This window comes from Sphaerisporangium sp. B11E5 (assembly GCF_039871875.1).
In the GTDB taxonomy this organism is placed as follows: Bacteria; Actinomycetota; Actinomycetes; order Streptosporangiales; family Streptosporangiaceae; genus Sphaerisporangium.
Window position 1 is genome coordinate 1 of record NZ_JBDPMD010000011.1, and the last position, 57,671, is coordinate 57,671.

General features: G+C 71.8%; 46 protein-coding genes (1 of these 46 running past the window's edge). 22 read left to right on the forward strand and 24 right to left on the reverse strand.

The annotated features are described in order from the left end of the window. Positions 1-210: 210 nt before the first annotated feature. Positions 211-1,179, reverse strand: a complete 969-nt coding sequence (holA, locus tag ABGB17_RS13415; protein WP_347629067.1) for a DNA polymerase III subunit delta — start codon at positions 1,177-1,179, stop codon at positions 211-213. A gap of 389 nt (positions 1,180-1,568) precedes the next feature. On the opposite strand from holA, the gene ABGB17_RS13420 reads away from it, so the two are divergent. Both ABGB17_RS13420 and ABGB17_RS13425 read left to right on the forward strand, forming a co-directional pair. Beyond that, positions 1,569-5,852, forward strand: coding sequence for a discoidin domain-containing protein (locus tag ABGB17_RS13420; RefSeq protein ID WP_347629069.1), 4,284 nt, complete (start codon positions 1,569-1,571; stop codon positions 5,850-5,852). Between the two features lie 426 nt (positions 5,853-6,278). Next, positions 6,279-6,437 carry a hypothetical protein gene (locus ABGB17_RS13425; RefSeq protein WP_347629071.1) on the forward strand — a complete coding sequence of 53 codons (159 nt, stop codon included), beginning with the start codon at positions 6,279-6,281 and terminating at the stop codon, positions 6,435-6,437. 61 nt (positions 6,438-6,498) lie between these two features. On the opposite strand, the gene ABGB17_RS13430 is transcribed toward ABGB17_RS13425, so the two are convergent. From ABGB17_RS13430 to ABGB17_RS13445, 4 genes are all read right to left on the reverse strand, one after another. Continuing rightward, the gene (locus ABGB17_RS13430) at positions 6,499-8,820 is read right to left on the reverse strand and encodes a ComEC/Rec2 family competence protein (protein ID WP_347629073.1); all 2,322 of its coding nucleotides are present in this window, start codon (positions 8,818-8,820) and stop codon (positions 6,499-6,501) included. Between the two features lie 290 nt (positions 8,821-9,110). Next, positions 9,111-9,797, reverse strand: a complete 687-nt coding sequence (locus tag ABGB17_RS13435) for a ComEA family DNA-binding protein (protein WP_347629075.1) — start codon at positions 9,795-9,797, stop codon at positions 9,111-9,113. A gap of 1,052 nt (positions 9,798-10,849) precedes the next feature. Further along, positions 10,850-11,701 carry a DegV family protein gene (locus tag ABGB17_RS13440; protein ID WP_347629077.1) on the reverse strand — a complete coding sequence of 284 codons (852 nt, stop codon included), beginning with the start codon at positions 11,699-11,701 and terminating at the stop codon, positions 10,850-10,852. A 9-nt stretch (positions 11,702-11,710) separates the two neighbouring features. After that, on the reverse strand, positions 11,711-15,199 hold the full coding sequence (locus tag ABGB17_RS13445) for a WD40 repeat domain-containing protein (RefSeq protein ID WP_347629079.1): 3,489 nt from the start codon (positions 15,197-15,199) through the stop codon (positions 11,711-11,713). 141 nt (positions 15,200-15,340) lie between these two features. Between ABGB17_RS13445 and ABGB17_RS13450 the strand changes: the two genes are divergently transcribed. The 3 genes from ABGB17_RS13450 to ABGB17_RS13460 are packed head-to-tail and all read left to right on the forward strand — an operon-like array spanning position 15,341 to position 17,002. Continuing rightward, complete coding sequence (locus tag ABGB17_RS13450) at positions 15,341-15,745, forward strand: DUF6313 family protein (protein WP_347629081.1); 405 nt, start codon at positions 15,341-15,343, stop codon at positions 15,743-15,745. Then, positions 15,738-16,028, forward strand: coding sequence for a DUF6313 family protein (locus ABGB17_RS13455; RefSeq protein ID WP_347629084.1), 291 nt, complete (start codon positions 15,738-15,740; stop codon positions 16,026-16,028). Before ABGB17_RS13450 ends, ABGB17_RS13455 begins: the two co-directional genes overlap by 8 nt. Then, positions 16,025-17,002, forward strand: a complete 978-nt coding sequence (locus ABGB17_RS13460) for a hypothetical protein (protein WP_347629086.1) — start codon at positions 16,025-16,027, stop codon at positions 17,000-17,002. Before ABGB17_RS13455 ends, ABGB17_RS13460 begins: the two co-directional genes overlap by 4 nt. A 100-nt stretch (positions 17,003-17,102) precedes the next feature. On the opposite strand, the gene ABGB17_RS13465 is transcribed toward ABGB17_RS13460, so the two are convergent. Beyond that, positions 17,103-18,311: an amidohydrolase family protein gene (locus ABGB17_RS13465; RefSeq protein ID WP_347629088.1), complete on the reverse strand. Its 1,209-nt coding sequence runs from the start codon at positions 18,309-18,311 to the stop codon at positions 17,103-17,105. 660 nt (positions 18,312-18,971) lie between these two features. Here ABGB17_RS13465 and ABGB17_RS13470 point away from each other — a divergent pair. From ABGB17_RS13470 to ABGB17_RS13495, 6 genes are all read left to right on the forward strand, one after another. Continuing rightward, positions 18,972-19,790: an STAS domain-containing protein gene (locus tag ABGB17_RS13470; RefSeq protein ID WP_347629090.1), complete on the forward strand. Its 819-nt coding sequence runs from the start codon at positions 18,972-18,974 to the stop codon at positions 19,788-19,790. After that, entirely contained in the window at positions 19,790-20,179 is a 390-nt protein-coding gene (locus ABGB17_RS13475; RefSeq protein WP_347629092.1) for an STAS domain-containing protein, read from the forward strand. The genes ABGB17_RS13470 and ABGB17_RS13475 overlap by 1 nt, the downstream gene beginning before the upstream one ends. A gap of 62 nt (positions 20,180-20,241) precedes the next feature. Further along, positions 20,242-20,598, forward strand: a complete 357-nt coding sequence (locus ABGB17_RS13480) for an ATP-binding protein (protein WP_347629370.1) — start codon at positions 20,242-20,244, stop codon at positions 20,596-20,598. Continuing rightward, the gene (locus tag ABGB17_RS13485; protein ID WP_347629094.1) at positions 20,586-21,593 is read left to right on the forward strand and encodes an ATP-binding protein; all 1,008 of its coding nucleotides are present in this window, start codon (positions 20,586-20,588) and stop codon (positions 21,591-21,593) included. The genes ABGB17_RS13480 and ABGB17_RS13485 overlap by 13 nt, the downstream gene beginning before the upstream one ends. Further along, positions 21,590-22,987 carry an ATP-binding protein gene (locus tag ABGB17_RS13490; protein WP_347629096.1) on the forward strand — a complete coding sequence of 466 codons (1,398 nt, stop codon included), beginning with the start codon at positions 21,590-21,592 and terminating at the stop codon, positions 22,985-22,987. The genes ABGB17_RS13485 and ABGB17_RS13490 overlap by 4 nt, the downstream gene beginning before the upstream one ends. Beyond that, a complete protein-coding gene (locus tag ABGB17_RS13495; RefSeq protein ID WP_347629098.1) occupies positions 22,987-24,567 on the forward strand; it encodes a SpoIIE family protein phosphatase in 1,581 nt (526 codons plus the stop codon). Before ABGB17_RS13490 ends, ABGB17_RS13495 begins: the two co-directional genes overlap by 1 nt. 70 nt (positions 24,568-24,637) lie before the next feature. Here ABGB17_RS13495 and hflX read toward each other — a convergent pair whose 3' ends face one another. Continuing rightward, complete coding sequence (hflX, locus tag ABGB17_RS13500; protein ID WP_347629372.1) at positions 24,638-26,044, reverse strand: GTPase HflX; 1,407 nt, start codon at positions 26,042-26,044, stop codon at positions 24,638-24,640. Positions 26,045-26,202: 158 nt separating this feature from the next. After that, complete coding sequence (locus tag ABGB17_RS13505) at positions 26,203-26,901, reverse strand: DUF4097 family beta strand repeat-containing protein (protein ID WP_347629100.1); 699 nt, start codon at positions 26,899-26,901, stop codon at positions 26,203-26,205. A gap of 172 nt (positions 26,902-27,073) precedes the next feature. Here ABGB17_RS13505 and aceB point away from each other — a divergent pair, with 172 nt between their 5' ends. The 5 genes from aceB to ABGB17_RS13530 are packed head-to-tail and all read left to right on the forward strand — an operon-like array spanning position 27,074 to position 33,389. Next, complete coding sequence (gene aceB, locus ABGB17_RS13510; protein ID WP_347629102.1) at positions 27,074-28,663, forward strand: malate synthase A; 1,590 nt, start codon at positions 27,074-27,076, stop codon at positions 28,661-28,663. Continuing rightward, positions 28,660-30,123 (forward strand): FAD-linked oxidase C-terminal domain-containing protein, encoded by a 1,464-nt coding sequence (locus ABGB17_RS13515; protein ID WP_347629104.1) that lies wholly within the window; start codon positions 28,660-28,662, stop codon positions 30,121-30,123. Before aceB ends, ABGB17_RS13515 begins: the two co-directional genes overlap by 4 nt. A 34-nt stretch (positions 30,124-30,157) precedes the next feature. Further along, entirely contained in the window at positions 30,158-31,387 is a 1,230-nt protein-coding gene (locus tag ABGB17_RS13520) for an FAD-binding oxidoreductase (RefSeq protein ID WP_347629106.1), read from the forward strand. A 5-nt stretch (positions 31,388-31,392) separates the two neighbouring features. Then, positions 31,393-32,655 (forward strand): heterodisulfide reductase-related iron-sulfur binding cluster, encoded by a 1,263-nt coding sequence (locus ABGB17_RS13525; RefSeq protein WP_347629108.1) that lies wholly within the window; start codon positions 31,393-31,395, stop codon positions 32,653-32,655. Then, complete coding sequence (locus tag ABGB17_RS13530) at positions 32,652-33,389, forward strand: IclR family transcriptional regulator (protein ID WP_347629110.1); 738 nt, start codon at positions 32,652-32,654, stop codon at positions 33,387-33,389. Before ABGB17_RS13525 ends, ABGB17_RS13530 begins: the two co-directional genes overlap by 4 nt. Before the next feature lie 10 nt (positions 33,390-33,399). Here ABGB17_RS13530 and ABGB17_RS13535 read toward each other — a convergent pair whose 3' ends face one another. The 11 genes from ABGB17_RS13535 to miaB form a co-directional block, all read right to left on the reverse strand. Beyond that, a complete protein-coding gene (locus ABGB17_RS13535; protein ID WP_347629112.1) occupies positions 33,400-34,185 on the reverse strand; it encodes a VOC family protein in 786 nt (261 codons plus the stop codon). Between the two features lie 76 nt (positions 34,186-34,261). Beyond that, the gene (locus ABGB17_RS13540) at positions 34,262-35,212 is read right to left on the reverse strand and encodes an SPFH domain-containing protein (protein WP_347629114.1); all 951 of its coding nucleotides are present in this window, start codon (positions 35,210-35,212) and stop codon (positions 34,262-34,264) included. Between the two features lie 53 nt (positions 35,213-35,265). Further along, a complete protein-coding gene (locus tag ABGB17_RS13545) occupies positions 35,266-36,033 on the reverse strand; it encodes an HNH endonuclease family protein (protein ID WP_347629116.1) in 768 nt (255 codons plus the stop codon). 155 nt (positions 36,034-36,188) lie between these two features. Next, positions 36,189-36,551, reverse strand: coding sequence for a phosphomannose isomerase type II C-terminal cupin domain (locus tag ABGB17_RS13550; protein WP_347629118.1), 363 nt, complete (start codon positions 36,549-36,551; stop codon positions 36,189-36,191). 431 nt (positions 36,552-36,982) lie between these two features. Continuing rightward, entirely contained in the window at positions 36,983-39,271 is a 2,289-nt protein-coding gene (locus ABGB17_RS13555; RefSeq protein WP_347629120.1) for a tetratricopeptide repeat protein, read from the reverse strand. A 194-nt stretch (positions 39,272-39,465) separates the two neighbouring features. After that, complete coding sequence (gene dapF / locus ABGB17_RS13560; protein ID WP_347629122.1) at positions 39,466-40,314, reverse strand: diaminopimelate epimerase; 849 nt, start codon at positions 40,312-40,314, stop codon at positions 39,466-39,468. A gap of 11 nt (positions 40,315-40,325) precedes the next feature. Then, positions 40,326-41,231, reverse strand: coding sequence for a tRNA (adenosine(37)-N6)-dimethylallyltransferase MiaA (gene miaA, locus ABGB17_RS13565; protein WP_347629124.1), 906 nt, complete (start codon positions 41,229-41,231; stop codon positions 40,326-40,328). After that, positions 41,231-41,755, reverse strand: coding sequence for a methylated-DNA--[protein]-cysteine S-methyltransferase (locus tag ABGB17_RS13570; RefSeq protein ID WP_347629126.1), 525 nt, complete (start codon positions 41,753-41,755; stop codon positions 41,231-41,233). Before ABGB17_RS13570 ends, miaA begins: the two co-directional genes overlap by 1 nt. Before the next feature lie 80 nt (positions 41,756-41,835). After that, entirely contained in the window at positions 41,836-42,477 is a 642-nt protein-coding gene (locus tag ABGB17_RS13575) for a hypothetical protein (protein ID WP_347629128.1), read from the reverse strand. Between the two features lie 167 nt (positions 42,478-42,644). Beyond that, a complete protein-coding gene (locus ABGB17_RS13580; protein ID WP_347629129.1) occupies positions 42,645-43,763 on the reverse strand; it encodes a CAP domain-containing protein in 1,119 nt (372 codons plus the stop codon). 248 nt (positions 43,764-44,011) lie between these two features. Continuing rightward, positions 44,012-45,502: a tRNA (N6-isopentenyl adenosine(37)-C2)-methylthiotransferase MiaB gene (gene miaB, locus ABGB17_RS13585; protein ID WP_347629131.1), complete on the reverse strand. Its 1,491-nt coding sequence runs from the start codon at positions 45,500-45,502 to the stop codon at positions 44,012-44,014. A gap of 168 nt (positions 45,503-45,670) precedes the next feature. Between miaB and ABGB17_RS13590 the strand changes: the two genes are divergently transcribed. The 5 genes from ABGB17_RS13590 to ABGB17_RS13610 all read left to right on the forward strand — a co-directional run bounded on the left by ABGB17_RS13590 (position 45,671) and on the right by ABGB17_RS13610 (position 51,183). Further along, complete coding sequence (locus ABGB17_RS13590) at positions 45,671-46,426, forward strand: amino acid ABC transporter ATP-binding protein (protein ID WP_347629133.1); 756 nt, start codon at positions 45,671-45,673, stop codon at positions 46,424-46,426. Positions 46,427-46,540: 114 nt separating this feature from the next. Then, complete coding sequence (locus tag ABGB17_RS13595; protein WP_347629135.1) at positions 46,541-47,398, forward strand: glutamate ABC transporter substrate-binding protein; 858 nt, start codon at positions 46,541-46,543, stop codon at positions 47,396-47,398. A 70-nt stretch (positions 47,399-47,468) separates the two neighbouring features. Next, complete coding sequence (locus ABGB17_RS13600; RefSeq protein WP_347629137.1) at positions 47,469-48,152, forward strand: amino acid ABC transporter permease; 684 nt, start codon at positions 47,469-47,471, stop codon at positions 48,150-48,152. Next, a complete protein-coding gene (locus ABGB17_RS13605; protein ID WP_347629139.1) occupies positions 48,149-49,057 on the forward strand; it encodes an amino acid ABC transporter permease in 909 nt (302 codons plus the stop codon). The genes ABGB17_RS13600 and ABGB17_RS13605 overlap by 4 nt, the downstream gene beginning before the upstream one ends. A gap of 248 nt (positions 49,058-49,305) precedes the next feature. Next, positions 49,306-51,183, forward strand: a complete 1,878-nt coding sequence (locus tag ABGB17_RS13610; RefSeq protein WP_347629141.1) for a prolyl oligopeptidase family serine peptidase — start codon at positions 49,306-49,308, stop codon at positions 51,181-51,183. 22 nt (positions 51,184-51,205) lie between these two features. Here the strand turns inward: ABGB17_RS13610 and rny are convergent, their stop codons facing one another. Continuing rightward, complete coding sequence (gene rny / locus ABGB17_RS13615; protein WP_347629143.1) at positions 51,206-52,825, reverse strand: ribonuclease Y; 1,620 nt, start codon at positions 52,823-52,825, stop codon at positions 51,206-51,208. Positions 52,826-53,408: 583 nt separating this feature from the next. On the opposite strand from rny, the gene ABGB17_RS13620 reads away from it, so the two are divergent. Beyond that, positions 53,409-54,374 carry a TIGR03557 family F420-dependent LLM class oxidoreductase gene (locus ABGB17_RS13620; protein ID WP_347629145.1) on the forward strand — a complete coding sequence of 322 codons (966 nt, stop codon included), beginning with the start codon at positions 53,409-53,411 and terminating at the stop codon, positions 54,372-54,374. 383 nt (positions 54,375-54,757) lie between these two features. Here the strand turns inward: ABGB17_RS13620 and recX are convergent, their stop codons facing one another. From recX to ABGB17_RS13640, 4 genes are all read right to left on the reverse strand, one after another. Next, the gene (gene recX, locus ABGB17_RS13625) at positions 54,758-55,606 is read right to left on the reverse strand and encodes a recombination regulator RecX (protein ID WP_347629147.1); all 849 of its coding nucleotides are present in this window, start codon (positions 55,604-55,606) and stop codon (positions 54,758-54,760) included. 27 nt (positions 55,607-55,633) lie between these two features. Next, entirely contained in the window at positions 55,634-56,716 is a 1,083-nt protein-coding gene (gene recA / locus ABGB17_RS13630) for a recombinase RecA (protein WP_347629149.1), read from the reverse strand. Between the two features lie 216 nt (positions 56,717-56,932). Next, positions 56,933-57,127 carry a DUF3046 domain-containing protein gene (locus ABGB17_RS13635; protein ID WP_347629151.1) on the reverse strand — a complete coding sequence of 65 codons (195 nt, stop codon included), beginning with the start codon at positions 57,125-57,127 and terminating at the stop codon, positions 56,933-56,935. 67 nt (positions 57,128-57,194) lie between these two features. Then, on the reverse strand, positions 57,195-57,671 hold the 3' portion of the coding sequence (locus ABGB17_RS13640) for a VOC family protein (protein ID WP_347629153.1). The gene runs 12 nt beyond the window's last position; only the last 477 of its 489 coding nucleotides appear in the window; its start codon lies beyond the right edge, outside the window — the gene reads right to left on this strand; it ends in the stop codon at positions 57,195-57,197.

Sequence of the window (57,671 nt, forward strand, 5' to 3'; positions counted from 1 at the left end):
CCCGCCCTCCCACGCTCCGCCCCCACGCTCCGCCCCCACGCTCCGCCCTCACGTTCCGGCTCGCACGGCACCCCACAGCCGCCCCCTTGCTCTGGCCCTCACGGCACCCCACCCGCCCGGGCACACCCACCCACCGCGGACACCAACCCACCACGCCGCCCAGAGGTAGGCCACCGGCCCCGTCAGGTCAGGTGGGGGATGCCGGGAAGGCTAGTGGCCGTCGCGGCTGGCGACGATGAGCTGGACGGTGCGTTCCAGCGCGTAGGCGGGGTCGGTGCCACCGCCTTTGACCTGTTCGTCGGCGGTGGCCACGGCCTGGATGGCTTTGGCCAGGCCCACGGGGCCCCAGCCGTTGAGCTGGCGGCGTACACGGTCGACCTTCCAGGGGGGCATGCCCAGGTGGGCGGCGAGTTGGGGGCCGCGCAGGTTGCGGGGGGCGTCGCCGACCTTGGCCAGGGAACGGACGCCGCCGGCCAGGGCGCTGACGATGAGGACGGGGGCGACGCCGGTGGAGAGGGCCCAGCGGAGCTGTTCCAGGGCCTCGCCGAGGCGGCCCTCCACGGCCTTGTCGGCCACGGTGAAGCCGGTGACCTCGGCGCGGCCTCGGTGGTACCGGGCGACGGCGGCCTCGCTGACGGCCTTGCCGGGGGTGTCGAAGGCGAGCTGGGAACACGCGGCGGCCAGTTCGCGCAGGTCGCTGCCCACGGCGTCCAGGAGGGCCTGCGCGGCGTCGGCGCCGATGGTGCGGCCGGCGGCGCGCATCTCGGTCTTGATGAAGTCGAGCCGCTCCCCGGGCTTGGTGAGCTTGGTGACGGTCACGACCGCCGCCCCCGCCTTCTTCAGGCCGTCCACCAGGGCCTTACCTTTCACCCCGCCGGGGTGGGCGAACACCACGACGGCGTCGGGCGACGGGGCCTTGGCGTACTGGACGGCCTCGGCGATGACGTCCTTGGTGAGGTCCTGTGCGGCGCGGACGACGATGACTGAGCGGTCGCCGAACAGCGAGGGCGAGGTGAGCCGGGTCAGTTCCCCGGCCTCGACCTTGCCGCCGGTCAGGTCGTGCACCTGTGCCGGGGGGTCGGCGGCCCGCGCCGCCGCGGCCACCGCGCCGATCGCCCGGTCGGCCAGCAGTTCCTCGTCGCCGATCACCAGGGTGACCGGTGCCGCGTCCGTCGCCATGCCAGCAGCATCCCACGTCCGGACGGCCGCACGGCACCCGGCCGCGCGGCCCCGGACGGCCCGGCGCACCGGCCACGAGCGAACCGCCGCACGACCCCGGACGGCCCGCCGCACCGGCCCCGCGCGGCCTCGGACGGCCCGGCGTACCGGCCCCCGCGCGACCCACCTCCTCCGCCGGACGGCCCCCGCGCCACGCCCCTCACACCGCGCGAAAGCCGTGCTTACCGACCCGTTGACGCGGCCGTAGCACGTATGTAACCTTTGGCCAACACCCTGCAAGAATCTTGCAAGTAGCTGCTCTATTTCTTTCTTCTCTCCGCAACTTCCGGTGGAACGTACTGCGTCCGTGCGCCCGCCTACCCCCCATCCGTCGAGAGATAGAGAACACGATGAGAACGAAGCAGGTACCACGGCTGGTCGCTGCCCTCGTGGCGGCCGGCCTGCTCGTGCTGGGGTGGCCGGTGACGCCGGTCTCCGCGGCGGGCGGCCCCAACCTCGCGGCGGGCAAGACCGCCTCGGCGAGCGGCAGCAACTCCCCCTACGGCGCGGGCAACGTCAACGACGGCAACCAGTCGACCTACTGGGAGGGCACCAACAACGCCTTCCCGCAGTGGGCGCAGGTCGACCTCGGCGCCACCACCTCCGTCGACCAGGTGGTGCTGAAACTCCCACCGGGCTGGGAGGCGAGGACGCAGACCCTGTCGGTCCAGGGCAGCACCACCGGCAGCGGCTTCTCCACCGTCGTCGCCTCGGCCGGGTACTCCTTCGGCCCCTCCGGCGGCAACGTCGTCACCATCAACTTCGGCGCCACCAGCACCCGGTACATCAGGGTGAACATCACCGCCAACACCGGCTGGCAGGCCGCGCAGCTCGCCGAGATCGAGGTCTACGGCGCCGCCGCCTCCAGCTCCAACCTCGCCCAGGGCCGCCCGTTCACCGCGAGCAGCGTCAGCCAGTCGTACGTGGCCGGCAACGCGGGCGACGGGAACCAGGCGACGTACTGGGAGAGCGCCAACAACGCCTTCCCGCAGTGGGTGCAGGCCGACCTCGGCTCCGCGCTCGCGGTCAACCGGGTGGTGCTCAAGCTGCCCACCGCCGGGTGGGGCGCCCGCAACCAGACCCTGTCGGTGCAAGGAAGCACCAACGGCACGTCGTTCTCCGACATCGTGGCCGCGGCCAGTTACTCGTTCGCGCCGACGAGCAACAACACGGTGACGATCAATTTCACCGCCGCCACGACGCGGTACCTGCGGCTCACCTTCACCGCCAACACCGGCTGGCCCGCCGGGCAACTCGCGGAGCTCGAGGCGTACGGCCCGAGCGGCGGCGACACCCAGGCGCCCACCGCGCCCGGCAACCTCGCCTACACCGAGCCCGCCACCGGGCAGATCCGCCTGACCTGGTCGGCCTCCACCGACAACACCGGCGTCACCGGGTACGACATCTACGCCAACAACACCCTGCTCACCAGCGTCGCCGGCAACGTGCTGACCTACACCGACACCCAGCCGGCCTCCGCCACGGTGACGTACCACGTGAAGGCCAAGGACGCCGCGGGCAACCAGTCGCCCAACAGCAACGTGGTGACCCGCAACGGCTCGTCCGGTGACACGCAGGCGCCCACCCCGCCCGGCAACCTCGCCTACACCGAGCCCGCCACCGGGCAGATCCGGCTCACCTGGTCGGCGTCCACCGACAACGTGGCCGTCACCGGCTACGACGTCTACGCCAACAACTCGCTGCGCGGCAGCGTCGCGGGCAACGTGCTGACCTACACCGACACCCAGCCGGCCTCCGCCACCGTGTCGTACCACGTGCGGGCCAAGGACGCCGCGGGCAACCAGTCGTCCAACAGCAACGTGGTGACCCGCAACGGCAGCGGCGGCGGCTCCAACATGGCGGTCGGCAAGCCCATCACCGCCTCCTCCTCGGTGTTCACGTTCGTGGCGGCCAACGCCAACGACAACAACACCGCCACCTACTGGGAGGGCGCCGGCGGGGCGTACCCGAGCGTGCTCACCGTGCAGCTCGGTTCCAACGCCGACGTGTCCTCGGTCGTGCTGAAGCTCAACCCCGACAGCTCGTGGGGCACCCGCACCCAGACGATCCAGGTGCTCGGCCGCGAGCAGAGCTCGTCGTCGTTCGCCAACCTGTCGTCGGCGGCGACCCACACCTTCAACCCGGCGAGCGGGAACACCGTGACGATCCCGGTCTCCGGGCGGATCGCGGACGCGCAGCTGCGCATCACGTCCAACTCGGGGGCCCCGGCCGGGCAGATCGCCGAGTTCCAGGTGATCGGCGTGCCCGCGCCCAACCCGGACCTCACCGTCACCGCGCTCACCGCCTCGCCCGCCTCCCCGGTGGAGACCGACGCGGTCACGCTGACCGCGACGGTGCGCAACATCGGCAACGCGGCGAGCGCGGCCACCGACGTCGGCTTCTCCCTGGCCACCACCAAGGTCGCCACCGCCACCGTGGGAGCGCTGGCCGCCGGGGCGCAGGCCACGGTGACCACCGATATCGGCACCAGGGACGCCGGGACGTACGCCCTGACGGCCAAGGTGGACGAGGGCGGCACGGTCATCGAGCAGAACGACACCAACAACTCCTTCACCAGCCCGTCCTCGCTGGTGGTGCGGCCGGTGGACAGCTCCGACCTGGTCGCGAGCACCAGTTGGTCGCCGAGCAACCCCGCCGTCGGCAACACCGTGACGTTCAGCGTGGCGATCAGGAACCAGGGCACCATCGCCTCCGCCGCCGGGGCGCACGGCATCACGCTCACCGTCCTCAACGACGCCGGCACCGTGGTGCGCACCCTCACCGGGTCCTACAGCGGCACCATCGCCGCCGGGGCCACCGCGCCGCCGGTCAACCTCGGCACCTGGACGGCCGCCAACGGCAAGTACACCGTGCGCACGGTGCTCGCCAACGACGGCAACGAGCTGCCGGTCAAGCAGGCCAACAACACCGGCAACCAGCCGTTCTTCGTCGGCCGCGGCGCCAACATGCCGTACGACATGTACGAGGCCGAGGACGGTGTGACCGGCGGCGGCGCGCAGGTGGTCGGGCCGAACCGCACCATCGGCGACCCCGCGGGCGAGGCGTCCGGCCGCAAGGCCGTGACGCTGAACTCCAACGGCAGCTACGTCGAGTGGACCACCAAGGCCAGCACCAACACGCTGGTCACCCGGTTCTCCATCCCCGACGCCCCGGGCGGCGGCGGGATCAACTCCACGCTCAACATCTACGTCAACGGCACCTTCCTCAAGCCGATCAACCTGACGTCCCGGTACGCCTGGCTGTACGGCAACGAGACCGCCCCCGGCAACTCGCCGGGCGCCGGGTCGCCGCGGCACATCTACGACGAGGCCAACGTCCTGCTCGGCACCACCGTCCCAGCGGGCAGCAAGATCAGGCTGCAGAAGGACCCGGCCAACACCCACACCTACGCGATCGACTTCGTCAACCTGGAGCAGGTGGCGCCGATCGCCAACCCCGACCCCGCGCGGTACACCGTCCCGGCCGGCTTCACCCACCAGGACGTGCAGAACGCGCTGGACCGGGTGCGGATGGACACCACCGGCACACTGGTGGGCGTCTACCTGCCGACGGGGGACTACCAGACCAGCAACAAGTTCCAGGTGTACGGCAAGCCGGTCAAGGTGGTCGGCGCCGGGCCGTGGTTCACCCGCTTCTCCACGCCGTCCACGCAGGAGAACACCGACGCGGGCTTCCGGGCCGAGTCGTCGGCGAACGGCTCGACGTTCTCGAACTTCGCCTTCTTCGGCAACTACACGTCGCGCATCGACGGGCCTGGCAAGGTGTTCGACTTCTCCAACGTCGCCAACATGGTGATCGACAACATCTGGAACGAGCACACGGTGTGCCTCTACTGGGGCGCCAACACCGACTTCATCACGATCAAGAACTCTCGTATCCGCGACCTGTTCGCCGACGGCGTCAACATGACCAACGGCAGCACCGACAACCTGGTCACCAACAACGAAGCCAGGTCCACCGGTGACGACAGCTTCGCGTTGTTCTCCGCGATCGACGCCGGCGGCGCCGACGAGAAGAACAACGTCTACGAGAACCTGACGGCCATCCTGCCGTGGCGGGCCGCGGGCCTCGCGGTCTACGGCGGGTACGCCAACACGTTCCGCAACATCTACATCGCCGACACGCTGACCTACTCGGGCATCACGATCAGCTCTCTCGACTTCGGATACCCGATGAACGGCTTCGGCGCCGACCCGCCGACCCGGTTCGAGAACATCTCGATCATCCGCGCCGGTGGCCACTTCTGGGGCGCGCAGACGTTCCCCGGAATCTGGATCTTCTCCGCCTCCAAGGTCTTCCAAGGCATCCGTGTCACCGACGTGGACATCGTGGACCCGACCTACAGCGGCATCATGTTCCAGACCAACTACGTCGGCGGCCAGCCCCAGTTCCCGGTGAGAGACACCGTCTTCACCAACGTCTCCATCACCGGCGCCCAGCGAAGCGGCGACGCCTTCGATGCCAAGTCGGGCTTCGGCATCTGGGTCAACGAGATGCCGGAAGCCGGCCAGGGCCCCGCAGTAGGCTCCGCCACCTTCAACAACCTCCGGATGAGCAACAACTACCAGAACATCAAGAACACCACCTCCACCTTCACCCTCACCATCAACTGACCCTTCCGGGGCCGCGCGCTACCTCACCGCGCGCGGCCCCACCAAGGCCCCCCACCGCCCCCAGCGGCCGGGGGGCCACTCTTTTCGGCTCCAGCCGGCCTGCCCTTCGCCCGGTGCGCGGCGCCCGAACGGCGGCCGCAGACGGGGTGCCGGCAGAACATTTACTGACGAAGTGGTGTCAGCAGTTCTGTCGGCAGTTCGCTTTTGGCCCGGCAGCGCCCCTGGGCTCAGAGTCACCACCTCCTCCCCGAGGCTGAGATCCCCCTACCGCCCCCCGGTAAAAGGTAAAATTCTGCAATCTCGTCGGTCACACGACACACCTGCGCAACCATGTGTCCCATTGCAAGTCAACGGCAATTCACCTGCAGGTATGCTCGGGCATTCTGCAGATGAGAGAAACCACGCGCCGGGAGGAGGTGAAGATCCGTGAAGCTGGCTCAGCAGCGTCACAGTTGCCCACGCTGTGGCTCGCCCCTGGACGAAGGTCCCGTCCTCTACCGCTGCGCGATGTGCCACCGCTACGTCTACGCCGCCGACCTCGACACCGAGTTCCGCACCGTGGCCCACGCCACCGACGTCATCTGACGCACCACCGGCCCTCACATCCGGCGTCCGCACGAGGCGCCGACGACACGTCCCCGGGCCGTCAACGGCGACGGGGGACGACAGCGAGCTGACGGCCGGTGACGGCCACCGCCAAATCGCCGGAACGATCCGTCCGGTAGACGCGCATGCCCAGGAAGGTGAGCCGGGCCACGGTACGTGGTGACGGGTGTCCGTAGTCGTTCGGTGCCCCGACACTGATCAAGGCGGCGCGAGCCCGGGTGGCGGCCAGAAAAGCGTGGTCCTGCCGGGCGGACCCATGGTGCGGAACCTTCAGGACGTCGGCCGGTGGAAGACCGTGCCGCACGAGAGCGGCCTGGGCCTCGTTCTCGATGTCGCCGCAGAGCAACGCCGTCCCGTACGGCCACCGGACGTGGAGCACGACACTCCCGTTGTTGATCGATGCCCCCTCCCCCGCGCCCGCCTTGGCCACTCCAGGGACCGGTCCGATGACGGTCAACGAGACCTGCCCCACCCGCCACGCCGTACCGGCCGCCACCCCCCGCACGGGGATCCGCCGCGAGCGCAGGTCGTCCACCACCACGCCACTTCGCCCCCAGTAACGCCCGACGAGCTCAGCCGCCGTGAACCCGCCACCCCCGACGCCGTCAGCAGCGCCGGCCTCCCCGTGCCCGCTGGGTCCCGGCCCCCGCGACCCGCTCGCCGGCCCCGGGGCATGAGAACGGTCGTCGGAGTCGAGATCGCCTGGGCCGAGGAGGATCGTGCCGATGGGGCGGTGGCGCAGGGCACCGGTCAGGCCGCCGGTGTGGTCGGCGTGCGGGTGGGTGAGGATCAGCAGGGGGATCCGGCGGACACCGAGGTCGCGCAGGCAGCGGTCCATGAGGGCAGGCGCGGGGCCGGTGTCGACCACCACCGCTTGTGCGTCGCCTGCGTTGAGGACCAGGGCGTCACCCTGGCCTATGTCGCAGGACACCAGCAACCAGTTCCTCGGGGGCCAGGGAGCGAGGACCGGGCGTACCAGGACGGCGCAGACGATCAGCGCCGTGGCGACGGCGCAGGCCGCGAGGCGCAGTGCGGGGCGGCGGAGGAGGAGCCAGATCGCGGCCGCCAGGGCGAGGAGGAGCAGCAGTCCGGCCAGGCCCGGGAGCCAGGGGAGGGTGGCGGCGGGGATCGCGGCCGCGTGGCGGGCCACCTGGATGAGCCAGGCGGCGGGGTAACCGGCGAGGTGTGCCAGTAACCGGGCGGCCTCGATGTCGATCGGGGCGAGCGCGGCGGCGGCGAAGCCCAGCACGGTGGCGGGTGGCACCGCGGGGGCGGCCAGCAGATTGGCGGGGACGGCCACCAGGCTCAGCTCGCCGGACATCAGTACGAGCAGCGGTGTCACCGCCGCCTGCGCCCCTGCGGCCACCGCGACCGCCTCGGCCGCCCAGCGGGGGATGCGCCGGGCCATGCGGTCCCGCAGGCGCGGCGCGAGCACCAGGATGCCTGCCGTGGCGAACACCGACAGGGCGAAGCCGTACTCCCTGGCGAGGGCCGGGTCGAACAGGATCAGCCCGAGAACCGTCACCGACAACGCCGCCAGCCCGTCCTTGGACCGCCCGGTGCCGAGCGCCAGCGCCGCCACCGACCCCATGACCAGCGCCCGCAACACACTCGGCGACAACCTGGCGATCACCGCGAACCCCACCATCGCCACCACAGCCACCACCGCCCGCCCCACCGGCGGCACCCTCGCCCCCCTCCCCACCGCCAGGACAAACCCCGCGATCACTGCCAAATTAGCCCCGGAGACCGCAAGCAAATGACTGAGCCCGGCGTCGCGGAAGTCCTCCCTGACGTCCTCCCGCATCAACGACACGTCCCCCACCACCAGCCCCGGCAACAACCCCCTCTCCTCCGGCGGCAACACCTCGGCCGCCCTCCGCAACCCGTCCCTGAACACCTCCGCCCCCCGCTGCACAACCCCCGCCCCACCCACCACCACCGGCTCCCCCCGAGCCGACAACACCCCGACCAGCAACCCCCCACCATCCGCACCCCCCAACCGCCCACGAACCCGCACCCGCTCCCCCACCCGCACCACCGCCCATCCGTCCCCCTCCCCGAACACCACCACCGCCGCCCGTACTCTCACCCCACCGACCTCCGGAGTCCGCGAGCTCTCCGAGGGATGCGCGGTCGCCGGAGGGGGCGCGATCCACACGATGTCTCCCTCGACGACCACCCGTTCGCGCCGCGACGACCCGTGGTGGTTCGGCAGCACCCGGGGATCCCCGCTCACCACGACCTCGGCCGTCACCACCGCCCGTTCCCGCACCAGCTCCGCCACCGGCCCCGTGGTGACCGCATGAACTGGCAGCGCGACACCACCACTCGCCGCCGCCACCCCTATCAGCACCGCCATCGACACGCTCCCCCACGCCCCCTCCAGCCGACGGAGACGACGGAGGGGCAACGAGGTGCCACGTCGCGACAGCAGGGGCAACGTGACGAGAGCCCCAAGGGTGACCACCGCGATCGCACATGTGATCATGCCAGTGATCGAGGAGCACCCAAGCAGGACCGCGGCCGTCGCCCACGCCGCCAGCCCCGGCGGCACCAACCGCCACGTCCACACTCCCCCGGTCACGCCCCCCACCTCACCGGTGCGCCCCGACGAAGACCCGGGTTCGTCACGGGGACGGATGACGGCGGTCATACGCGCACCCTCGTCCGCAGATCGGCATATTTCCGTTCGCCGATGCCGGTGACTTCGCGGAGCTGGTCCACGCTGCGGAAGCCGCCGTGGGTCTGGCGGTACTCGATGATGCGGGTGGCGAGCACCTCGCCGACCCCGGGGAGGGTCTCCAGTTGGCCGGTGGTGGCGGTGTTCAGGTCCAAGGGCTCGGTCGTGGTCGCCGCCGGGTCGGGGACGGCGGGCGGTGGGGCGGCTGTGCCGGCCTTGGCGCCGACGATGATCTGTTCGCCGTCGATCAGGCGGCGGGCCAGGTTGAGACCGGTCGGGGTGACTCCGGTGCGGAAACCGCCGGCGGCGGTGACGGCGTCGGCCACGCGGGAGCCCAGAGGGAGGGTCACCAACCCTGGTTTCCGGACCTTCCCGGTCACATGGACGACGACCTGAGCCGTCTGGGGAGTGACGCCGACAGGCCCGGACGAGGGCGGCTGGGCGACGGGAGGTAGGACGGCGGTGGTGGGTGCGGGCGTACCGGCAACGGCGGTGGCCGCCGCCGGGAGCGTGGTCGTGGTGGCGGGGAGCAGCGGGAGGAGGGGGTCCGGTACGGGGCGGGAGCGCCACAGGTAGACGCCGCCGGCGAACAGAGCGAGCAGGCCGGCGACCAGTAGCACGCGCAGCCCTGGGCGGCCGATGTCCAGTGCGGGCACGTGACCGGCGAGAAAACGATTGAGCCGGGCACGAAGCGAGGGGGCGACAAGCGGCCCGGACCAGATTCGGGCTGAGGGCGGGCGATCGTCCACCAAGACGCGGCCGGAAGGCGGGGGGTCCTCCGCCCAAGCACGGGCAGAGGATGGCTGGTCGTCCGCCAAGGCGCGGCCGGAAGGCGGGTGGTCGTCCGCCCAAGCGTGGCCGGAGGGCGGGTGGTCCTCCGCCCCAGCGCGAGCAGAGGGTGGGTGGTCGGGTGTCCAGGGGCGGGTGAAAGGTGAGTGGTCGTCTGTGGATGGGTTTTCCTCGGTGTGCGCCTGCCATGGGGGGATCACGTGGCGCATCCGGTTGTCCCAGGTGCCGGCTGCGGTCACGGTCAGCGACGACTGGCGGGGTTCACCTTGGGTCTGGAAGAGGGCATCCGGACGGGAATCGGGGGGCGTACTGCTCGGGGGCAGCCCCTCGGGTGGTGGTTGCCATTGGGTGGCACCATCGCCCACATGGTCGTCCGGGGCACCGTCCGCATCCGGGTCCAGTGATGGCTGTGGCAGGTCACCTTGAGGGAGGGACAGAGGATCTGGACGGGAATCGGGCGGGATCGGGTGGGGTGCCTGGGGGGTCTTCGTGTTGTTTGAACGGGCGGGGGTGCGTTGGGGGAGGGAGAGGGCTTGGAGGCGGGAAGTGGCGATTGTGCTGGTGGAGAGGGGCTTCGGGGGGCGGCGCATGAAGGGGAATTTAGAAGGGGTCGGCTTGTGAGGGGTTAGCCGAGTGGGGTTCTGTGGATAACTCCCGGAGGGCGTGTTGGAGAGGGTGGCCATCCACGGGGAACCCACGGTGGGGACGGGTTAGTTCAGGGTGAGGACGGGTTAGGGATGGGGACGGGTTGGTTCGAGGCGGACGGGTTGGTTCGAAGCGGAGGATGCTTCGAGGCTGACGGGGTGGTTCGGAACGGACGGGTTGATTCGGGCCGGACGCGTTGGTTCGAAGCGGAGGATGCTTCGGGGTGGACGGGTTGGTTCGAGGCGGGACCGGGTTGGTTCGGGGTGGGGAGGGGCTAGTTCGGGGTGGGGGCTACGGTGACGGCGAGCATTCCTGGGCCGGTGTGGACGGCTACGGCTGGGCCTACCTCCAGGATTCGGATTGTGGTGATGGTGGGGATGCGGGTGGTCAGGTGGTCGGCGAGGGTTTGGGCTCGGGTGGGGGCGGCCAGGTGGTGGACGGCTATGTCCACGGGGTGGGGGCCGGCGGCGCGGATGGCCAGGTCTTCCAGGCGGGCCAGGGCTCGGGTGGAGGTGCGGACCTTTTCCAGGGGGGCGATGGTGCCGCCGGTTATGTGGAGCAGCGGCTTGATGGCCAGGGCGGAGCCCAGGAAAGTGGCGGCGGCGCCGATGCGGCCGCCGCGGCGTAGGTGTTCCAGGGTGTCCACGTAGAAGAAGCTGTGGGCGGCTTCGGCGCATCGCTTGGCCATGGCGGCCACCTCGGGGCGGGAGAGGCCTTGCTGCGCGGCCTTCGCGGCGGCCAGTACCGGGAAGCCCAGGCCCATGGCCAGTGAGCGGCTGTCCACCACGTCGACCGGGATGGGGGCGTCTTGAGCCGCCAGGCGGGCCGAGTCGACTGTGCCGGACAGCGCGCCTGACAGATGGATCGAGACCACCTCGCGGGCGCCTCTCGCGGCGGCTTCCTCGTATATCTCGGCGAAGCGCTGGGGGGCGGGGCGGGAGGTCGACACCGGGGACCAGTCCTTCAGGGCGGCGGCCAGCCCGGCCACGTCGATCTGTGTGCCGTCGTCCAGGGTGCGGTCGCCCACGATGACCTGGAGCGGGATCACGATGATCCCGAGCTGCTCCACTTCCGCCGGCTGGAGGTAGGCGGTCGAATCAGTGACCACGGCGACCGGTTGTGACATGACCGAAGGTTACCCGCGGCCCTGTGGTTCCGGGTGGCAGGTGTCCGACAGGGAGAAGCGTGCGAGGAAGTCCGCCCAGCCGTCGGCCAGGTTGTGGGGAAGGCTGGAGCGGGCGACGACGGGGCAGAGGTCGGTCACCGCTTGCCGGGGGTCGAGGTTCCATTCCCGGACGGCGCCGCTGGAGTCGCCGGCGAGCAGCGTGCGGCCGTCGGGGCGGAACGACAGGGCGCGTACTTCGCCGCGGTGGCCGTACAGGTCGCCGACCACCTGGTACGTGGCCGCGTCCAGCAGGCGGATCGTCTGGTCGTTGCCTCCGAGGGCGATCAGGCGGCCGTCGGGGCTGAAGGCGGCCGTGTTCGCGTCGGCCTTCGCCAGGACCGGGGTGCCGGCGCCGGTACGCATGCCGTCGTACACGGCCCCGGCGGGCCATCGGGTGATGCCGCCGTCGGCGTCGGTGCTGATGATGGTCCGCCCGTCGGGGCTCACGGCGATGTCCCTGATCCGCTTGATGTAGCCGCCCCAGTTGGCGAGCAGGGCGTCCCTGCCGCGGCCGTCCAGGTCCACGAAGTGGATCGCCCCTCCCGCGCCGGCGCCGATCAGGGTGTGCCCGTCGGCGCCGAAGGCCACCGCCGTGGTCAGCAGGGGTTTGCTCCAGTTGGAGAAGACGTGCGGAAGTTCGCGGATCTTGTGGAAGGTTCTCGCGTCCCACAGCACGGCGTTGTCCGAGGCGTCGGCCGTGGCGATGGTCCTGCCGTCACGGCTGAAGGCCACGGAGACGATGGGCTCGGTGTGCGCGGTGAGGGTCGCCTTGGGACGGGTGCCGGAGAAGTCCCACACCTTCGCCGTCCGGTCGTTGCCCGCGCTGACCATCGTCGTGCCGTCGGGGCTGATCGCGAGGGCGCGCACGCCCCGGCGGTGGGCGGGGACCCGGACCGCGCCGGCCATCCGTTCGGCCGGGTTCCACCAGGTGACGGTGCCGTCGCCGCCACCCGCGGCGGCGATCCGCCCGGCGGCGCCGAACGCGACGGCGTTGACCGCCGTGAAGAGGCCGGGACCGGGTCCGGGACGGCCGCCGCGGAGCAGGGTCACCGACGAGTCGACGTCGGCGATCGCGAGGGTCTGGCCGTCAGGGCTGAACGCCGGCGCCCACGCCGTCTCCGCGAATCCGCCGAGGGAGGCGAGGGGGTTGCCGTCGGCCACCGACCAGAGCGTGACAGGGGGGCCGCCCGAGGACAGGCCGTCAGCGACGGCGATGGCGTCGCCGGACGGCGTGAACGCGGCCGTCGCCCCGCCGTTCAGCCTCGTCTCCTTGACCCACTTCCCGGTGTCCCACAAGGTGGTGATCTCCGCGTTCAGCAGGTCCATCTCGCCGACCGCCATGGTCAGGCCGTCAGGGCTGAACGAGATGCCCCTCGGCAGGGACGTGGCCCTGTCCAGTGTCCTCGTCTTCCGTAACGCCGGCAGGGATCCCGTGTCGAACAATTCGAGCCGCTCGCCGAGTACGGCGAGCAGGTTCCGGCCCGGCACGAACGCCGCCGCGACCGCTTCCTTCGCCGGCAGGGTCGCCGCCAGGCGGAAACCGCCGGTCCGCCACAGCCGGACGTCGCCCCCGGCGCTGGCCAGCAGCCGGGAGTCCGCGCTGAACACGACGGACCGGACCTCCCCGGGGTGACCGGTCAGGGTGGCCAGGAGTTCACGGCGCGCGACACTCCACAGCCGCACGGTGCGGTCCTCACCAGCGGTGGCGAGCATCGAGCCGTCCGGGCTGAAGGCCACCACGCCGACGGGGGCCGTGTGGCCGGTGAGGGTGGCCGACAGGGTGCGGTTCGCCGTGTCCCACAGCCGCACCGTACGGTCGTCGCCCGCCGTGGCGAGGACACGTCCCTCAGGGCTGAAGGCGATCGTGGAGACGTCGCCGGCGCGCGGCAACCGGTCGTTGGCCAGGTGGCCGTGCGCGGTGAGCAGGGCTCCCCACGCCTCTGGCGAGGGAGTGGCCGTCCAGGCGGCCAGAGCGAGGGCGATGGACTCGAGGGGCGAGGCGTCGAAGCGTGCGATCGACTGCGCGGCGAGACGCCGTGACAGGTCGCCGTTCTCCCGTTCGCGGGCCCTTCCGACCTGTATCGCCCACAGCCCCGTCGTGGCCGATGCCAGGACGAACGCCGTACCGGCGGCGAGCACGGCGGTGCGCACCCGGTTCCACCGGTAGAGGCGGCGGCGCGCCTGGGCCGCCGTCGCTACCCAGATGACGTTCTCGCTCGTCACCTCCCGCCGGTTGGCGGCGGGCGCGACCACCGTCAGTTTCTCGGCCGCGGCCCTGTCGAGCTTGGCCTGCAGGCCGCCGACCTTCGTCAGCTCGCCGTCCGGGGTGACGTCCCCGGTGACGGCGTGGTCGCGGTAGGGGTGGCGCAGCAGCCCGGACAGGCGACGGCCGGCGGCGACGGCGCGTGAGGCGGCCAGGGCCCTCGGGGACGGCGGGCCGAGGAGCTCTTCCAGCAGGACGGCGAACGCGGCGCCCAGGGAGGCCCCGATGACCCGTTGACGCCGGTACCCGGGGACCTCCAGCCGCCAGAGCACGCACGGTACGCGCGGGCGGCCCCCGGTCTGGTACTCCCACGCGGCGGTCAGCGCCCGCTGGAACTCCTCGTCGGCGGTGAACATGCTCATGGTCCGCGGATCGGGATAAAGCCCCTGCGGTCCTCGGAAGATCTCCAGTTCCAGGCGGCCGAGCAGGCCCGTCCCCTCGGGCCGCTGCGGCGCGAGCAGGACCTTGATCTCCCGTCGCCGCGAGGGAGGCGGCCGGTGGTCCTCGGCCAGCAGCAGCGCCTGCATCAGCACCATGGACCGGGCCGCTCCCCCGGGCATGGGGGCGAGCGTGTCGGCAAGGCGCTGGACGCGGTGCAGCCCGGGGCGGCCGGGAAGGTCGGCGGGCAGCAGGCGGGTGGGCAGCGTGCAGGCCCCGGCCCAGGCGTCCACCATGCCGGACAGGAGGCCGCGCGCCGTACGGCCGTCCGTCGTCTCGCCGCCGTCCCCGGCGAGCACCGCGAGCCGGGCGATGTGGAGCGCCCGGGTCGCCACCGGACCCGGCCCGTCGCCTGTGTGAACGGCGGGAGTCCCCGCCGGGCCGGGGCCGTCGCCCGTGTGAACGGCCCGGGTCCCCGCCGGGCCGGGGCCGTCGCCCGTGTCCACGGCCCGGGTCCCCGTGGGGACCAGGCCTTCACCGTGGGAGTCGGGGTCCTGCTTGTCGAGCACCCGCAGGGCCCAGCAGGCCGAGGGGTCGTCCGCCCATTCGCGCAGGAGTTCTGGGCGCGAACGGGCGGCGTCCCGGCAGGCGTCCCACCACAGGCCGCCGGTGAGCCGGTCCCACGCCTCGTGCTCCTCCAGCCCGTTCTCCGGGTCGTCGAGGAAGTTCGTGTCGCGTCGTTCGAGCAGCAGGAGGGAGTCAAGGGCGGAAACAGAGGTCTTCCTCGTCAGGAAGGCCGGTCGCCATGCCAGCGCCATAGCCAGATAATCACCTGAGTCCGTGACCGGTTGACCGCGTACGCCAGGTCGCGCCCGGGTGATGCCACGATAAGGACACCGAGGCCGCGTTGTCCCTGGAACGCGCCGATCCGCCGAGTACACCGGCGATACCATGACCCCATGCCCACGCCGCCCGGCGAACCGCGGGACGGAGTCGATCTCGTCCCACCCCCCAGGGAGTCGTTGCGTCACGCCGTCCGGCGCCGCTGGCGTTCCGTGGGACGGCATCGCGGCCTGCGTCACTGGCTGCTCACCCGGGGAGTTTCCGTACTTCTCGTGTACGCGGTCCTCTTCGTCGTCAACGGCGTGTGGATCGGCTGGCGGCAGGCGTACGACGTGAGCGTCGGCATCACCTCGCCGGCGGCCACCGCCGCCCCGGTGCCGGCGTGGTTCCTGTCCGTCGCGGGGTGGCTGCTGGTCCCGGGGGTCGTGGGCGCGGTGGCGGGCTACGCGGTCAGCAGCGCGATCACGTCCCGGCGCACCAGGCCGCTGGAGGACCTTTACCCCGAGCCCGGCGATGACTGAGCTCATCCCCCTGCTGTCCGACCTGCTGTTCGTGCACTGCGGGTTCGTGGTTCCGGACGGCTTCGCCGAGTCCTATGTGAAACTGCACGAGAACGACTGGAACAGGGCCCAGGACCACTGGGAACGCTTCGTCCAGCGGGTTCTGGACAGCGACCGGGTCGAACCCTACGCGCAGGGGGAACGGGCCATGAAGCAGGCGGTGGCGGCGGCGAGCTCGGTGCTGCACGAGACACCGCTGCAGAGCCGCTGCCCCCGGTGCGTCAGTGAAAGGAGGCGGTCGTGACCACTGAGGAGCCGGTGCACGGTGGCTTCGAACGGCTCTGCCGCGAGCTCCTCGCGGAGGCGTACCCCGAGGCGGATGCCCGCTGGCTCGACGAGCACACGGCGAGCGCCCTGGCGGCGGCCGACCGCGCGGTGGCCATGGCGGACCTCCGGGCCGACGCGGCGCGGCAGGAGATCAGGGCGGCCGTGCTGGAGCTGCTCGGCAGGCTGCGCGGCCGGGACTTCTCACCCGACGCCCTCGCCGCCGAGGTCGAGACGGAGGCCGTGAAGCTGACGGCCACCGCGCGCCCGGCCGGTCCGAGGTTCGCCGTCACTTTGCGGGCCGAGTCCGCGACCCTCGCCGTGGGCGAGCTGGCCGGGCTCTGGCTGGCCGCCAGGGCGACCGGCCCGCGTGCGGCACGCCTGCCGGTCCGCTACCTCGCCCAGTTCACCGCGCAGGGTGTCGCGGTGTTCTCCAACGTCCCCGCGGGACGCTGGACCTTCGACCTCCTGACGCACTCCTCGCCCGGTGACCGGCCGGGCGCCTACCCCATGCCTTCCGTGCGGACGGACGTGGCCGCGGCCGCCACCGGCTCCTACGCGGTGGCGACGCCGGACGGTGCGCTGTTCGTGCTGCACGACCTGGCGGGCGAGAGCCCCACCCTGGAGATCACCGCTCCGGACGGCCGCCCGCGGCTCGTGCCGATCCGGTACCGGGACCGGACAGGCACGGCACACCGGATCCTCGTCGCCCTGGCTCCCGCCGACACCGGCCCCGCGTCCTCACGTGTCGATCTCCCTGGGTTCTCGCCGGACAGCCCATGGGAGGCGGGCCCTTTCCTGGACGAGGACGCCATCGCGTCCGCTGACGCCCGGCTCGTCGCCGACTCGGTCAGGGCGACCCGCGACCGTGCCACGCTGCGCGCCTGGCGGTCGGTGGCGAAGGTGGTGCCCGAGCTCGCCGGCGTGATCGCGAAGGCGCTCCCCCGACCATGACCACGCCCGCCGCAGGCACGGCGGAGCGGGCCCGTCGCGTCCGCCGCGGGTACAGAGGTGCGGGCCGACCGCGCTCACCGCGGGTACGGCGGAAACGGGGCTACTGGACGGGAGTGCCGCCGCGCCAGACGCGGCGGGGCTTCAGGCCGAAGCCCCAGGCGAAGGCGCCTTCGTGGTCGGCGTCCCATTGCACGATGTCGGCCAGGCGGCCGGGGGCGAGGACGCCGCGGTCGGGGGCGCCGAGCACGGTGGCGCCGCCCAGGGTGGCGGCTCGCAGGGCGTCGCCGACGCTGATGCCGAAGGCGGCCACGGCGAGGCTGATCACCAGGGACATCGAGGTGATGCCGCAGTGGCCGGGGTTGTGGTCGCTGCCCAGGGCCACTGTGACGCCCTGGGCCAGCATGCGGCGGACCGGGGGGAGGGTCTGCTGCTGGAGGGCGGTGCCGGGGCACACGACCGCGGGGACGCCGTAGCGGGACAGCAGCGCGATGTCCTCGTCGGCCGTGTGGTGGAGGAGGTCGGCGGAGGAGCAGCCGAGCTCGGCGGCGAGCTGGACGGCGCCGCGGCGCTTGTAGGCGCCGGCGTGGACGCGCGGGAGCAGGCCCACGTTGCGGCCGCAGGTGAGGACGAAGCGGGCTTCGTCGGGGGTGAAGTGGCCGTCGTCGCAGTAGACGTCCACGCTGTCGGCGCCCGCCGCGGCGGCGTCGGCGCACCAGGCGCCCACGGCCTCGACGTAGTCGCGCTGGCGGCCGAAGTACTCAGGCGGGACGACGTGTGCCGCGAGGAAGGTGACGTGCACCCGCGGCATCATCGGCTCCTTCTCGAGCTCGCGCAGCAGGCGGACGTCGGCAAGCTCGCCGTCGCGGGTGAGGTGGTAGCCGGTCTTGGCCTCGACGGTGGTGGTGCCGTTGAGCAGCCAGTCGCGCAGGCGCTCGCGGACGCCGTTGCACAGCGTCCACGGGTCGGTGCCGCGGGTCACGGTGACGGTGGACCCGATGCCGCCGCCCGCGGCGGTGATGGCGCTCGGCGAGGAGCCGCCGGAGCGCATGGCGAGCTCGGCGTAGCGGTTGCCCGCGTAGACCGGGTGGGTGTGCGCGTCGATGAGCCCGGGGGTGACCAGGGCGCCGCCGAGGTTCTCGACGTGGTCGACGTCCACGATGTCGTCCACGACGCCGGGCACGCTCTGCGGCAGGTCGGCGGCGCGTCCGACCCACGCGATGCGGTCGTTGTGCACGAGGATGGCGGCGTTGCTGCAGACGTCGTTGCCCGTCCAGAGCCGGCCGATGTTGGTCAGGAGCCGTACGGTCATGGCATCACCGCCCCGCCGAAGACCGCGGAGACGTCCCGGCACGCCCTCGGAGCCCAGCTCGCGACGGGCGCCACGCCCGCTGGGTCCGCCAGGTTTCCGGACGTCATTGGGGGGTCTCCTGATCTCATCCGCACTGAGGTGCGATGACGGCACCGCCCGGATCTTGGCCGGGCGATTCAGTTCAGTTACGTTATTTCACAGGTCGGCTCGGTGTACAGGGTTATTGAGAAGAACACCGGTTCGTCTCCCCTGTCCGGGACGGGACCACCAGCACCCCGCCATGACGAAACTCCGTACCCCAGCTTCCACCGGCGCCGATCCCGCCCCTGCGGCAGCAGCAGTCACAAGCGTCGTCATGCGAAACCAGCGCCAGAATGTCTTGGTTAGGGTTTCCATATCGTAGCAATAACAGAGGCGCACCGGCCACAGCGGTTTTCCTGCATGTTCGCGAGGTTTACCGCATATGTCAGCCTTTGCACCGGTCTATCCCGTTCGGCAGGCCAGAGGGACGTCGGCCCCCCACCCGCGGGATGAAATGATCTTACTGCGGCACCGTGTAGCCTGCATCGAGAGCATGTTCTACTCGCTACACATTGGCTGGGCCTGGGAGTTGCCTTGACCGTGCAGGATAATACCAGCAGGAGCCATATCCAGGAGTTGATGCGCGACAAGGAGGATCAGATCCTCCAGCGCTGGGTCGAGATCTCCAGTCAACCCCTGCGCGGCCGCCTCAACGACAACGACACCCGCAAGGAGCTCCAGGAGATCTACCGCGCCTTCGTGCGGTCGTTCAGCGACCCCGACGCCTCCGCCGAGCTGAACGGCCTGCTCGCCGACCTGTCCCGGAGCCGTGCGCGCCAGGGCTTCACCCCGAGCGAGACGGCGGTCACGGTCTACGGGCTGAAGGAGGCGGTCTACGAGATCGTGGAGGCGGACGACACCGAGGAGGCCCTGCGCGGCTTCGTCTGGTTGTCGCGCACCATCGACGGTCTCGGCCTGCTGACCTTCGAGATCTACAGCGCCGCCCGCGACAAGATCATCACCGACCAGGCGGAGGAGCTCCTCGAGCTGTCCACCCCGGTGGTGAAGCTGTGGGACGGCATCGTCGGCGTGCCCCTCATCGGCACGCTCGACTCGGCGCGCACCCAGGTCGTCATGGAGAAACTGCTGCAGACCCTCGTGGACACCGGCTCGGAGTACGCGGTGATCGACATCACCGGCGTGCCCGCCGTGGACACCGAGGTGGCGCAGCACCTTCTCAAGACCGTGATGGCCGCCCGGCTGATGGGCGCCAGCTGCGTCATCTCCGGCATCCGCCCGCAGATCGCGCACACCATCGTCACCCTCGGCATCGAGTTCGGCGACATCGTCACCAAGGCCTCCCTCGCGGACGCCCTGGCGTACGTGCTGCGCAAGAGCGGCGTCCAGATCACCTCCAAGGCGAGGACGCGGGTCGCGGTGCGGACCGAGGAGGCCTGATGGACCGGGTGCCCATCCTCAAGATCGGCGAAATCCTGCTCGTCTCCATCCAGGGCGACCTCGACGACCACACGGTGCTGACCCTGCAGGAGGACATCGCCGACAAGGTCGTCGCCACCGGCGCCATCGGGCTGATCATCGACATCACCGCCGTGGAGATCGTCGACTCGTTCGTGGGCCGCATGTTGTCCACGATCGCCGGCATGGCGCGCATGCTGGACGCCGAGACCATCGTCGTCGGCATGCGCCCGGCGGTCGCCATCACCCTGGTCGAGCTCGGCCTGTCCCTCGGCGGACTGCGCACGGCGCTGGACCTGGAGAAGGGCATCGCGTTGCTCAACCAGCGCGCCGACGCGACCGAGGATGATCTGTCAGCGGTCGGCCGGTGAGCGTTCCCCCTGCCGCCGGCACGGTCGCGGAACTCGCCATCACCTCCAACGACGAGGTGGTCATGGTGCGCCAGAAGGTCAGGGCGAGCGCCATCGACCTCGGCCTGTCCCTGGTCGACCAGACCAAGGTGGTCACCGCGGCGAGCGAACTGGCCAGGAACACCCTGGTGCACGCGGGCGGCGGCCGGGCCCGCATCGAGATACTCCAGCAGCCCGGCGGGCGCCGCGGCATGCGCCTGACCTTCAGCGACGACGGCCCCGGCATCCCCGACACCCGGCTGGCGCTGACCGACGGGTGGACCAGCGGCAGCGGCCTCGGCCTCGGCCTGAGCGGCAGCAGGCGGCTCGTCGACGAGTTCGAGCTGGACTCCGAACCTGGCCGTGGCACGGTCGTGACGGTGACGAAATGGACCCGTTGACCCCGCCGCAGGACCACTGGCTCAGGATGGAAGACGCGAGCGCCATCGGCGCCGCCCGCAGGATCGCCATCGCACTCGCCAAGGCCGGCGGCTTCGACGAGGAGCGGACCGGCAGGGTCGGCGTCGCGGTCAGCGAGGCCGCGTCCAACCTCGTCAAGCACGCCACCGCGGGTGTCATGCTGATCCGCTCGCACCCCGAGGCCGCCACCACCGTGGAGGTCGTCTGCGTGGACGAGGGCCCCGGCATGGCCGACGTGACGGCGAAGATCCAGGACGGCCACTCCACCTCGGGCACGCTCGGCATCGGCCTCGGCGCCATCTCGCGCCTGGCGGACACCTGGGACGTCGACTCCCGCCCCGGCCGCGGCACGGTGCTGTGCATGAGCTTCCGCGTGCCGGGCAGCGTCGCCGCGGGCACGCGTGAGTGCGGCCTGTACCGCCCGGTCGGCGAGGAGGTGGCCTGCGGCGACGCGTTCGCGGTGCGTGACGAGGGCGGCACCGTGACCGCCATCGTGTGCGACGGCCTCGGCCACGGCATCGCCGCCGCCGCGGCGTCCACCGAGGCGATGCGCGTCTTCCGCTCCCACGCCGGCACCTCGCCCGGCGAGATCGTCACGCGGGTGCACGAGGCGCTCGGCGGCACGCGGGGCGGCGCGGTGGCCGTCGTCCACGTCGACCGGGCCGCGCGCACCGCCGCGTACGCGGGGGTGGGCAACATCTCGGGCTGGATCGTGCGCGCCGACCGCCGGCAGGGCATGGTGTCGGTGCCCGGAATCGCCGGCCACCGGGCCCGCGGCGTGCGTGAGGCGAGCTACGACCTGCCCGATCACGGCCTGGTGGTGCTCCATTCCGACGGCCTGACCGACCGCTGGTCCCTGCAGACCTACCCCGGTCTGCTCACCCACTCCGCCTCGGTGATCGCCGGCACGCTGCTTCGCGACTGGGCCGTCCGCCGCGACGACGCCTGTGTGCTGGTCCTCCGGGCAGAGCCATGAGCGGTACGGGGACGGGCCCGACGACCGGGGTGACGATGGCCGGTGAGCTGCTCACCACGGCGGTCCGCGACGACCGGGACGTCTTCGCCGTCCGCCAGATCGGCCGTGAGGTGGCCGAGGCCGTCGGCCTGGACGACCTGGACCGCATCAGGGTCGGCACCGCGCTCAGCGAGGTCGGCCGCGAGATCGTCGCGGGCGCGCGGGACGCGCACATCGCGTTCCGGCTGGAGGAGCCCGCCGGGCTGGTCGTCGAGATCACCTATTCGCCCGGGAAGCAGGCCATCGCCCCGGCCGGGGTGACTCTGGCCGGGCGGCTCATGGACGACGTACGGCACGACACCGTACTACGGATCATCACCATGACGAAAAGGGTCACGGACAGCCGGGCGGGCGGCGAGCAGGCGCTCGCCGCGCTTCGGGCGCGCATGACCGAGTCGGCGCCCACCGGCGTGCTGGACGAGCTGCGGCAGCAGAACCGCGAGCTGGCCGCCGCCCTGGAGGACGCCAAGGCCCACCGCGAGCAACTGGTCCAGGTGAACGCCGAGCTGGAGGAGACCAACGCGGGCGTGCTCGCGCTGTACAACCAGATCTCGGAGGAACTGGAGGAGACCAACCGCGGCGTGGTGGCGCTGTACGCCGAGCTGGATGAGAAGTCCGCCCAGCTCCGTGAGGCCAGCGAGGCCAGGAACCGTTTCTGGGCGACGGTCAGCCACGAGTTGCGCACCCCGCTCAACTCGGTGATCGGCCTGGTGCGGCTGCTGCTCGGCCCGGGCGGCGACGCGCTCACCGAGGAGCAGCAGTTGCAGATCGAGCTGATCGGCTCCTCGGCGCAGACCCTGCTCGCCCTGGTCAGCGAGCTGCTCGACATGGCGAAGGCCGAGTCGGGGCGCATCACCCCGGCGCTGTCGGAGGTCGATCTTCCCGAGCTGGCCGAGCGGCTGCGCATGACGCTGCGCCCCATCAGCGGCACCGAGACGGTGCGCCTGACGGTGGACGTGACGGGCGGCCCGCGGACGCTGGTCACCGACGAGGTGCTGCTGGTGCGCATCCTGCGCAACCTGCTGTCCAACGCGCTGAAGTTCACCGAGGCCGGGCAGGTGACCATGACGGCGCGGGTGGACGACTGCGACGTGGTGTTCGTGGTCGCCGACACCGGCATCGGCATCCCGCGCGAGCACCAGCAACGGGTGTTCGAGGAGTTCTACCAGGTGCCGGGCACCGCGGCGCTGAACGGCCGGGGCACCGGCCTCGGCCTGCCGTACGCCCGCAGGCTGGCCGAGGCGCTGGGGGGTACGCTGCACTTGTCCAGCACCCCAGGCGCGGGCACCTCGGTCACCGTGCGGTTGCCCCTCGCCGGGGACGCGACGGGCGGCGTCACCTCTGAGGAGGGATGATGACCACAGAGCCCCCTGGCACGATCCTGGTCGTGGACGACACTCCCACCAAGCGGTACATCCTCGGGAGCTGGCTGCGCCGCGCGGGCCATCAGGTGGTGGAGGCCAGTGGCGGCCAAGAGGCGCTGACCCTGGTGCGCGAGCTGCTCCCCGACGTGGTGGTGCTGGACGTGCGGCTGCCCGACATCGATGGCTACGAGGTGTGCGAGCGCATCAAGGCCGACCCCGAGACCGCCGCGCTGCCCGTGCTGCAGATCTCGGCGCACGCCATCGGCGTTGCCGACCGCACCCACGGGCTGGACCGCGGCGCCGACGCGTACATGGCCGAGCCGATCGAGCCGGAGGAGTTCATCGCCACCGTGCACGCGGCGCTGCGCTACTCCCGGGCCCGCACCAGGGCCGAGCGCATCGCCCACCGGCTGCGGCGCCTGACCCAGATCACCCTGGACATCAACTCCGCCACGACGTTCGGTGAGCTGATGCGCGTCGCCGTCGAGGGCACCGCGACCGTGCTCGGACGGCGCAGCGGGGCGCTGGCGGTCGCGCTCGACGGCGTCGTCCGGCGCTACACGGCGATGGAGCCGGCCCACCCCGCCGTGCGGCTGGGCGCGCCGGCCGACATCCTGAGCAAGGTGTCCCGGCTGACGCTGGGCGACTCGGCGGGCACCGCCGAGCTGTCGATGACCAAGGAGCAGTGGCGGGAGATCCTGCCGGACTCCGACACCCGGGCCGGCACCGTGGGGGTGCTCTCCCGCACCAAGGTGGGCCGCCAGCCGGTGTACCTCGCCGTCGAGGGCATGCTGCCGCTGGACCCCGACGAGCTGGACATCCTCAAGCAGCTCGGCCAGGCCGTCGCGCTGGCGGTGGACGCGCTGCGCGCCTACGCCGAGGAGCACCTGATCGCGCTCACCCTGCAGCGCAGCTTCCTGCCCGCCCACGTGCCGCAGGTGCCGGGCCTGGAGCTGGCGGTGCGCTACCAGCCGGCGGTGGACAACGTCGAGGTCGGCGGCGACTTCTACGAGGTCTCGCCGCTCGGCGACCGGCTGCTGGTGGCGATCGGCGACGTGCAGGGCCATTCGCTCTACGCGGCCACGGTCATGGCGGAGCTGCGGCACGGCCTGCGCGCCCTGGCCGTGGAGGGCTGCCACCTCGGCAAGATCCTCGGGCGGCTCAACGACATGCTCCGTCTCTACCACCCGAGCATGACCGCCACGGTCTGCCTGATGCTGATCGACCCGGTGGACGGCTCGGTGGAGATGGCCAACGCGGGCCACATCCCCCCGGTGATCATCGGGGACGGCCAGGCGCGCTACCACGGCTGGGGCAACCTCCTCATCGGGGCCGCGCCGGAGGCGTACCGCGTGGACCGGTTCACCCTGCCGGACAAGGGCGCGATCCTGCTGTTCACCGACGGGCTCATCGAGGACCGCGACGTGCCGCTCGACCAGAGCATGGAGGTGGTGCGGCAGCTCGCCATGGCGTTCGACAAGGACCCCGAGCTGTTCTGCGACCGCCTCATCGACCACTTCGGCGCGCGCGAGGACGACGTGGCCGTGGTCGCCCTGCGCCGCACCCACTGAGAGACCACAAAGGAAAGGACCGGCCGGGACGACCGGCCGGTCCTTCCGCGGACCAATGCTTTCAGACGGCTCAGACCGTCTCGACGGGCTTGGCGACCCGCTCCAGCTCGGCGTACAGCACCGCGGGGACCCGGGCGTGCAGCACGGTGCCGTCGCCGGTGTGGTCCACCGACAGCACCTCGCCCTCCTCGTGGGCCCGCGCGACCAGGTCGCCCCGGTCGTACGGCACCAGCAGCCGCACCTCGTGGTCAAGCCGCGGCAGCTCCCGCTGGATGACCTCGATCAGCTCGGCGATGCCGGCGCCGGTGCGCGCGGACACCACCACGCTGTGCCGCTCCCGCATCTGGAGCCGGGCCAGCACGACGGGGTCGGCCGCGTCGGCCTTGTTGACCACGACGATCTCGGGGATGCCCCTGCCGCCCTCGATGTCGGCGATCACCTCGCGTACCGCGGCGATCTGGGACTCGGGGTCGGGGTGGGAGCCGTCCACGACGTGGAGGATCAGGTCGGCGTCGCCGACCTCCTCCAGCGTGGAGCGGAACGCCTCGACGAGCTGGTGCGGCAGGTGCCGGACGAACCCGACGGTGTCGGTCAGCGTGAACCGCCGGCCGTCGGGCGTGCGGGCCTGGCGCACGGTCGGGTCGAGGGTGGCGAACAGGGCGTCCTCCACCAGCACCCCGGCACCGGTCAGGCGGTTGAGCAGCGACGACTTGCCGGCGTTGGTGTATCCGGCGATGGCCACCGACGGCACCTCGCGGGCGTGGCGCCACGAGCGCTTGGTCTCGCGGGCGATCGACATGCCGCCGATCTGGCGCCGCAGCTTGGCCATGCGCTCGCGGATGCGCCGCCGGTCCAGCTCGATCTTCGTCTCACCGGGGCCGCGGCCGCCGATGCCGACGCCGCCGGCGGCGCGGCCGCCGACCTGGCGCGACAGGTTGCCGCCCCAGCCGCGCAGCCGCGGCAGCAGGTAGCTGAGCTGGGCCAGCTCGACCTGGGCCTTGCCCTCGCGGCTCTTGGCGTGCTGGGCGAAGATGTCGAGGATGAGGGCCGTGCGGTCGATGACCTTGACCTTCACGACCTCCTCGAGCTGCCGCAACTGCCCGGGGGTCAGCTCGCCGTCGCAGATCACGGTGTCGGCACCGTTGGCGATCACGATGTCGCGCAGCTCGGCGGCCTTGCCGGAGCCGATGTAGGTGGCGGTGTCGGGACGCTGGCGGCGCTGGATGACGCCCTCCAGGACCACCGACCCGGCCGTCTCGGCGAGGAGCTTCAGCTCCTGCAGGGAGTTCTCGGCGTCGATCACGGTGCCGGTGGTCCACACTCCGACGAGTACGACGCGTTCCAGGCGAAGCTGCCGGTACTCGACCTCGGTGACGTCCTGGAGCTCGGTGGAGAGCCCGGCCACCCGGCGGAGCGCCTGGCGCTCCTCGAGTTCGTAGTCGCCGTTGGCGAGGGTCTCGTAGGGCTCGTTCTGCATGAATGTCGTCTTCGTGGTTATGTCGCGCTCCTCGGCGCTCGTTGGGTTCACCGCTGTCACACAGTTCAACACTGGCGACACATGGTGTCTTCCCCGATGGTGCCACGCCGGACCGGCGGAATCATCTCCTTATCACCCTGGTTTTCCCTCGTCGCGGGTCAGGCCTTGAGAACCTTGGCGTCCCCCGAGCCGGTCTTCACGATGATGCGGTGGGGCGAGGAGGCGTCGGCGGCGACGCCCACCGTCTTGTCGCCGGACCCGGTGTTCGTGGTCACGTTGTAGTTCCCGGCCGGCACCCGGACGACCCCGGTGCCCGAGCCGGTGCTCACCTGCACGTCGTCCGGCACCACGGTGAAGCGCAGTTCGACGTCGCCCGAACCGGTCTCGGCGACGGCGTGCTTGCCGGACAGGTCGTTGGCGTCGATCTCCCCCGAGCCCGTGGTGGCCCGCACCTCGCCGCCGAGGGCGCGCAGGGTGATGTCCCCCGAGCCGGTCTTCACCTTCACCCGCGTCCCGGCGGGCAGTTCCACGCGGTAGTCCACGCCGCAGTTCCAGTCGTCCGGCTCGCAGTCGTAGGAGAGCTTCAGCGTGTCCCCGTCCATGGGGTGCTTGGTCTTGGGCTGCTCCCCCTTCCAGTGCATGCTCTCGGTCACCCGGATGCCGGTGCGGCCGCTCCCGACGACCACGATGGCCCCCGAGCCGCTTTCCACGTCGATCGCCGCCACGGCGCCGCCCACGTCGTAGGCCTTGGTCTGTTCCTTGGTGGGCGAGGCGATGGTCCGCAACCCGCAGCCGGTCAGCATGATCCCTGCGCACAGCACCGCACCCGCGGCGATCACCGTCTTCGTCTTGGTCATGCTGTGAGAATGCCGTTCCGCGTGGCCGCCGGACCATCGGGGAAGGCCCCGAGACGGACCCTGGCCCGACCCCTGCCGGAACCCGCGTTGACCCCTGAGACAGCCATGAAGTAGCGTCGATTCCGCGATTCAGAACAGAATTTCCATATTGTGGAAAGCAGAAGGGAAGCCCATGGACGGCGTCGACATCAAGGGCCCCATGCTCGACCGTTTCGACCAGATCCTCACGCCGGAGGCCCTGGGCTTCGCCGCGGCCCTGCAACGGGAGTTCGACGGCCGCCGCCGCGAGCTGCTGGACGCCCGCCGGACCCGCCAGGCCGAGCTGTCCGCGGGCGGCACCCTGGACTTCCCCGCCGAGACCGCGCACATCCGCGAGGACGACTCGTGGCGTGCCGCCCCGCCCGCGCCCGGCCTGGTGGACCGGCGGGTCGAGATCACCGGCCCGGTGGACCGCAAGATGACCGTCAACGCACTCAACTCCGGGGCCAAGGTCTGGCTCGCCGACTTCGAGGACGCCAACTCCCCTCTGTGGGAGAACGTCGTCAACGGCCAGCTCAACCTGCGTGACGCGCTCGACCGCACCATCGACTTCGAGACCGGGGGCAAGAGCTACGCGCTGCGCCCCGACGAGGAGCTGGCCACCATCGTGGTGCGCCCGCGCGGCTGGCACCTCACCGAGAAGCACGTGCTGGTGGACGGCGCGCCGTTCTCCGCGTCGCTGTTCGACTTCGGGCTCTACTTCTTCCACTGCGCCGCCCGGCAGATCGCCAAGGGCCGCGGGCCGTACTACTACCTGCCGAAGATGGAGTCCTCCCTCGAGGCGCGGCTCTGGAACGACGTGTTCGTCCGCGCGCAGGAGCTGCTCGGCGTGCCGCACGGCACGATCAGGGCCACCGTGCTGATCGAGACCTACCCCGCGGCGTTCGAGATGGAGGAGATCCTCTACGAGCTGCGCGACCACTCCGCCGGGCTGAACGCCGGCCGGTGGGACTACCTGTTCAGCGTGATCAAGAAGTTCCGCACCCGGGGCCGGGAGTTCCTGCTGCCCGAGCGCAACGCCGTCACCATGACCGCGCCGTTCATGCGGGCCTACACCGAGCTGCTGGTGCGCACCTGCCACCGGCGCGGCGCGCACGCCATCGGCGGCATGGCGGCGTTCATCCCCTCCCGCCGCGACCCCGAGGTCAACAAGGTGGCGCTGGAGAAGGTGCGCGCCGACAAGACCCGCGAGTCCGGCGACGGCTTCGACGGCTCGTGGGTGGCGCACCCCGACCTCGTGCCGGTGTGCCGCGAGGTGTTCGACGCGGTGCTCGGCGACCGGCCGAACCAGCTCGACCGGCTGCGTGAGGACGTCTCGGTGAGCGCCGCCGACCTGCTGGCCGTGGACAAGACACCCGGTGAGATCACCGAGTCGGGGTTGCGCAACAACGTGGACGTGGCGCTGCGCTACCTGGCCGCCTGGATGGGCGGCACCGGGGCGGCGGCCATCCACAACCTGATGGAGGACGCCGCGACCGCCGAGATCTCCCGCTCGCAGATCTGGCAGTGGATCCACAACGACATCCGGCTCGCCGACACCGGTGCGGTCGTCACCCGGGAGCTGGTGGAGCGGGTGATCGCCGAGGAGCTCGCCGCGATGCGCGAGGAGCCCGGGTTCGACGCCGGGCGGTTCGAGCAGGCCGCCGAGCTGTTCAAGGAGGTAGCGCTTGACGACGACTTCGCCGAGTTCCTGACCCTGCCCGCCTACGCCCGCATGCCATGACCACCGCGCCCTCCCCCCTGCCCGGGCTGACGGCCCGGCTCCTGCGACTGCTCGGCCCCGGGTCGGTGATCACCGACCCGGTGCGGCTGCGCACCTACGAGTGCGACGGCCTGACGTACCACCGCGCGACGCCCGCCGTCGTGGTGCTGCCGGAGACGGCCGAGCAGGTGGCGGCCGTGGTGCGGGAGTGCGACGCGGCCGGCACGCCGTTCGTGGCGCGGGGCGCGGGCACCGGGCTGTCCGGCGGGGCGGTGCCGCGCACCGACGGCGTGCTGATCGTGATGTCGCGCATGCGGCGGATCCTGGAGATCGACATCCCGAACCGGCGGGCCGTCGTGGAGCCGGGCGTGACCAACCTGGCGATCACCGAGGCGGCCAGGCCGCACGGCTACTACTACGCGCCCGACCCCTCCAGCCAGCAGGTCTGTTCCATCGGCGGCAACGTCGCGGAGAACTCCGGCGGCGCGCACTGCCTGAAGTACGGCTTCACGGTCAACCACGTGCTGGCCGTCGAGATGGTCACCCCGCAGGGTGAGATCGTGACGCTGGACGCCGCGGACCCCGGGTACGACCTGCTCGGCGCGTTCATCGGCTCCGAGGGCACCCTCGGCATCGCCACGAAGATCACGGTACGGCTGAGCCGGGCACCGGAATCGGTGACCACGCTGCTGGCCGCGTTCGCCGACGTCGAGTCGGGCGGCACGGCCGTTTCCGCGATCATCGCGGCGGGCATCGTGCCGGCCGCCATCGAGATGATGGACGCGCTCGCCATCGAGGCGGCCGAGGCGGCGGTGCGGTGCGGCTACCCGGCGGGCGCCGGGGCGGTGCTGATCGTCGAGCTGGACGGCCCGGCGGCCGAGGTGGCCCAGCAGTTCGCCCGGGTGCGGGATCTGTGCCTGCGCAGCGGGGCGTTCGAGACGCGGACCGCCGACGACCCGGCCGAGCGGGCGGCCATCTGGCGGGGACGGCGGTCGGCGTTCGCCGCGGTGGGGCGGATCAGCCCGGCCTACCTCGTGCAGGACGGCGTGGTGCCGCGCACCGCGCTGCCCGAGGTGCTCGCGGGCATCGAGGAGCTGTCCGCGCGGTTCGGCATCCGGGTGGCGAACGTCTTCCACGCCGGGGACGGCAACCTGCACCCGCTGGTGCTCTTCGACGACGCCGAGGAGGGGGCGGGCGAACGGGCCGAGCGGGTGTCCGGGGAGATCCTCGGGTTGTGCGTCGCGTACGGCGGGTCCATCACCGGCGAGCACGGGGTGGGTGTGGACAAGGCCAAGCACATGCCCGCGATGTTCGGGCCGGACGACCTGGACACCATGCAGCTCGTGCGGTGCGCCTTCGACCCGCGCAACCTGTCCAACCCGGGCAAGATCTTCCCGACCCCGCGGCTGTGCGGGGAGGCGCCGGGCTTCCGCAAGGGCGTCCATCCCCTGGTGGCCTCCGGAGAGGCGGACCTGTTCTGATGTGCCCTCCCCCCTTCGCCGCACGGAGACGACCGTGAACGCCGGGGCGGCGCTGGCCGCGACCGGGGTCGCGGTGCGGGACGGCGGCCCGGGCGACGCGGTCGCGGGCGTGGAGCCGCGCTGGGTGGCCTCCCCGGCGTCCACCGAGGAGGTGGCGGCCGTGCTGCGGGCCGCCGCGCGGCAGGGGCTCGCCGTGGTGCCGTCCGGCGGGCGCACCAAGATCGGCTGGGGCGGGCCGCCGGAGCGGTGCGGGCTGCTGCTCGACACCCGGCGCCTGGACCGGGTCGTGGAGCACGTGGCGGGCGACCTGGTGGTGCGGGTGCAGGCCGGGCTGCGGGCCGACGTGCTCGGGCAGGCCCTCGCGGCGTCCGGGCAGGAGCTCGCGCTGGACGTGCCGCCGGGGCCGGCCACCGTCGGCGGGGTGCTCGCCGCCGGGACCGCCGGGCCGCGGCGCCTGCGGTACGGCACCGGGCGCGACCTGCTCATCGGGATCACGGTCGTGCTCGCCGACGGCACCGTGGCGCGTGCCGGGGGCAAGGTGGTCAAGAACGTCGCGGGGTACGACATCGGCAAGCTGTTCACCGGGTCCCTCGGCACGCTCGGCGTGATCACCGAGGCGACCTTCCGGCTGCACCCGCTGCCCGCCTCCCGGGCGTTCGTCACCGTCACCGTGCCTGCCGCCCACCGCCTGGACGCCGCCGGCGCGATCGCGGGGTCACAACTCGAACCGTCCGCCGTCGAGATCGACGTGCCCGACGTGAACGGCCCCGCGACGGTGGCCGTCCTCATCGAGGGCACCGCCGCCGAGGAGCGCGCCACGGCCGCCGGGGACCTGCTCGGCGCCGCCGCCCCGCCGACGGGCACCCCGCCGTCCTGGTGGGGCCTGCCGCCCGGCGAGGGGTACCTGCTGGAGCTGCGGGTGCCGCCCGCCGCCGCCGGGCCCGCGCTCGGCGTGGTCGCCGGGGCCGCGGGGCGGCTGCCCGTACGGGTGCGCGGGTCGGCCGCCTCGGCCGCCCTGTGGCTCGCGCTGCCCGCGCCGACGCCCCCCACGACCGTCGGCGCGTTCGTGTCCGAGGCGCGGGACGCGCTGGCCGCGTACGGCGGGAGACTGGTCGTGTGGGGCACCCCCGAGGGGAGCACCGAGCCGCTGGACCGCTGGGGGCCGGTGGGGTCGGCCACGCTCATGTCGCGGGTCAAGGAACGGTTCGACCCCGAGGGGCGGATGGCGCCCGGGCGGATGCCCGGCGCGGGAAGGGCCGGGTGAGATCCATGGATCCCGAGCTGATCGGCGACTGCGTGCACTGCGGGTTCTGCCTGCCCGCCTGCCCCACCTACACCCTGTGGGGGGAGGAGATGGACTCCCCGCGCGGGCGCATCCACCTGATGAAGCAGCACGTCGAGGGCACGCCGATGACGCAGGAGATGGCGGGGCACTTCGACGCGTGCCTCGGGTGCATGGCCTGCGTGCCCGCCTGCCCGTCGGGTGTCCGGTACGACAAGCTGATCGAGTCCACCCGCGCCGAGGTGGAGCGCCTGCGGCGGCGCCCCGTGGCCGACCGGGTGTTCCGCGGGCTGGTGTTCGGGCTGTTCCCCTACCCTCGGCGGCTGCGGGCGCTGCGGGTGCCGCTGCGGGCCACCCAGGGGCTGCGGGCCCGCGCCCGGCCGCTGCTGGAACGGCTCGACGCGCGCCTCGGCGCCATGGCGGAGCTGGCGCCGCCGGTGCCGCGGCGGCGGGTGCGGCTGCCGCGCCGGGTCGCGGCGCGCGGGCGGCGCCGGGCGACGGTCGGGATGCTCACCGGGTGCGTGCAGGGCGAGTTCTTCCCCGGGGTGAACGCCGCCACCGTGCGGGTGCTGGCGCTGGAGGGCTGCGACGTGGTGATCCCGCCGGGGCAGGGCTGCTGCGGGGCGTTGTCGGTGCACTCGGGGCGGCCGCTTGAGGCCGCGCGGTTCGCGCGGCGCACCATCGAGACGTTCGAGCGGACCGGGGTGCGCACCGTGGTGGTGAACGCGGCCGGGTGCGGGTCCAGCACCAAGGAGTACGCCGAGCTGCTGTCCGGCGATCCGGCGTGGGCGGACCGGGCACGGGCGCTGCGATTCGCCGACCTCGCCGAGTTCCTGGCCGAGCTCGGGCCGGCCGCCGAGCGGCACCCGCTGCCGCTCACCGTGGCCTACCACGACGCCTGCCACCTGGCGCACGCCCAGGGGGTGCGCGACCAGCCGCGGGCGCTGCTCGCCGCCGTCCCCGGCCTGACGGTCAAGGAGATCCCCGAGGGGTCCATGTGCTGCGGGTCGGCGGGCACGTACAACCTGTTCCAGCCGGAGGCCGCCCGGGAGCTCGGCGACCGCAAGGCCGACCGGGTGCGCGAGGTGGGGGCCGACCTGCTGGTGTCGGCCAACCCCGGGTGCACCATGCAGATCGCGGCGGCGATGCGGCGCCGCGGCGAGGACATCAGGGTCGCGCACACCGCCGAGGTGCTGGACGCCTCGCTGCGCGGCCTGGCCTCGGTCGGCGCGCTCGGCGGCCCGCGATGACCGTGCAGAGCGTGGACCGGGCGCTGGACGTGCTGGAGGCGCTGGCGGACCGGGGCGGGGCCGCGGGGCTTTCGGAGATCGCGGCGCGCACCGGGCTGCCGTACGGGACGATCCACCGGCTGCTGCGGTCGCTGCTGGCGCGGGGGTACGTGCGGCAGGAGTCCGACCGGCGGTACGCGCTCGGCGGGGCGCTGGTGCGGCTCGGCGGGGTCGCCGAGGGCATGATCGGCGTGTGGGCGCAGCCGTACCTGGAGAAGATGGTGGCGCTGTCCGGCGAGACGGCCAACCTGGCGGTGCTGGAGGGCGACTTCGTGGTGTACGTCGCCCAGGCCGCCTCGCCGCGGCGGCTGCGGATGTTCGCCGAGGTGGGGCGGCGGGTACTGCCGCACAGCACCGCGGTCGGCAAGGTGCTGCTGGCCGACCGGCCGGACGCCGCGGCCGTGCTCGGGCGCACCGGTCTGCCGCGCCGCACCGAGCACACGATCACGTCGGCGGACGCGCTGCTCGCCGAGCTGGAACTGGTTCGGGACCAGGGGTACGCCCTGGACCTCGGGGAGGAGGAGCTCGGGGTGCACTGCCTGGCGGTCCCGGTGCGGGACGGGAGCCGGGTGGTGGCCGCGATGTCGGTGTCCGGGCCGGCCGAGCGGATCGACGTGCTGGACCGGGAGGCCCTCGCCGAGGGCATGAGAGGCATCGCCCGCGCCTTCGGCAGCGAGGTCGGGCCGTCGCGCTGACGCCCCCGGGTCAGTCCACGTGCCCCGGCAGGTGCTCGCAGATGGCGAAGATCGCACCGAACGGGTCGGCCACCACGGCGGTCTTGCCGTGCGGCATCTCGTAGGTGCCGATCAGCACGCTGCCGCCGGCGCGCCGGATGCGCTTCTCGGCGGCGGCGCAACTGTCCACCGTCAGGTAGTTCTTCCAGTGCGGGGGCATCATGGCCGAGTCGTCGTTCATCCGCATCCGCCCGCACACCGGCTGCGACCCGACCTTCCACAGCACATAGTCGAAATCGACGCCGTCACCCACCTGCTCGGCCTCGTAGCCGAACAGGCCGGTGTAGAAGTTGTCGGCCATCATGGAGCTGCGGGCGAACAGCTCGTTCCAGCACATGGCGCCGATCTCCTTGTACATGCGAGGCGCGGCGTCCCTGGCCATCTCCAGGAGACCGAACCCCGCCCCCTCACGGTCCACGGCCATGGCGAGCCGCCCGAGCCCCGGCACGTCCGTCGGCAGCACCACCACCTCGCCGTTGTGGGCCTGCACCCGGACGGCGGAGGCGTCGACCTGCGAGGTGGCGAGGTAGATGTTCCACGTCGCCGCGCAGTCCTCCATGCCGACGGGCGGCGGGGTCAGGCCGGCGACCGCCACGCCGTCCAGGAAGCACATCGTGTAGTGCCACACCTTCGGGCCGAGACCGTGGAAGGTCCAGCCGAACACGTCGCCGTAGAAGCGGGTGGCGGCGCCGAGGTCGGGAACGGTGAGCTCGGGCCAGCACGGCGCTCCGTCGGGGTATTGGGTGCGCTGGGGCATCCGGAACCCCCCTAGATGTCGGGGACGGCCACTCAGACCATGCTGTCACCAGGGGGGCGGCCCTCCTCGGCCGGGTTCAGCGTTGCTGCGGCGTGATGTTGATCGCCCCGTTCTGCGGGACCGGGACGACCTGCACACGGCCGTCCTGGATGGCCTTCCAGAGGATGGCGCCCTGGGGGCCGAGCACCTTCACCAGCTCCTTGATCGACTCCAGCTCGGTCTGCACCTTGGTGTTGATCTGCTGCTGGGCGAGGTTCTGCTGCTTGGCGGCCTGCTCGGCGGCGAGCGCGTCGATCAGGGACTGCGGGGGCTCGGGCTTCTGGATGGTCAGCACCACGTCGCCGCAGTCGCCGCTGCCGGCGTAGTTGGGCTGGCAGAAGTAGTCGGCCCCGGCGGCGTCCCTGATGAACTGCCGGGCGAGCTGGCCGACGCGCTGCTCCCACTGCTGCTTGGCGTTGGGGTCGTTGAACAGTTTCTTCCACTCGAACTCCTGGGACGCGGCGTCCATCGCGCGGTCCAGGGGCTGCTTGAAGTAGAAGTTCAGCATGCGGCGCCAGCCGTCCGAGGTGCGCTCGTCCTCGAAGTAGGCGCCGTACTTCAGGCCGATGCGCTCGTGGAACTGGCGCAGTACCGCGCAGTTGGTGTTCAGGGTGAACGTCGCCGAGCCCGCCACCTGGAGCTCCACGTTGTCCTTGGACACAATGCTGATCGGCTTGGACTCGGCGTCCTCCGAACCGGAGAAGTCGAACGTGCGCTGGCCGAACGGGTAGGAATACGAAGTGTCACCCGGGCCGAGGAACGTGGCGCCGCTGGAGGGGGTGATGCACTTGGTGAACTTGATCGGCTCGAACGGCCCGCCGGCGTAGTGCAGGAGCACCTCGTCGGGCGCGGTACTGACCTTCGTGCATCCGCTCGCCACGAACCCGAGCACCACGATCGCGATGACGATGAGCAGCAGGGCACGCAATAACAGCCGTCCCCGCCCCTTGGCCGCCGTCTGCCCGTCCGCCGTCTTGCGTGCGTTCATCGCACTTCCGCCTTTTACTCGTGCTTTACGGTCGGCCGATCCTAAAGCACGGCTCAGGCGCACTGGGCGAGCATCGTCTCCTTGTCCGCAGAGGTGACCGGAAGTTCATACTTCAGCGCCACCTGCGCGAAGCGCAGGACGTACGCGCAGCGGATCCCCCGGTTCGGCGGCAGCCACGACGCGGGCCCCGAGTCCCCCTTGGAGGAGTTGGTGGAGCCGTCCACCGGCATGAGGTTCAGCGGGTCGTTGGCGATCTGCATCCTCTTGGCCTTGCTCCACCGGGACGCCCCCATCTGCCAGTCGTACGACAGCGGCATGACGTGGTCGATCTGCACCTCGGCGGCGTCCTCCTTGCGCCATTCGATCGTCGTCCCTGTGTACGGGTCGTGCAGCGTCATCGACACCAGCACGCAGTCCGACCCCGACCGGTACTTCAGGTCCTTGCCGTCCCGCGCCAGCACGTCGTTGCGCGTGTCACAACCGTTGCGCCCGAACGGCACCTCATCGACGCTGTCCGCCCAGGCGTACCCGAACTCGTCCCGGTCGTACCCGGTCCTGGCCCCCCGCCCCTTCGTCCCCACTTCCTCGATCACCTTGACCGCCGCCGCCCGGTCCTTGTCCGATTTGATGGGCCCGAGTCCCGGCTCGGTGCCATCCGGGTTGTCCAGCGGGCTGACCCCGGTGTCCCCTGCCTTCTTGTCCCCGCCGCCACCTCCCGGCGGCCCGCCGTCCCCTCCCCCACTGGCGTCCAGAGGCGCGCACCCGACCAGCCCCAGAACCAGCCCCCCCGCCGCGACCCACCGCACCCAGCGCCGCCCCACTGCCCACCCCCAGGTAAAAGACCAGTAATAGATAGGTATATCAATTACCCTCAAACCCCCTCATTTATCCTCTGAGGTGGGATGGGTGGACGACGCCCGGAACGACGAAACCGGCGACCCGCCGTGCGGGCGCCGGTTTCTGTGAAGCCTCTGGGTCAGGCGCGGCCGTACGCGTCGTCGAGCCGCTCGATGTCGTCCTCGTCGAAGTGGCCGAAGGCCACCTCCAGGATGCGCGCGGCAGGGCCGGAGGAGGACAGGCGGTGGGTCTGCCCGGCGTGGATCAGCACCCGGTCCCCGACGTTCGGCTCGACGCGCTCGCCGTCGATCTCGAACACCAGCCCGGGGTCCAGCGCGACCCACAACTCGTCCCGGTGCTTGTGACGCTGCAGGCTGAGCCGCTGCCCCGCCGCCACCTCGATGATCTTGACGGTGGACGTCTCGTTGTGAGTGAACCGCTCGAAGTTCCCCCACGGACGCTCGTCCCGCACCACCGCACCGAGCCGATCGATCTCCAGCACTACTGTCCTCCACTGACGCGCGACAAACAGGCCGCCCACTCTCCCACAACCCGGTGAACAACCCGAGAATCCCACAAGAGCACGAGGTAACCCACCCCTCGGCCAAATCGAGGTAGCCCGCACCTCGACCAAATCGAGGCAGCCCACACCTCGACCAAATCGTGCACCCCTCCACCGGACCGGCATCATGCAGCGGACCGGCACCCTCCACCGGACCGGGCCGTCCCTCCGCGCCCCTGGCGGCCCGTCCGGGTGGACGGACCGCCAGGGAGCAGGCGGTGCGGGCGGTGCCGGCGTGCGGGCGGTGCCGGCGTGCGGGCGGTGCCGGCGTGCGGGCGGTGCCGGCGTGCGGGCGGTGCCGGCGTGCGGGTGGTGCCGGCGTGCGGGCGCTGTGCCGGTGCCCGCTCAGCGCATCGACCGCCGGCAGGTGGTCAGAGGCCGTATTCCTTGATGATGCGCTCGTGGCGTTCGGCTTCGATGCCGGCGGCGCGGGCGAGGTCCAGCCAGGCCAGGGGGTGGGACCAGCGCTCGGTGGCGTCGTCCAGGACGGCGTCCAGCTCCATGGGCTCCACGCCCGGGGGGACGGCGATCCAGCCGTAGACGCCCTGGAGGCGTTCGCCGGACGTGGGGTGGGTGACGGTGTAGTTGTCGTCGCTGTAGACCCACATGGGCCAGCCGCGCTCGGCCATCAGCTCGTTGAACTCGGTCCAGTCGTGCTCGCTCGGCGCCGCGCCGTCGAAGAACCAGCTCGTGTAGCCGCCGGGCCGGAGCATGGAGACGGCGGCGAACGGGATGACGAAGCTCTCCTGCTGCTGAGGGTCCTCGGGGACCGGCTCCAGGGGGCGGGGGTCGATCACGATGACGTCGCCGGCGTTGTAGTCCATGCCGCGGGGCTGCGGGATGAGCAGCCGCGCGGTGGCGGGGCCGGTGCGGACGGACAGGACCTCGCGGCGGCTGCCGTCGGAGACGGGCAGGACGACCCGGACGAGGTGCCACTCCTCCTCGATGGGGCCCTCGGTGCCCTCGACCTCCATGCCGAGCTTGTCCGCACCGGCGCGCACCAGGGCCCAGTCCTCGGCGGCGGTCGCCATGACGATCATGCGCCAGACGTCCTCCTCCTCGGACGCCCCGGACTGGACGATCTCGTGCAGGATGGCCGCGCCTCCGGCGTTGTCGCCGAGCTGCTGGGCCGCACCGGCGAGCAGGCGCTGGGCCTCCAGTGCCACCTCGCCCTCCGCGCCGGCCTCCACCGACGCGGCGGCCGCGTCGCGGGCCTGCTCCCACCGCTCGCGGGCGCGGTGCAGCCGGCCGAGGGCGAGGTGGCGGGACGGCGCGGGCAGCATGGCGGCGAACCGCTCCACCCGGTCGTCCTGGCCGGCCTCGATCAGCACACCGGTGAGGTAGCCGACGTCGTCGGGGTCGGCCTCGGCCGGGTCGGCGGAGTCGACGATCTGCTTCCACAGCAGGTCGGCGCCGAGCGGGGCGTAACCGAGGAAGGAGATGGTGGTGGCGTGGCGGCGGGTGGCCTCCAGGTCGGTGCCCGACAGCGGCGCCAGCCAGCCGACCCACCGCTCGGGGTCGGCGTTGTGGCCGTCGGCGGCGTCGAAGTAGGCCACCAGCTCGTCCTGCGGCCCTGGGGCGGGCAGCGGCGTGGCGGCCTCGGCGGCGGCCCGCAGCTCGGCGACCCGCTCGGCGATGCCGTCGGCCGTACGCAGGTCGGCCGTCCAGGCCTCGGCGAGGTCGGCCAGCGCCCGGGCCTGCCAGATGCCCTTGCGTCCGACGGCGAGGTGGCCGGCGATCAGCGCCAGCTCGACCCGGCCGCGGTGCACGCCCATGGTCTCGTAGTAGCCCATCCACTGGCGCAGCACCCGGCCGAGCTGCCAGGTGTTGGCGATCACCTCGTCGAGCAGGCGCACGGCGCGGGCCCACTCCACCCAGTCGCGGGGGTGCTCGCCGATGACGTCGAGGTCGGGCAGCGCCTCCAGCGCGGGGGTGGCGCGCCCGGCGGTGGCCAGCACGAGCGCGCGGAGCACGCCCTCGCGGTGCGGCTTGGACACGGGGTCGTCGGCCGGGAAGTCCTTGGCGGAGTCGAGCTCGGCGAGGGCCTCCTCGGTGCGGCCGGCGGCGAGCAGCGCGCGTACCCCCATGGCGGCGAGCTCCCAGCTCACCTGGCCGTCCGCGGCGCGGCGGCCCGCCACGGCGGACTCGTGGTAGGTGACGGCCTGCTGGTGCTCCCCCGCGTCCAGAAGGGCCGAGACGTACTGCACGGCGAGCCCGCAGAACGCCGGCGAGTCGTGCGCCGTGCCGTCCAGCGCGGCGCCGAGGGCGGCCAGGCGCTCGGCGGCGTACCCGGGGCCGTCGGTGTTGGCCTGCGCGACGGCCAGCGCTTCGACGGCGGCGGGCGTGGAGGGGCACTCCTTGACGTCCGCGCGGCGGGAGAACTCAAGGAGGGCGTCCGCGTCCCCGAGGGCCACGGCGCCCTGGTGGCGGTCGCCGACCCGGCTGAGCAGGTGCCAGTAGCGGGCGAAGAACTCCAGCCACGGCTGGTCCAGCGCCTCCGCCTGCTGGGCCACCGCGGGAGCCATCACGTCAAGCTGGGCATAACGGCCCTCAAAGACCTGCGCGGGCAGGTCACCCAGCGCGATCGCCAGACCGGTGTTCCCGGCTTCGTGCAGTTGCCGCTGGGTGTCCGCCACCCATGCCCAGATGTCAACGTCCATGGCAGGTCAGTCTGCCAGTTCACCGGGCGTGCCCCAAACATGTGGGCGGTGCCCTGGGGATACCGATGACCGTATGCGGCCAGAAGCACGAGAAGACACGGATGTTGTCCACCGGCGCACCCGGACAAAGGGTCCGTGACGGCCCGCGGGCCGCGTGGCGCGGGGCCTCCGGCGCCGCGGGGTGCGCGGACGGGTCAGGTCAGCGTCGCGGCGGGGTAGTCGCCGGAGGCGACGAGGACGGCCGGGCCGGTCAGGTAGCTGGTGTCGGGCGTGAGGGTGACGGTGAGGAGGCCGCCGAGGACCTCGACGGTCCACGTGCCGGTGGTCTCGCCGGCGGCGTGGGCGGCGGCCACGGCGGAGGCCACGGTGCCGGTGCCGCAGGAACGGGTCTCGCCGCAGCCGCGTTCGTGGACACGCATCACGATGTGCCGGTCGCCCACGGGGTTGACGAACTCGACGTTGACGCCGGTGGGGAACACGGCGGGGTCGAAACCGGGCTGGGCGTGGAGCTCGAAGCGGGCCACCGGCTCGCCGGTGAGGCACGCCAGGTGGGGGTTGCCCATGTCGACGACCAGGCCGGTGTAGCGGGTGCCCCCGACGGTCGCCCAGCTCTCGCCCATGATGAGCGGTGGGCCCATGTCCACGGTCACCATGCCCTCCGGCCCCATGCGCACCTGGCGGATGCCCGCGCGGGTGACCACGTCGAACCCGCCCGGGTCGGCGAGGCCCGCCTCGACGAGGTAGCGCGCGAAGACACGTATACCGTTGCCGCACATCTCGGCCATGCCGCCGTCGGCGTTGCGGTAGTCCATGAACCACTCGGCCTCGCCGGTGTGCGCGGCGGCGCCGCGGGCCCGGGCGACGATCTCGACGGCCTCGGGGCTCAGCTTGGCGGGTACCACGCGCAGCACACCGTCGGCGCCGATGCCGGCCCGCCGGTCGCACAGGGCCGCGACCAGAGTGGCCGGGAGGTCGAGCACGCCGTCCGGATCGGGCAGGATGACGAAGTCGTTCTCTGTGCCGTGACCCTTGACGAAACGCATGTCACAGCATCTTACGCCCGCACCAGCCGGACCGCCTGCTCCAGGAGGCCGGGGGCGTCGTACGGCAGCCAGCTCACCCGCGGGTCGCGGCGGAACCACGACTCCTGGCGGCGCGCGAACCGCCGGGTCGCCCTGATGGTCTCGTCGACGGCTCGCTCCTCGGTCCACTCCCCCGCGAGGAACCTCAGCACCTGGGCGTACCCGAGGGCCCGCCCCGCCGTGCGGCCGTCCGCCAGGCCCCTGGCCTGGAGGGCACGCACCTCGGCGACGAGACCCGCGTCCCACATGCGGCGCACCCGCAGGGCGATGCGCTCGTCCAGCTCGGGCCTCGGGACCTGGAGACCGATCTGGACGGAGGGGTAGACCGCGTCGTACGACGGCATGGTGGCCGAGAAGGGGCGGCCGGACAGCTCGATGACCTCCAGTGCGCGCACGACGCGGCGGCCGTTGCTCGGCAGCACCGCCTCGGCCGCGGCGGGGTCGAGCTCCTTGAGCCGCTGGTGCATCGCCGCCGGGCCGAGGACGTCGAGCTCGGCCTCCAGGCGGGCACGGACGGCGGGGTCGGTGCCGGGGAAGTCCAGATCGTCCAGCGCGGCCCTGACGTACAGGCCCGAGCCGCCGACCAGCACGGGAACGATGCCGTGCGCCCGCATGCGGTCGATGAGGGGGCGGGTGAGGCGCTGGTACTCGGCCACGCTGGCGGTCTCGGTGACGTCCCAGATGTCGAGCAGATGATGGGGGACGCCGCGGCGCTCGGCCTCGGTGAGCTTGGCGGTGCCGATGTCCATGCCGCGGTAGAGCTGCATGGAGTCGGCGTTGATCGCCTCGCCGCCCAGGCGCAGGGCCAGCTCCACCGCGAGGTCGGACTTGCCGGCGGCGGTGGGCCCCACCACGGCCACCACGGGGGGGCCGTCCATCACAGGGCCCAGTCGAGGGTGGGCTGCAGGTAACCCTCCAGGGTGAGCAGCCAGCGTTTGTCCTCGACACCCTCGCCGCCGCTGAACCCGCCGAGGCCGTTGCCCGCGACGACGCGGTGGCAGGGCACCACGACCGGGATGGGGTTGCTCCCCATGACCGACCCGATGGCCCGGGCCGGGACACCCGCCCCGCTGGCCTCGGCGAGCGCGCCGTACGTGGTGACGTGCCCGTAGCCGACGGTGGTGGTCAGCGTGCCGAGGACCCTGCGCTGGAGGGGGGACATCAGGCGCCAGTCGATCTGTACGGTGAACGCGCGCCGCCGCCCGGCGAAGTACTCGGCCAGCTCGGTCGTGGCCTGCAGCGTGCGGGCCGGGTCGGCGGTCTCAGGGAGGCCGAGGCGGGCCAGCACGGCCTTCCTGACACCGTCACCGTCCTGGAAGGCGGTCGCCGCCACGCCGTCCTCGGTGACGGCCACGAGGAAATCCCCGAGCGGCGTCGGGACGGTTCCGAACGCGACGGTCATGCTCCCGCCTTCCTGGGTTCCTGCCGGTGTCACTTCTCACGGTAGCGGTGGGTGGCGACACTTCCGGACGGAGTCGTCGCTCAGCGGCGCCAGGAGACGACGTGGTAACCGACGCCGTAGGGCGCCTCGTCGTACAGCGCCTCCGCGCGGAAGGCGCCGTTCCGCCCCGCGCCCGCGAGCACCTGGAGCGCGGCCCGGCCCGCCACCCAGAGGTCGTCCGCCTCCGCGGGGTCCATCGTTTCCAGGGCTTTCGTGTCCGCCGCGGCGAGAGCCCGGGCCAGGGCTCGGTCATAACGGCCGGCATCCGGGTGCAGGTAGCCGGGTGCCTTCACGGTGAGCGCGGCCGACCCGTCGGCCATGACGAGAAGCGCCACCCGCGGGGCCCGTGCCGCGAGTTCCGCCCCGACGGCCAGGCACTCCTCCGGTGCGGCATCCATGGCGACGGCCTGGTACCCGTGCGGCCCGTCCACCCCGGCCCGGTCCATGAGCCACCGACCGACGGTCAACGACAGGGGAAGCACCGGCCGTCCCGTCCCCACCCGGACATCGACCCCCCACGGGGCCAGTGTCCCCGCCGCCTCCCCCGGATACCCCGTGGTGACCGTTCCCCCACCGACGACGAAGAGGACGTCCGCCCCGCCCAGCCCTCGGACCGCCGCCACACAGCTCTCCCGCAGCCCGTCCAGCTCCACCGCCGCGCCCCCCGCCAGCTCGGGGGCCATCAAAGGAGGATGCGGGCACACAGCGGCGGCGACAAGCACGCGATCAGGCTAACCGCTTCCGCTCTCCACCCGGTCCCGGTCCTCCCGCCGGGCCGGCCGGAGGGAGGACGCAGGCCGGCCGGGGTCCCGTTGAGGGCCCCGGCCGGGTGGAGGAAAGAGGAGAAGGGTCAGCTGCCGCCGAAGTCCTGGGTCCACCAGGGGCCGCCGGGGCCGAGGTGGACGCCTACGCCTATGGCTTTCAGCTTGCAGTTCATGATGTTGGCGCGGTGGCCGGGGCTGTTGAGCCAGGCCTTGACCACGGCGGCGGGGGTGGCCTGGCCCCGGGCGATGTTCTCGGCGTACATCGAGCTCTTGTAGCCGGCGGCCTTGATGCGGTCCCAGGGGGAGCGGCCGTCGGCGGAGGTGTGGTCGAAGTAGCCCTTCGCGGCCATGTCGTCGGAGTGGCCGCGGGCGGCGGCGCGGAGTTTCTCGTCGATGCGGAGAGGGCCGCACCCCTGGCCGGCGCGGGCCTCGTTGGTCAGGCGGGCGACCTCGTTCTCGGTGGCCACCAGGGTGGAGGAGCCGCCGGAGGGAGCCGAGGTGGGCTTCTTCGTGGGGGTCGCCGTGGGGGTCCTGCGCGGCTTGGGCTTGGGCTTGGGCGTGGTGCTCGCGGAGGGCTTGGCCGTGGGGGTGGGGCTCGGGCCGGGGATCTCGACGTCGCCGACGCCCTTGAAGGCGTTGGGCTGCTGCGGGAGCGGCTCGACGTAGCCGGCGTCGCCGTCGGGGCCGACGCCCGAGCCACCGGCCGGCGGGGCCTGCGCGTCGTCGTTCGGCTTGTTCTTGGCGCTCTCACCGTCGCGGACGGGGGCGTCCGGCTGGGCGTCCTGCGCGCCGCCGCCTGAGCCGCCCGCACCCGCGCTGCCCGGGCCGGCGTCGCCCGCGGCGGGCGCCTCCTCCAGGGTGGCGTCGCCGGGGTCGGCCTCGGGGCCGACGGGGGCGGCGTCCTCGGCGGGGTTCTCCTCGCTCTGCCCGGCCACCTGCTTGCCCGAGGAGGACGTGGGGGCGGCGGTGCTCGGACCACCGGTGAGGGCGATGACACTCCCGGCGGTGACGGCCGCGGCGACGACGGCCGCCGCGGCGCTGATCACCAGGGTGCGGCGGCGGCCCGAGGAGCGCGCGGCCGCCGAACGCGCGACCCGGGACGGGCGCTGCTCGGACGACAGATATTCCGTGGGGAAGGAGGCGGGCGGTGGGAGAGGGCTGGACTCGTCGTAGGGGCCCGGCGACGTGGGGTCGTGCCGATCCATGTAGTTGACTCCTGCGGGCGTATCGGGAAGAAAGCGCTCCGGCTTCCGCGAGTGCACGTCACACTAGCCCCAAACGTCGCGTTATCGCACCTCAATCACGGAAGAATCACGACTTGCCAACTGTTGGACCGATCTCATAACGGTCCAATCACCCCAGGGCACACCCCAGCCCCACCACTGCGGCGAGCCTACCGAGAGCCCCGCCGCCTGGTGTCCGAAATGCCGTATCTAGTGGGAAATGAGGGACTCTAGGAGCGCCGGAGCACCGGCATCCCGAGTGCCACCGCACCCGGCTTGCCGCCCCCGGACGGCACCCCGCAGGCCGCGGCGTCCGCCGCCTCCCAGGCATCCCCCGCCCGGGTACGCCGGATCGCCAGCGCGGGCCCGTCCGCCACCAGGTGGTGCGGCGCCGCGTAGGTCACCTCGACCGTCACCATGTCCCCCGGCCGTGGCCGCGCCCCGGCCCCGCCGGCCAGTGTGGGCACGAAGTGCACGAGACGGTTGTCGGGCGCCCGCCCGGACATGCGGTGCGTGGCCTCGTCCTTGCGCCCCTCCCCCTCGGCGACCAGGACCTCCAGCGTGCGGCCCACCTGCGCGCGGTTCTCCTCCCAGGAGATGTCGTTCTGCAGCGCCACCAGCCGCTCGTACCGCTCCTGGACGACCTCCTTCGGCACCTGCCCGTCCATGGTCGCCGCGGGCGTGCCGGGCCTGATGGAGTACTGGAAGGTGAAGGCGTTGGCGAACCGGGACCGCCGCACGACCTCCAGCGTGTCCTGGAAGTCCTCCTCGGTCTCGCCGGGGAAGCCCACGATGACGTCGGTGGAGATGGCGGCGTCCGGCATGGCCGCGCGCACCCGCTCGATGATGCCGAGGTACCGCTCGGCCCGGTACGACCGCCGCATGGCCTTCAGCACGCGGTCCGACCCGGACTGCAGCGGCATGTGGAGCTGGTGCATGACGTTGGGGGTGGCCGCCATCGCCTCGATGACGTCGTCGGTGAACGCCGCCGGGTGCGGCGAGGTGAACCGCACCCGCTCCAGGCCCTCGACGTCCCCGCAGGCGCGCAGCAGCTTGCCGAACGCCAGCCGGTCACCAAACTCCACGCCGTAGGTGTTGACGTTCTGCCCGAGCAGCGTGATCTCCAGCACCCCGAGCTCCACCAGGGAGCGGATCTCGGCGAGGATGTCGCCGGGCCTGCGGTCCTTCTCCTTGCCGCGCAGCGCGGGCACGATGCAGAACGTGCAGGTGTTGTTGCACCCGACCGAGATGGACACCCACGCCGCGTACGGCGACTCGCGCTTGGTCGGCAGGGTGCTCGGGAAGACGTCGAGCGACTCCTTGATCTCGACCTGCGCCTCCTGGGCGACGCGGGCACGCTCCAGCAGCACCGGCAGCGACCCGATGTTGTGGGTGCCGAACACGACGTCCACCCACGGGGCGCGCCGGACGATCTCGCCCTGGTCCTTCTGCGCGAGGCAGCCGCCCACGGCGATCTGCATGCCGGGGTTGCTCGTCTTGGCCGGGCGCAGGTGGCCGAGGTTGCCGTACAACCTGTTGTCGGCGTTCTCGCGGACGGCGCAGGTGTTGAAGACGACGACGTCGGCGGTCTCGCCGGCGCCCGCCCTGACGTATCCGGCGTCCTCCAGCAGGCCCGACAGCCGCTCGGAGTCGTGTACGTTCATCTGGCACCCGTACGTGCGTACCTCGTACGTGCGGGAGCGCTCCTCGGTGACAGTCATCTCGATGACAAGCGTAGGCGCTCCGCGGCCCCGGGAACGCCTCACGGCCCGGCTCGTCCGCATTTCGGGGCCTGCGCAGGGCCGCGATCCGAGCCTGTGACAAGGCCGTGATGGGATCGGTACCGCGCGGTTAGTGACAGGCGGCATTGACCACCTACGTTGTCCAGCATGACGGACAACGGGGACGCGACACCTCTGGTCAGAGTGGAGAACGTCAACAAGCACTTCGGCTCGCTCCACGTGCTCAAGGACATCAACCTCACGGTGTCCCGGGGCGAGGTCGTAGTGATCATCGGCCCGTCGGGGGGCGGCAAGTCCACGCTGTGCCGGGCGATCAACCGCTTGGAGACCATCGACTCGGGCAGCATCACCTTCGACGGCAAGCCGCTGCCCGCCGAGGGCAAGGCGCTGGCCCGGCTGCGGTCGGACGTGGGCATGGTGTTCCAGTCGTTCAACCTCTTCTCCCACAAGACCATCCTGGAGAACGTCACCCTGGGTCCGATCAAGGTGCGGGGCGTGTCCCGCGCCGAGGCCGAGAAGAAGGGCATGGAGCTACTGGAGCGCGTCGGCATCGACAGCCAGGCGGGCAAGTACCCCGCCCAGCTCTCCGGCGGCCAGCAGCAGCGCACGGCCATCGCGCGGGCCCTGGCCATGGGGCCGAAGATGATCCTCTTCGACGAACCCACCTCCGCGCTGGACCCCGAGATGGTCCAGGAGGTGCTGGACGTCATGATCGGTCTCGCGCGGGAGGGCATGACGATGGTCGTCGTCACCCACGAGATGGGGTTCGCCCGCCGCGCCGCCAACCGCGTGGTCTTCATGTCGGAGGGGCAGATCGTCGAGGAGAACACCCCCGACGAATTCTTCACCAACGCGCGCACAGACCGCGCCAAAGACTTCCTCTCCAAGATCCTTACCCACTGACAATGTCACGACGTCACGCCCGGTCTCGCACAGGTGCCGAGGCCCGACGCGCCGTCCCGCCTGCGCGGAAGCGGCAGCCGACCGTTCGTCACGAAGAAAGCTGAGGAAACGCACATGCGTACACGACAGATCGGGGCCGTCCTGGTTTCGGCGGCGGCGCTGGCCGGAAGCCTGACCGCCTGCGGCGGCGGTGGCCCCACCACGGCCCTGCAGAAGGCCCAGAACGACAAGAAGCTCGTCATCGGCGTCAAGTACGACCAGCCGGGCATGGGCCTGAAGAAGCCGGACGGCACCGTCGAGGGCTTCGACGTGGACGTCGCCAAGTACATCGCCAAGGAGCTCGGCGTCCCCGAGAGCGGCATCACCTGGAAGGAGGCGCGGTCGGCCAACCGCGAGACCTTCCTCCAGCAGGGCCAGGTCGACATGATCGTCGCCACCTACTCCATCACGGAGGCCCGCAAGCCCAAGGTGACCTTCGCCGGGCCGTTCTACATCGCCCACCAGGACACCTTGATCCGGGCGGACGACTCGTCCATCACCTCGCTCGACACCCTCGCGGGCAAGCGCATCTGCCAGGTGACCGGCTCCAACTCCTGGAAGAACATCGCCGAGGGCACCAACAAGATGAACAAGAAGGTCGACGTGGAGCTGGTCCCGGCCGGCGGCTACGACGAGTGCATCACCAAGCTCAAGGGCAACGCCATCGACGCGGTGACCACCGACGACATGATCCTCGCCGGGTACGCCAAGCGTGAGGGCAGCGCCCTGAAGGTCGCCGGCGCCCCGTTCACCGACGAGAAGTACGGCGTCGGCCTGAAGAAGGGCGACAAGGAGACCTGCGAGGCGGTCAACAAGGCGATCACCAAGATGTACCAGGACGGGACTCTCAAGTCGCTGTTCGACAAGCACTTCAGCGGCACCGGCCTGAACTTCACGGCCACCAGCGCGCCCGCCGCCGAAGGCTGCGCCTGACCCCGTCCCCGGGCGCCGGTGAGGTCCGCCTCACCGGCGCTCCCGTCTCCGGTGGAACCTGTGGAGCCTGATGGACGCGTTTCTCGACTTCAGCCCCCTGGCCGAGCAGTTCGGCACGATCATGCTGGGATTCTGGGCGACGATCCGCCTCACGCTGATGAGCGCGCTGCTGTCGCTGATCCTCGGCACCGTGCTGGTGGCGATGCGGGTGTCCCCGACGCCCGTGCTGCGCGCCGCCGGCACGATCTACGTCAACGTGCTGCGCAACACCCCGCTCACCCTGGTGCTGCTGCTGTGCGTGCTCGGGCTGAGCGACACGTTGCAGTACACCCTGTCCGGTGACTCGTCCACCAACTACTACTGGTGGGCCACCATCGGCCTGTCCGCCTACACGGCGGCCTTCGTGTGCGAATCGCTGCGGGCCGGCATCAACACCGTGCCAGCCGGGCAGGCGGAGGCGGCGCGGGCCATCGGGCTCACCTTCACGCAGTCGCTGCGGCTGGTGGTGCTCCCGCAGGCGTTCCGCTCGGTGATCGCGCCGCTCGGCAGCATCCTGATCGCGCTCACCAAGAACACCACCATCGTGATCGTCGCCGGGTACATCGAGGCGGCCTCGGTGATGCGGCAGATGTTCGACGACTACGGCGGCACGCTGCCCATCTTCCTCGGCTTCGCCGCCGGGTACATGGTGCTGACCCTGCCCACCGGCTTCCTGTTCGGGTGGCTGGCCAAGCGACTGGCGGTGAGCCGATGAGCACGGCGAGCGTGCTGTACGACGTCCCAGGGCCCCGCGCGCGGCTGCGCAACAACGTGCTGACCCTGGTGTCGGCCGTGGTCGTCCTCGGCATCGGCTACGTGGTGGTGCGCGGGCTGGCCGACAAGGGGCAGTTCGAGGGCAGGCTGTGGGAGCCGTTCCTGCGGGCGGACGTCTGGAGCAACCAGATCATCCCCGGCCTCATCGCGACGGTGCAGGCCGCCGTCCTGTCGGCGGTCCTCGCGCTGGTCTTCGGCATGGTCTTCGGTCTCGGGCGGCTGTCGGACCACGCCTGGATCAGGGTGCCCGCGGGCTGGGTGGTGGAGTTCTTCCGGGCCATCCCGCTGCTGCTGCTGATCTTCTTCGTGCAGTTCTTCCCCGCCACGGCCAGCGGCTACACCGTCAACGTGCCCGCCTTCACGGCCGTGGTGATCGGTCTCACCCTCTACAACGGCTCGGTGCTCGCCGAGGTGTTCCGGGCGGGCGTCCTGGCCGTGCCGCGCGGGCAGTCCGAGGCGGGGTACGCCATCGGGCTGCGCAAGGGCGGCGTGATGCGGCTCATCCTGCTGCCGCAGGCCACGACCGCGATGATGCCGGCGATCGTCAGCCAGATGGTGGTGCTGCTGAAGGACACCGCGCTCGGCTGGGTCATCGCGTACGAGGAGCTGCTGAACTTCGGGCTGAAGCAGATCCCGGCCAACTTCGGCAACCTGATCCCGAGCGCGATCGTGATCTCCCTGGTGTACATCGCGATCAACATGGTCCTCGGCTACGTCGCCGTCGTCCTGGAGCGCCGCAGCCGCCGGAGCCGCCGCAGCGCGGCCCCGCCGGTGCAGGCGCCCACAGCGGTCGGCGTCGGCGGCGGAGGCGGCATGGGACTCGGCACCGGAGGGGGCGGCACCTAGACCGGTTTCAGCGCCTCGCCCTCGACGACCCGCGCCGATCACTCACGGCGCCGGATCACAAGGTGCACCTGACCAGGCACTTCCGGGCTCGTGCGGGAAACAGGCCCACAGTCGCCCAGGCCCGCCGTCCGTCGTGGCGGCGGGCCCTTCCCGGCCATGCAGCCGTCACGGAGCGTCACCGGATGGCCGGATCCGGTATCCGTGCCGTAACGGGCACACGCGGCGGCGTTTTCCGGCAGGATTCCGCTATGCCCCCCACGCCCGCTCCCGGGCAACCCGGCACCTGGCCCTCACCGATCTCGACCGCCGACGTGGTGCGGTCCGGCGTGCGGCCCGGTCACCCGTCGGTCGTCGGCGCGGAGACCTGGTGGGAGGAGGACCGTCCCGCCGAGGGCGGACGGCGCACCGTCGTCCACGTCGCCGCCGACGGCACCCGCCGCGAGCTGCTGCCCGCGCCGTGGGACGCCCGCACCCGGGTCCACGAGTACGGCGGCCGGTCCCACGTCGTGGCGCCCGGCGCGGGCCTGGTGTTCGCCCACCACGCCGACCAGCGGCTCTACCTGCTGCCCGAGGGCGGCGGTGAACCCCGGCCGCTGACACCCGAGCCCGAGGTCGAGTGCGGGCTGCGCTACGCCGACCCGCTGGTGCGCGACGGCGAGATCTGGTGCGTCCAGGAGCGGCACACCGGGGACGGCAAGGTCACCCGGTCGATCGTGTCCGTGCCGCTGGCGGGTGGCGACGTGCGGCAGCGGGTGAGCGGCCACGACTTCTACGCCTCGCCCGCCCTGTCCCCCGGCGGCACGCACCTCGCGTACATCTGCTGGGACCACCCGTCGATGCCGTGGACGGGCACCGAGCTGCGCGTCGTGCGGCTCGCGGGCGGCGACCCGTGGTGCGTGCGCGGCGGGCGGGACGAGTCGGTGCTCGCGCCGCGCTGGAAGGACGACCAGACGCTCTACCTCGTCACCGACCGCTCCGGCTGGTGGAACCTCGAGGAGGTCACGCTGGGCGGCGGCTCGCGCGCGTTGTGCCCAGCCGAGGAGGAGTTCGCGTGCGTGTCCGGCGAGCTCGGCGGCGCGCCGTACGCCGTGCTCGGCGACGGGCGGCTCGCGGTGCTGCACGGCCGGGGGGACCTGCGCCTCGGGGTGCTCGACCCGGCCACCGGGGTGCTCACCGACCTCGCCACGCCGTACGGCGGGTGGTCGCCCTGCCTCGCCGCGGACGGCGCCGCGGTGTGCGGCGTCGCGTACGGCCCCGCGCTGCCCCGCTCCGTCGTGCGGGTGGACGTCGCGACCGGGCGGGCCGAGACACTGCGCCGCGAGGCGGCCGGGGTGCCTCCCGGCTACCTGCCGGTGCCCCGGCACGTGGAGATCGCGGGGCGGGACGGGCGGCCGGTGCACGCCATCGTGTACCCGCCGGCCAACCCGAGCGTGCCGTTCTCCGAGGGGCCCGCGCCGTACGTGGTGTTCGCGCACGGCGGGCCGGCCACCCACGCCGTCGCCGCGCTCGACCCGCACAAGGCGTTCCTGACCAGCCGGGGCATCGGCGTGCTCGACGTGAACTACGGCGGGTCCACCGGGTACGGCCGGGAGTACCGCGACCGGCTGCGCGGCCAGTGGGGGGTGGGCGACGTCGAGGACATCGTGGCCGCCGCGCGGTGGCTGATCGCCGAAGGGCTGGCCCACCCGGCGCGCGTCGCGGTCCGGGGCGGCAGCGCGGGCGGCTGGACGGCCATGGCGGCGTGCTGCGCGTCCGGCGTCTTCCGCGGCGGGGTGTCCGTCTCGGGGGTGGGGGCGCTGGCGCCGCTCACCGCGGCCACCCACGACTTCGAGTCGCGGTACGTCGAGTGGCTGGTCGGGCCGCCCGACCCCCTGCTGTACGCCTCCCGCGAGCCGATGTCCCGCATCGCGGGCATCCGGTGCCCCATGTTGCTGATGCAGGGCAGGAACGATCCAGTCGTGCCGCCCGCCCAGGCGGAGGCCGTCGTGGCGGCGCTCACCGAGCGGGGGGTGCCGTGCGCGTACCTCTCGTTCGAGGGCGAGGGGCACGGGTTCCGCCGCGCCGAGACGCGTAGCGCGGCGCTGGCGGCGGAGCTGGCGTTCTACCAGCAGATCTTCCGCCCCTGACCCTTGGCGGGGCGGCGGGCCGTCAGCGGGCGAACTCGGTGGCGCGGGACTCGCGGACCACCGTGATGCGGATCTGGCCCGGGTAGGTCAGCTCCTCCTCCACCTGCTTGGCGACGTCCCGGGCGATCACCTGCGCCTGGATGTCGTCGATGGCGTCCGGGCGCACCATCACCCGGATCTCCCGGCCGGCCTGCATGGCGAACACCTTCTCCACGCCGTCGTACGACTGGGCGATCTCCTCCAGCCGCTCCAGCCGCTTGACGTACGCCTCCAGGGACTCGCGCCGGGCGCCGGGGCGGCTGCCGCTGATCGCGTCGGCGGCCTGGGTGAGCACCGCCTCCACGGTGCGGACCTCCACCTCGCCGTGGTGGGCCTCGATGGCGTGCACCACGTCCTCGTGCTCGCCGTACCGCCGGGCGATCTCGGCGCCGATCAGGGCGTGGCTGCCCTCCACCTCATGGGTGAGGGCCTTGCCGATGTCGTGCAGCACCGTGCAGCGCTTGAGCAGCATGGGGTCGAGGCGCAGCTCGCTGGCCATGATGCCCGCGATGTGCGCCGACTCGATGAGGTGCTTGAGCACGTTCTGCCCGTAGGAGGTGCGGTAGCGCAGCTGGCCGAGCAACGTGACCAGTTCGGGGTGCATCTCGGTGATGCCCAGCTCGACCAGGGCGTCCTCACCGGCGCGCACACACAGGTGCTTGACCTCGTCCTTGCTGCGCTCGTACGCCTCCTCGATGCGCTGGGGGTGGATGCGGCCGTCCAGCACGAGCTTCTCCAGCGTCAGCCGGGCGGTCTCCCGGCGTACCGGATCGAAACACGACAGCAGAACGGCCTCGGGGGTGTCGTCGATGATCAGGTTGACGCCGGTGGTGGACTCGAAGGCCCTGATGTTGCGGCCCTCGCGGCCGATGATGCGGCCCTTCATCTCGTCGCCGGGCAGATGGAGCACGCTGACCACCGACTCGGCGGTCTGCTCGGTGGCGACCCGCTGCACGGCCAGCGTCACGATCTTGCAGGCGCGCTTCTCGCCCTCCTTGCGTGCCTCGCTCTCGATCTCGCGCACGATCAGGGCGGCTTCGCGTTTGGCCTGGTTCTCGATGCTCATGACCAGCTCGGCCTTGGCCTGGTCGGCGGTCAGGCCCGCGACCCGCTCCAGCGCCTCGCGCTGCTTGTGCTCGATCTCGTCCAGGGCCTGGCTGCGACCGGCCAGCTCGGCCTCGGTCTCGGTGATCGCGCGCCCGCGTTCGGCCTGGCGGCGGGCCTCCTCGTCCAGGCGCTGCTCGCGCTCGGCGAGACGGAGCTCACGGCGTTCGAGGTCGGACCTGAGCTCCTTGAGCTCGTTCTTCAGGACGCGGGTCTCCTCCTCGACGTCCTTGCGCATGCGCAGCGCGCCCTCCGCGGCGGCCTCCGCCCGGCGGAGCACCTCGCCGGCGTCGCTCTCGGCCTTGACGCGGATCTCGGTGCCCTCGCGGCGGGCCTGCTCCAGCTCGGCGTGCACCTCGGCGAGCTGGTCGGGAGTCGCGTCCTTGCGGACCGCGCGTCCACCACTGGTCCGGCGTATCAGCACGACCAACGCGACGATCGCGATGACTGCCAGCAGGACAACGGCTACCGCCAGCATGATCACGATTGTCGACGTCATGCGGGTGCACCCCTCCTCGCGTCGCGACCAAGCACACGAGGCGTCACACCCACAGCACGGAACGGCCCGGCCGGGCGATTCTGGTCAGACAAATATGGACCGGCGTCCTGGCGCCGAAGCACCCGGCCACTGGTTGTGATCGGTCTTGATCGTCCGTCGTCAACCGTTATCGCGATCCGCACTGCGCGGAGTAACTCCTCACTGTGGTCGAGATTAAGCGTCAGAGAGGTAACGAGCAAGCAAAGTCCGCCCGTCAAGACGGTTTTGCACGCTCACGGCAGCGGGGTGGGCACGCTCCCATGGGACATCTAGCCTGATTAGTCAGGATTTGTCGGATAACACGGGAAAATTGCGCCGGTGAGAAGCGTGGGGGGTTCCCTCCCGGCTCATGATCGTTCAACCGTGCCGGACGGGCGTGCGGTCCCGGGACGGCCCCGGCGCGGCCCGGCGTACCGCGCGGGATGGGCCCCATTTCGGACGCCCGTGCCTGCCCGGCGTCTCCTCGGGCCCTGCTCCCGTCCCCGATTCCGGAGATTCTTCCGTCCTTTCGGGCAACTCGCCCGAACAGGGGTAGGGGGCTGCCATGGCACGCATCGGATACACCATGATGAGCGAGCAGACCCCTCCCCGGCAGCTCGTCGAGGACGTGGTCGCCGCCGAGCACGCCGGGTTCGACTACGCCGTCATCTCCGACCACTACTTCCCGTGGCTGGAGGAGATGGGCCACTCCCCGTACGCCTGGTCGGTCCTCGGCGCCGCCGCGTACGCCACCGAGTCACTCCCCCTGATGACGTACGTCACCTGCCCGACGATGCGCTACCACCCCGCCGTCGTCGCCCAGAAGGCCGCCACCATCGGCGCCCTGTCCGGTGGCCGCTTCACCCTCGGCCTCGGCGCCGGGGAGAACCTCAACGAACACGTCGTCGGCCGCGGCTGGCCCCCCGTCAACATCCGCCACGAGATGTTCGGCGAAGCCATCGAGATCATCCAGGCCCTGTTCGGCGGCGAGTACGTCAGCTACCGCGGCGACCACTACACCGTGGACTCCGCCAAGCTGTACGACCTCCCGCCCAGCGAGATCCCGATCGCCATAGCCGCCTCCGGCTCCCAGTCGGTGGACTTCGCCGCCGAATACGGCGACGCCCTGGTGGCGGTCCACCCCGACACCGCTCTGGTCGACCGCTTCCAGACCTCGGGCGGCTCAGGCAAGCCCATCTACGGCCAGCTCGCCATCTGTTACGACCAAGACGTGGAAGCCGCCAAGACCCGGGCCCACCGCCTGTGGCGCTGGTTCCCCGCCGGCTGGAAGGTCCTGTCCGAACTTCCCGCCCCCGTCAACTTCGCCGCCTACTCCCAGTTCGTCCGCCCGGACGACGTGGCCTCCCAGGTCCCCTGCGGCCCCGACGTCCGCCCCGTGGTGGACGCCGTACGAAAGTTCACCGACGCCGGCTTCACCCACGTGGCCCTGGTACAGATAGGCGGAGCCCACCAGGAGGACTTCCTCACCTGGTCCCAGAAGGAACTCCTCCCAGCTCTCCACGCCCTCTGACCCCGGCTCCCCACCACCGCGCAGCCGGTCCCCGGTCACGGCCCTGAACGGCACACACGAACCCCGCGCCGCCGTACGGCGAGGTCTCGGGGGGCGCGTACACGCCAACCAGCCGGCGCCGCCGTACGGCGAGATTTCCGGGGACGTACACGCCAACCACCCGGCGCCGCCGTACGGCGAGATTTCCGGGGACGTTCACGCCAACCACCCGGCGCCGCCGTACGGCGAGATTTCCGGGGACGTACACGCCAACCACCCGGCGCCGCCGTACGGCGAGATTTCCGGGGACGTACACGCCAACCACCCGGCGCCGCCGTACGGCGAGGTTTCCGGGGCATACACGCGAACACCTGGCGCCGTACGGCGAGGTCTCGGGCGATGGGTCAGTCCAGTCCGTCGAACAACTCGTCCTCGGTGGGCTGGCCCTCGGATTCGAGTGCCTCGCGGACGACGCGGTAGGCGATGCCGCCGGAGTACCCCTTGCGGGCGAGCATGCCGGCAAGGCGGCGGACGCGGGCCGCGGGCTCCAGGCCCTCGGTGGCCGGGAGGCGGCGTGCCACCAGCCGGCGGGCGGTCTCCACCTCCTGCTCGGGGTCCAGCCGGTCGACGGCGTCCCGCACGGTGTCCTCCGCGACGCCACGGGTGCGCAGCTCGGACGCCAGGGCACGACGCGCCAGCCCGCGCCCGGCGTGCCGCGAATCGACCCACGCCTCCGCGTACGCCTCGTCGTCGATCAGCCCGACCTCGGTGTACCGGTCGAGCACGGCCTCCGCCACGTCCTCCGGCACATCCCTTTTCCGCAACGCCCGCGCCAGCTCCGCCCGCGTACGCGGCGCCAACGTCAGCAACCGCAAACAGATGGCCCGCGCCACCGCCGCCGGATCAGCCTCCGGCCCCGACGCCGCCACCGACCCGGGCACAGGCCCATCGAACCCCTGCCCGGCCCCCCTGGACCTGCCCGACCTCCGCCTGGACGCCCCGGACCGCCCGGACCTACGCCCCGCACCGCCCAACTGAGCGGACGCCTCCCCGGACACCTCGAAATCCGCCTCGGAGAACCCGAACCGATCGGACGCCTCCTCCGACGTCCCGGAATCCTGCCCGGAGAACCCGAACCGGCCGGAGCTCTGGGCTGAGGGTCCGCCCCGGCCGCCGTTGTCTCCAGGAGGGGACTCGCCGCCGTCGCCCCGGGTGGGGGCGGTGGGGTAGGGGCCGGGGTCGTCTGCGGGCATGCCTGGTCAGCTCCGGGGCGGCGGCGGTCAGACGTCGCCGGGCTTGGGGACCTTGGGGCCGCGGGTGGGGGCGGGGGGCGGGGTGGCGGCCTGGGGTTCGGCGGGGGTGTCGATGCGGGGGCCCACGCCGAGCTTTTCCTTGATCTTCTTTTCGATCTCGTTGGCGATGTCGGGGTTGGACTTGAGGAAGTTGCGGGCGTTCTCCTTGCCCTGGCCGAGCTGGTCGCCCTCGTAGGTGTACCAGGCGCCGGCCTTGCGGACGAAGCCCTGCTCGACGCCCATGTCGATCAGGCCGCCCTCGCGGGAGATGCCGACGCCGTACAGGATGTCGAAGTCGGCCTGGCGGAAGGGCGGGGCCATCTTGTTCTTGACGACCTTGACGCGGGTGCGGTTGCCGACGGGCTCGGTGCCGTCCTTGAGGGTCTCGATGCGGCGGACGTCGAGGCGGACCGAGGCGTAGAACTTGAGCGCCTTGCCACCGGTCGTGGTCTCGGGCGAGCCGAACATGACGCCGATCTTCTCGCGGAGCTGGTTGATGAAGATGGCGGTGGTGCCGGTGTTGTTGAGCGCGCCCGCGACCTTGCGCAGCGCCTGGGACATCAGCCGGGCCTGCAGGCCGACGTGGCTGTCGCCCATCTCGCCCTCGATCTCGGCCTTCGGCACCAGGGCCGCGACCGAGTCGATCACGACGAGGTCGATCGCGCCGGAGCGGATCAGCATGTCGGCGATCTCGAGGGCCTGCTCACCGGTGTCGGGCTGGGAGACCAGCAGCGCGTCGGTGTCCACACCGAGCTTGCGCGCGTAGTCGGGGTCGAGGGCGTGCTCGGCGTCGATGAACGCCGCGATGCCGCCCCCCCGCTGCGCGTTGGCCACGGCGTGCAGCGCCACGGTGGTCTTACCGCTGGACTCGGGGCCGTAGATCTCGACGATGCGGCCCCGGGGGAAGCCCCCGATGCCGAGCGCCACGTCGAGCGCGATCGCCCCGGTCGGGATCACCTCGATGGGGGCCCGCGCGTCATCGCCGAGGCGCATGACAGAGCCCTTGCCGAACTGCCGCTCGATCTGGGCGAGCGCGGTCTCAAGGGCCTTCTCGCGGTCGTTGGCTGCCATGGGATGCCCCCTGGAGGGTGTAGAAGTCTTCGTTTCCGTCGCCTGGGAAGCTACGGGGTGGCACCGACAATTTCCGGAACCCGCGGCACCGGGGGTCGGCAGCTCCAAATATAGCGAACGATTGTTCGATCGTGGGGGGAACTCCCGAGCGGCTCGCCGGACGCGGGCGCGAGGCCGCCACCTGTTTCCCCGGCTCCCGGCGCGGGTGACTCAGGGTCAGCGCAGTCGCGGGTCGACGTCGGTCACCTCGCACACGGCGCGCCAGACGACCTTGGCCGACTCTCCCTCGGCGAGCGCCTGCGTGACGGTGCGGCCGCCGAGCTGGGCGATGACGTAGTCATGCGCCCAGGACTCGGCGTATCTCTCGCCGAAGTGGCGGTTCATCCGCTGCCAGAATTCCGTGAGACGCATCCCACCAGTATCGTCGCCGGCCCGAGGCGCCTGGACCGCGGCCGTCGCCGCGCGGGACGCGTGGGCCTCACATGACCTTGTTGCCGTACATCTCCCCGAGCGGGTCGGCGAGCAGCTCCAGGCGGGCGCCGTCCGGGTCGCGGAAGTAGATCGACGCGTTGCTTTCGAGCTGGTACGGGACGCCGGCGTCGTCCAGCTTGCCGCGCAGCTTCTCCCACTTGCCGCGTTCCACGGAGATGGCGATGTGGTGCAGGCCCCCGAGGACCTCCTGGTACTCCGACAGGTCGAGCCCCGGCAGGTCGAAGAACGCCAGCAGGTTGCCGTTGCCGATGTCGAAGAAGAAGTGGTTGGAGCCCTTGTAGTCCCGGTTCTCGAAGATCTCGGTCAGCGGGAACTCCAGGAGGTCCTGGTAGAACGTGATGGTCCGCTCGACGTCGGAGCAGATCAGTGCGAAGTGGTGCAGGCCGCGGGCGCTGCTTTCCGGGCGCCGGGCGTGGAGGTGCTGTTCCCGGATACGCTCCCGGGCCGCATCGATCGCCGCATA

What these genes read in the sequence shown, in the direction of transcription:
- holA (WP_347629067.1), bottom strand. Translation starts at nt 1,179, where the DNA reads ATGGCGACGGACGCGGCACCGGTCACCCTGGTGATCGGCGACGAGGAA.
- ABGB17_RS13420 (WP_347629069.1), top strand. Translation starts at nt 1,569, where the DNA reads ATGAGAACGAAGCAGGTACCACGGCTGGTCGCTGCCCTCGTGGCGGCC.
- ABGB17_RS13430 (WP_347629073.1), bottom strand. Translation starts at nt 8,820, where the DNA reads ATGGCGGTGCTGATAGGGGTGGCGGCGGCGAGTGGTGGTGTCGCGCTG.
- ABGB17_RS13440 (WP_347629077.1), bottom strand. Translation starts at nt 11,701, where the DNA reads ATGTCACAACCGGTCGCCGTGGTCACTGATTCGACCGCCTACCTCCAG.
- ABGB17_RS13445 (WP_347629079.1), bottom strand. Translation starts at nt 15,199, where the DNA reads ATGGCGCTGGCATGGCGACCGGCCTTCCTGACGAGGAAGACCTCTGTT.
- ABGB17_RS13450 (WP_347629081.1), top strand. Translation starts at nt 15,341, where the DNA reads ATGCCCACGCCGCCCGGCGAACCGCGGGACGGAGTCGATCTCGTCCCA.
- ABGB17_RS13455 (WP_347629084.1), top strand. Translation starts at nt 15,738, where the DNA reads ATGACTGAGCTCATCCCCCTGCTGTCCGACCTGCTGTTCGTGCACTGC.
- ABGB17_RS13465 (WP_347629088.1), bottom strand. Translation starts at nt 18,311, where the DNA reads ATGACCGTACGGCTCCTGACCAACATCGGCCGGCTCTGGACGGGCAAC.
- ABGB17_RS13470 (WP_347629090.1), top strand. Translation starts at nt 18,972, where the DNA reads ATGCGCGACAAGGAGGATCAGATCCTCCAGCGCTGGGTCGAGATCTCC.
- ABGB17_RS13475 (WP_347629092.1), top strand. Translation starts at nt 19,790, where the DNA reads ATGGACCGGGTGCCCATCCTCAAGATCGGCGAAATCCTGCTCGTCTCC.
- ABGB17_RS13480 (WP_347629370.1), top strand. Translation starts at nt 20,242, where the DNA reads ATGGTGCGCCAGAAGGTCAGGGCGAGCGCCATCGACCTCGGCCTGTCC.
- ABGB17_RS13485 (WP_347629094.1), top strand. Translation starts at nt 20,586, where the DNA reads ATGGACCCGTTGACCCCGCCGCAGGACCACTGGCTCAGGATGGAAGAC.
- ABGB17_RS13490 (WP_347629096.1), top strand. Translation starts at nt 21,590, where the DNA reads ATGAGCGGTACGGGGACGGGCCCGACGACCGGGGTGACGATGGCCGGT.
- ABGB17_RS13495 (WP_347629098.1), top strand. Translation starts at nt 22,987, where the DNA reads ATGACCACAGAGCCCCCTGGCACGATCCTGGTCGTGGACGACACTCCC.
- hflX (WP_347629372.1), bottom strand. Translation starts at nt 26,044, where the DNA reads ATGCAGAACGAGCCCTACGAGACCCTCGCCAACGGCGACTACGAACTC.
- ABGB17_RS13505 (WP_347629100.1), bottom strand. Translation starts at nt 26,901, where the DNA reads ATGACCAAGACGAAGACGGTGATCGCCGCGGGTGCGGTGCTGTGCGCA.
- aceB (WP_347629102.1), top strand. Translation starts at nt 27,074, where the DNA reads ATGGACGGCGTCGACATCAAGGGCCCCATGCTCGACCGTTTCGACCAG.
- ABGB17_RS13515 (WP_347629104.1), top strand. Translation starts at nt 28,660, where the DNA reads ATGACCACCGCGCCCTCCCCCCTGCCCGGGCTGACGGCCCGGCTCCTG.
- ABGB17_RS13525 (WP_347629108.1), top strand. Translation starts at nt 31,393, where the DNA reads ATGGATCCCGAGCTGATCGGCGACTGCGTGCACTGCGGGTTCTGCCTG.
- ABGB17_RS13530 (WP_347629110.1), top strand. Translation starts at nt 32,652, where the DNA reads ATGACCGTGCAGAGCGTGGACCGGGCGCTGGACGTGCTGGAGGCGCTG.
- ABGB17_RS13535 (WP_347629112.1), bottom strand. Translation starts at nt 34,185, where the DNA reads ATGCCCCAGCGCACCCAATACCCCGACGGAGCGCCGTGCTGGCCCGAG.
- ABGB17_RS13540 (WP_347629114.1), bottom strand. Translation starts at nt 35,212, where the DNA reads ATGAACGCACGCAAGACGGCGGACGGGCAGACGGCGGCCAAGGGGCGG.
- ABGB17_RS13555 (WP_347629120.1), bottom strand. Translation starts at nt 39,271, where the DNA reads ATGGACGTTGACATCTGGGCATGGGTGGCGGACACCCAGCGGCAACTG.
- dapF (WP_347629122.1), bottom strand. Translation starts at nt 40,314, where the DNA reads ATGCGTTTCGTCAAGGGTCACGGCACAGAGAACGACTTCGTCATCCTG.
- miaA (WP_347629124.1), bottom strand. Translation starts at nt 41,231, where the DNA reads ATGGACGGCCCCCCCGTGGTGGCCGTGGTGGGGCCCACCGCCGCCGGC.
- ABGB17_RS13570 (WP_347629126.1), bottom strand. Translation starts at nt 41,755, where the DNA reads ATGACCGTCGCGTTCGGAACCGTCCCGACGCCGCTCGGGGATTTCCTC.
- ABGB17_RS13575 (WP_347629128.1), bottom strand. Translation starts at nt 42,477, where the DNA reads ATGGCCCCCGAGCTGGCGGGGGGCGCGGCGGTGGAGCTGGACGGGCTG.
- ABGB17_RS13580 (WP_347629129.1), bottom strand. Translation starts at nt 43,763, where the DNA reads ATGGATCGGCACGACCCCACGTCGCCGGGCCCCTACGACGAGTCCAGC.
- miaB (WP_347629131.1), bottom strand. Translation starts at nt 45,502, where the DNA reads ATGACTGTCACCGAGGAGCGCTCCCGCACGTACGAGGTACGCACGTAC.
- ABGB17_RS13590 (WP_347629133.1), top strand. Translation starts at nt 45,671, where the DNA reads ATGACGGACAACGGGGACGCGACACCTCTGGTCAGAGTGGAGAACGTC.
- ABGB17_RS13595 (WP_347629135.1), top strand. Translation starts at nt 46,541, where the DNA reads ATGCGTACACGACAGATCGGGGCCGTCCTGGTTTCGGCGGCGGCGCTG.
- ABGB17_RS13600 (WP_347629137.1), top strand. Translation starts at nt 47,469, where the DNA reads ATGGACGCGTTTCTCGACTTCAGCCCCCTGGCCGAGCAGTTCGGCACG.
- ABGB17_RS13605 (WP_347629139.1), top strand. Translation starts at nt 48,149, where the DNA reads ATGAGCACGGCGAGCGTGCTGTACGACGTCCCAGGGCCCCGCGCGCGG.
- ABGB17_RS13610 (WP_347629141.1), top strand. Translation starts at nt 49,306, where the DNA reads ATGCCCCCCACGCCCGCTCCCGGGCAACCCGGCACCTGGCCCTCACCG.
- rny (WP_347629143.1), bottom strand. Translation starts at nt 52,825, where the DNA reads ATGACGTCGACAATCGTGATCATGCTGGCGGTAGCCGTTGTCCTGCTG.
- ABGB17_RS13620 (WP_347629145.1), top strand. Translation starts at nt 53,409, where the DNA reads ATGGCACGCATCGGATACACCATGATGAGCGAGCAGACCCCTCCCCGG.
- recX (WP_347629147.1), bottom strand. Translation starts at nt 55,606, where the DNA reads ATGCCCGCAGACGACCCCGGCCCCTACCCCACCGCCCCCACCCGGGGC.
- recA (WP_347629149.1), bottom strand. Translation starts at nt 56,716, where the DNA reads ATGGCAGCCAACGACCGCGAGAAGGCCCTTGAGACCGCGCTCGCCCAG.
- ABGB17_RS13635 (WP_347629151.1), bottom strand. Translation starts at nt 57,127, where the DNA reads ATGCGTCTCACGGAATTCTGGCAGCGGATGAACCGCCACTTCGGCGAG.